The sequence below is a fragment of the Microbulbifer agarilyticus S89 genome, assembly GCF_000220505.1.
GTDB lineage: Bacteria > Pseudomonadota > Gammaproteobacteria > Pseudomonadales > Cellvibrionaceae > Microbulbifer > Microbulbifer agarilyticus_B.
The window spans coordinates 173,014-230,684 of record NZ_AFPJ01000007.1; the positions used below are offsets into that span (position 1 = coordinate 173,014).

The following is a 57,671-nucleotide window of genomic DNA, read 5'->3' on the forward strand; positions in this document are numbered from 1 at the left end:
CCCAGCGCGTCCTCGATCTCGGCCAGTTTTGGCAGCAGCACAAGGAACACATAGGCGATACCGATGCCGGCGGCCACACTCAGGATTGGGGGGTGCCGGTGACGCCGAAACATGCGCCACTTCGGGAGTGTCACACCAATCAACGAAATGGCAAGCACCGCCAGAAACGAGATATACGCGCTCATTTGTTAAAGGGATCAGGAAAGAGGTTTGTCGAGTGGGTCATCAGCCAATTTTAGCTGCAAACCTAACGGTAGGATCGCGCAAGGCTCCGTACGCTGATAGCGCCGGGCACAGAGCAAAATATCTTGTTGAATCTAAGCCGCTTCAATGGCCGAAATTGCGTGCCCTCATCGTTTCATTTCGCTCAATTGCAAGGCAACCATCCTTTCGAATGGCTGCAGCAATTGCATGAAATCGCCATCCGGCTCCAGCGCCTGAATCGCCAGAGCAATGCTTTCGATAGTCGACAAGCTGTTTTCCATTGACGACTTGCGCACCTGATACTTTGATTCCAGCTCCCCGGAAAAGCTCAGCCGTGGCAGTTTCTGTAACAGTGGATGCAGGTGCAGCATCTTCTTCGACTTGCGCCAAGTCGCATCGATCACTACCAATTGCTCCAGCGCCGCACTCTGCGGACTTTCTGGCTCTATCGATTCAACCGGTGGCAACCAACTCAAAGATGGGTACAGCAACGCCGAGTGCGGTTGCAGCAACCGACGCAACGACGCCTCCGAAAGGCTCTCTGCAACCACCAGTTCACTGTTGTCTAGGCAAAGATGCGCCATGCGCCCTGTATTGAACGGGTGCTTCTGCTCTTGCGGATGCTGAATAATCAGCACCTTGATACGGCTGGGCACATGCACCAGCGCGCTGCAATAGCACATATTGAGCGGACGCTGGCAGGTTGGACATATTTCGCGAGGCATAGCGTAGGGTGGGCCCATACGTTTCGACAGGTGATTGACTGACCAGTGGCGCCGCGATGTGTAGTGCCCTGGGCCATCAATTCTACCTTGCTCCCGCTCTCTCCCGCCATTGCCCGCCATTGCCCGCCGATGAACAACGGGTTCTCGGCGCTATGTTCGGTCCTGTGTTTGGCCCTCTTTTTAGTCCTGCGGGAAACTGTGACCTGAGACAAATCAACCTTCGTAATGATCGATATACTACGCGCCTCACGCCCTATGATGTCTTTCTTCACGAGGTACCCATGAAGCTCCCGTCCAAACTACTCCGCTTTGCCATCCCCTTCCTGACCGCGGTGGTCAGCATGCCGTCTTTTGCCAGCCAGAATGGTGTTGGCCTGGGGCTCGCGTACGATCTTGGCGTGGGCGTCACTGCTCAGGTCCGCGGCACCTCGATCTTCGTGAATAGCGATGCAATCGCAATCGATATGCGCCTGCAGAACTTCCGCAACCACCGCGGCACAGCCCATGTCTACATTGATGCCGGCGGTTTTTACGAAGATGGCGGTAATGACAGTTACAATGACAAAGCCGGCGTACGCCTGCCGATCGGTCTGTCCTTCGGGATTGCCCCGAGCGTGCAAGCTTATATACAGGCAGTACCCAACTTCGCTTTCAGCGACAATGAAAACCAGGAAGGCTTCGGCGTAGATGGCGCGCTGGGCCTGCGTTTGCGCTTCTAATTAAGCAAACGGACACTGGCGCCGGCTTATTCTGTGATTTAGAGCGATATGGACTTGAACCAACCTGGCAATACATTAACCGCACACTGGCTCAGCGATGCCGAGATGCCGTTAGCCAACAAGTTCTATCGCGCGCATAAGTTTCGGGGTAAAGCGCGGCGTCACGACCCTTGCATGGTGGTGCGTGACACGCAAAACCAGATTATTGCCTGCGGCTCCCTGCGCAAGCTCACCGATAGCCAGCTGCTCGCGGGCGTCGCCGTCGCGGAAGACTTCCGTGGCAAAGGCGTGGCGCGCTTCCTGTTGCGACATATGGCAGAAGCCTACAACGACAGCACCTTCACCTTCCCCTACCGGCATCTGGTGCCCTTTTACGAATCCCTCGGCTACACCGAAGTCGATGAAGGTAATCAAAGTGGCTTGCCTTCGGCCATTGTCGACCGCTTCCACACCTACAAGAAGCAAGGGCGTGACATAGTGATCATGCGCTATCAAGCACCGCTCTAGCCCTGCCGCTTATCCATTCGCCTTGGCGCAATTTGAACTAGACTTCGACTGGCCCTGATATGGAGATATCACACTGGCAGAGGAGCGCTCGATGTCTATCAGCATTGCGAATCGGGCGCGATTACTATTTACCGTGGCCCTGGTGCTCGTCGTACTGGCCGCATGGCTGTATTACCAGCTCGCATCAAGTCGCCAAACCACCTACGAGATCATCACCCAAGACCCCGTCTCCGGGCTGATTGTCGGCGCGCCAGTAGAGTTTCACGGCGTTGACGTCGGGCACGTAACCAGCGTGGAGCTGACCGGCCCCAAGTCCGTACGTATCCTGCTGGAAGTCAGCAATGATGCCCCCGTCACCAAAGCCACCGTCGCCACCATCACCGCGCGCGGCCTGGCGACCCGGGGCTTTACCGGATACGTGTACATTTTGCTGAACAATTCGGGAATCGATACCGGCCCAATTCTCCCGGCACCCGGCGCGCGGTATGCACGGATCCCCAGCACACCATCGCGCTCGGTCAATCTGGACACGGCAATCAGCCAGGTAAATCAGAACGTACAGGCGTTAACCGAACTGGTGCGCACCCTGCTTAACCAGGACACCATCACGGCCCTGCAACACACCGCCGCGAACCTGCAGCAAGTTTCCCGAGTACTCGCGACGAATCAGGAACAACTCAGCGCAATCATTACCAATAGCGAGCACGCCACCCGCAAGCTGGGCCCCTTACTGGATTCCACCAGCGATACGCTGAACGCCCTGCAGCAGGTGAGCCAAATGCTGGCCGGTAACCAGCAGCGGCTGAATACCATCATCGCCAATACCGAGCAGGCCAGCGGCCAGCTGGGACCGTTATTGGATTCCAGCACCAATTCGATCAATGCGTTGCAACAGCAGGTTCTGCCTGAGGCCTACCGCACCATGGCCACCCTCAACCAGCTGAGCCACTCGATCACGCGGCTTACCGACAAAATCAACCGCGACCCGTCCGTGCTGATCCGCGGCAGTACGGCACCACCTCTTGGGCCGGGCGAATCCGAATGAGGCAAGGCAGCGGCCATCGCATATCGCAGCCAAGGTTGTGTCTCTCCTTTGTCGCTCGCTGCGTAATGAGCGTCTTCGGAGCCCTACTGCTTGCCGGGTGCTCGATATTTTCCCCAGTTGAAAACAATATGCGGGTGGCGGTAATCGACCAGATCCCGATGTCGACCCCACAGCAAAGCCGCGGCGATGCGACACTTCTAGTCCTACCGCCGGCCATCAATCCGATTTACGACACCACACGCATGGCCTATCAGGCCCAACCTCACCAGATCGACTACTTCAGCAAACACGAATGGGGCGCAACGCCCGCGCAGATGCTGCAACCCCTGCTTGCGCAAACATTTGAGCGCACGCAACTGTTCCGAGCCGTGGCTACACCACCCTACTTCGGCCCCTACAGTTATGGGTTACGCACGGAGATTTTGGAATTCGCACAGGACTTCACTTCCAGCCCGGCACGCTTCCATCTGGCATTGCGGCTACAACTGGTGGACGGAAGGTCCAACCGGATTATCGCCAGCCGCATGATTGCGCTACAAGAACCATTGATAGAGCAGACGCCCACCGCAGGCGTTGTCGCGGCGAACAAGGCTACGGCCAGTGCATTGGAGCAGACGGTGTATTTTATTTTCGAGCAGATCGCTCAATCAGACCCTAGCCAGGCCGACCGGGCAAGATTTTCTCCAGAGCATCATCCCGGCAAATAAAGTAATGCCGCAAGGCAGCGGCAACATGCAGAACAATAAAACCAATCAACACAAACCCAAGCCACTTATGCAGTTCGACCAGCAGCTCGAATCGGTATTCGTTATGTGCAATCAGATCCGGCAGGCGGAAGCCAAAAGCGTATACCGGCACGCTCATAGCGGAAGACATTAACCATCCACTAAACGGCAAGGCCAACATCAGCGCGTAAAAGCTCAAATGAACAAAGCGCGCAGAAACCTTCTGCCAATCCGGCATTTCCTGGACCAGCTCGGGCAGAATATTTCCTACTCGCCAAGCCAGCCGCACTAATGCGAGCGCCAGGGCCAGAATGCCGTACTCCTTGTGCAGGAGAATCAGCCTTATCTTCTGCTTATCGAATCCAACATCCGGCAGGCTGGTGATATACAGACCCAACCCAAGCAGCCCGATAAGTAACAGCGCCATCACCCAGTGCAGGACGACGGCGATGCTGCCATAACGTGAATCCGTATTGCGGAACATTGATATCGGATATATCTGTGGAGGTGACCTAATTCTAGATCTTGTCGGACGAGATCACTGGTGCATCAATGAATAATCAATTGCGGCGCATACCGCTGCGGCCTGTGCCGCATTGCACTGCTCCGGTGTGGCACGCGGGCTGTCGGGGTAAACCTCGGTGGTGGTCTTGTAGCGAGCGTTGGTGACACTCGCGCAGAGCCCGAGCTTCTTTAGCGGATACTCAATTACGCCCCGGGCGACAACCGGTGAACCGATAATCTCGCCATTGTCATCCGCAGGCGCGATATGGGTTACCTGTTCCACCGCCGCAATGACGGCCTGCTGGAACTCGGGTTGCGGGTTCTCGCTGTCATCCACCAGATAGAAACCATCGGGAATCCCACCTGGCGCAAACGGTTTACCGTCGCGCGCTGCCAATGCCGGACGGAACTCAGTTTCATCGGTATCCGTGGTTTCGTGCAGGTCTATATGCATCACGACGCGATCACTGATGGGAGCTACCAGACGCATCAATGCGGCCGACTCTTCCGCCGGGCTGTCATTGTAGAAAGAGCGATTGGGGTCAATAGCGTTCGGGTTCCAGCGGTGGATACGCTCGTAGGCCCAGGGACTCACACAGGGAGCGACGAGCAGGTTCGCTCGACCCACATAATCCGCGGCATGCTGATCCACGAACTGCAGTGCGCCATGTACGCCACTGGTTTCGTAACCATGCACCCCGCCAGTCACCAGCATTACTGGCAGCTCGTAATCCCAGTTACGGCTGCGGATCGCCAGTAACGGGAAGCTTTCGTCGCCATATTCCAGACGGCCATATTCTTCCACGTCGAATCGATCCCGGAGGCGCTCAACCTTGCTGACAACCTCAGACTCATAGCTGCGGTGGCGCACCTGGCGCGCAAACCACTCAGCGCGCTCTGCGTCACCCCAGGGAGTTCCGGGAGTACCGATTGGATAGAATGCGGGCGTCGTTTTCATTCCACTTGTTCTCCAGTCTTTTTTTGATTGTATGCGGATGTTTAGTCGGCCGCACCAAACAGCCCCATCTGGCCATCCACCAGGCCATCAAAATCCAGATCGATAAACGGCAATATGGCATCCGCCACTGGCTTTAGCTGGCGGTCGATATAGTGTTGGTAATCAATTGGGGACTGGAGGTAATCCACTGGCTCGGGACCGTTGAGGGTAATTACGTAGCGAATCCAGCCCTTGTTCTGGTACTGCGGTGACAGGCCCTGCTGGCGGCGGTGTTCGTCGGCTAGTCTTGCGGCGCGTACGTGGGGCGGTACGTTTTTTACGTATTGTTCGAGCTTGCGCCTTAGGCGCTTGCGGTACACCAGTTGCTCATCCATCTCCCCTGCTCGGGTTTTCTCTACCATTTCGCGGATATAGTCGGATGGGTCTTCGCCGTGAAATACCATGGCGTAGAGTTTGGTCTGGAACTGCTTGGCAAGTTCGGTCCAATCGCTGCGGACGGTTTCCAGGCCCTTGAATACCAGCTTTTCTTTATCGCCGTTCACCACCAGGCCCGCGTAGCGTTTCTTGGAACCGGCCTCGGAGCCGCGAATAGTGGGCATCAAGAAGCGTTGGTAGTGGGTTTCGAATTCCAGCTCCAGCTCGCACACAAGCGCCAACTCATCTTTGAGCTTGTTCTGCCAGCGCGTGTTCATCTCATCGGCGAGGTTCTTGCCGATCGCATCTGCTTCTTCGGGCCTGGGTTGGCCGCTTAGCCAGACGAACGTGGAATCGGTATCGCCATAAATTACCTGGTGGCCCAGCTCCTCAATCCAGCTGGCCGTCTGCTGCATGATCTCGTGACCGCGCAGGGTGATGGAGCTGGCGAGGCGCGTGTCATAAAAACGGCAACCGCCACTTCCCAGTACTCCGTAAAAGGAGTTCATGATGATCTTGATGGCCTGGGAACGGGCGGCATCCTGCTCTTGCTTGGCGATGTCGCGCTGGGCCCAGAGATTGGTGATGATGTCGGGCAGGAAATGCTTGTCGCGGGAGAAACGCGCACCGCGAAAACCGGGGATGGTGTTTTCATCCGCACGGCCCTCTTCTACTTCCCCTTTCTCTCCGTCGGCCAAGCCCTCAACCAAACCCATAGGATCGATTTTGAAGGTGCGAATGATGCTGGGATACAGACTCTTAAAATCCAGCACCAGCACGTTGTCATACAGGCCGGGCCGGGAGTCCATCACATAGCCGCCGGGACTGGCCAGACCGCCGTCGGCCGGCAAGTTGGGCGCTACATAGTGGCTGCGGTGGAGTTTGGGCAGGTAAAGGTTGGTAAAGGCCGCCACAGAACCGCCGCTGCGGTCGAGCTCAAGACCTGTTAGCTGGGCCCGCAGGCGCAGGTAGTCCAGCAGGCGGGTGTGCTCATAGATGTCCCAGACCAGACGGCAGTCTTCCAGGTTATAGGCGGCGAGCTTGGGCTTGTTATGGCGGAAATCGTGTTCAATCACGCCCAGGCGGTTGTCCACGTCTTCGGTATCCTTGCCTCGGCCCAGCAGCGTCTGCGCCACAAACTCCAGGCTGAAGCTTTCGAAGTTGTAAGTGGCACTCTTCAGTCCGTCGATGCCATCCAGCACTACCCTACCCGGCAAGGTCACAAAGCCCTGATTGCCCTCGCGGCCATCCCGCCAGCGGGCCTCGGTGCCACCGCGCCCCAGTTTCAGGCGCAGGCCGTAGCGCCCGGCCCTTTTCAGCAACAGGTGAAAATCGAAGTCCACCACGGCCCAGCCGATGATGATATCCGGGTCCAGGGCGGTGATCCTAGCCTCCAGCACCTGCAGCAGCGCCCGTTCGTTTTCGACCCAGTGCATGGTGGTGTCGGCGTCTTCCGGTTCACCAACCATCAGCACCTCTTCCACCCCATTGCCGTAGAGACCGATGGAATACAGCTCGCCCTTGCCGGAGCACTCCACGTCGAGGGACACCACCTTGAAATCCGGCTGCACATCGGCACCCTTGAGGCGGACCTGGCGATATTCGGTATAACCGTCTCTGGCCCGGGCTTCCCCTTCAAAGTAGAGGCCACCGCGGGCAAAGCGCTCCATCAGGTAGCGGTCGTGCAGACGAAAATCTGCCTCAAACATCTCGATGCCGCGCTCTTTCAACAGAGTTTGCGCCCGGCGATGGGCGTCAATGGTAGGGAAATACAGCATCGCCGCCTCTTCGCGGCCGAAGGTCTGGAAGCCCAGCTGCTGCCATTCGTGGGGCACCGCGGCCAGTACTTGTTGTACCTGCGCGCGGTCCGCAACCTTCACCATAAACACCGGGCGCTCGCCCTCAATGACCAGCTTGGCCGGGCCCTCGGGGGTAGCCAGCCAGTAGTGGATACAGGTGCTGCCGCGCTGATCGAAGCTGTGGCGAGTGAGGAGAAAACCTTGGGGCAAGAGACTGTTCTGGGTTGAGACGTGGGTGATTGGTTTAGGCCATTCTACTGTATGAATGCACAGATATCAGCAATCACCAGATGAGAGCCCTCACCTTCCCCAATAGTCATATGACCGACGCCTTAACAATTGATGGGCGCTATATGCGGTAATAAGATCGTCCTTTATTGAATCTCTGCAACTGTGTTCGTGCTATGGCCGTAAATGTCGTCCCTACTGTGATCTACTCAAGCATGTTGGGTGTGACTCTGTTTGCGTTGCTGGAGTGCCTGAGCAAGCCAAGGCAGCGACAAACGGCCTACTTGATTGCGCTGTTCTCTTTATTGCTCGTACATATCTTGGGCGAGCTGCATATCTATTCCGGCTTTTACCAATACGCGCCTTCGCTGGCGGGATTGCAGTTTCCAATACGCATGTTGCTGGGGCCTGCACTCTATTTCTATGCGTTTGCCACCATGTCACCAGATAAGGCGCTGCCACGCAAAGCCTATGCTCTGGCGATGCTGGGCCCGGTACTGATTGTATTGATCATGCTGCCGTTTCTTTTCGGCAGCACCCCCGAAGAAAAGCTGGCATTGGCTGATCCATCGACCCGTGACCCCGCGCTTTGGAAAATCGCGGTTACGACCTGCGTGGTATCCATGCTCGCATTCATACTCTTCACCGGCGCCTATCTGGTGGCTACCCTTAGACTCCATGCGCGACATCGACGCCAGCTGTTGGATCGATTTGCCTCCATCGAGGATCGCTCGATGGACTGGTTCCGGGTGGTATTACTGTTATGGGGCGTCGCATGGTTACTTTTCGCAGTTGAATACATCGTCGGTTTCTTGGGGTACCGCTGGTTTGGTTCCGGTATTGTGCTGCCCACTATTGAAGCGGCTATATTGCTGGTATTTGCGTATCTGGCGATAAACCAACCGGTATTAACCGATTCGGATAAAGGTAAAGAGACGGATAAAGATAAAGAGAGCGCCGCACCGTCCAGACTACCGAGTCTGAAAGCCGAGCGTTTGGAGCAAATTGCCAAAACACTGAATCAAGTAATGGCTAAAGATAAGTTATATATGGAATCCGACTTATCGTTAAAAAAGCTCTCTGAAACCATATCCGTAAGCGAAAACCATATATCCGAGACGCTATCGCAATTTCTGGATACCAACTTCTTTCAGTTTGTGAATGGATATCGAGTCGACGCAGCTAAGCAATTGGTTAAAGGCTCCGATATGCAGGTCTCCGCAATTGCTTACGAGGTGGGCTTTAACTCCAAGTCCACATTCAACGCGGCGTTCAAAAAGTCCGTCGGCGAGACCCCGACCGCCTACCGCAGGCAGCAAACCCACTAATCTGGCCGCAAAAAGTTGTACTAATACGTCCGAACGGGCCCGTCCGGACGTAAATCGCCCTTCTCGCACGTAATCTCTGCCTAGAAATTCATCAACAGGCATGGAATCTTATGTTGGGCAGATACCTCGACCGCTTACCCTTTTCCGGTGCAACTGGCGCGCCGATGACAATTCAGCCACGCGGCTTGCTTAAAGGCGCATCAATATTCTGGTTTTGCTCACTGTTGGTGGGCCAATGGATGTTCCTTTATTACATCATCGCGTTTTACGGGTTTTCCGTATTAACCGGGAACCTGGAAATCTGGAACCGATTCGAGCCCCTTGGCAGTAGCCCCTACGTTGCCGGTGATTTCGGTGGCAACCTGGCATTTGCTGCGCACGCATTAGGCGCGGGTATCGTTGCATTTGGTGGTGCGCTGCAACTCATTCCTCAAGTGCGCAATCGATTTCCGCGCTTCCATCGCATTAATGGATATATCTACCTTACAACGGTATTGGGCCTCGCCTTATCCGGGTTTTATCTGGTACTCATAAGAGGCACCAGCCCGGATGTGCTGTCAGCCATTGGCACCTGCATTAATGGGGTATTTATCCTGTACTTTGCTTATATGGCACTGCGATGCATTAAGAATCGGGATATCGGCAATCACCGGAAATGGGCACTGCGTCTATTCTTGGTTTCAAACGCCCAGTGGTTTCTGCGCGTGGGGGTATTCAGCTACCTGATTACCGGCACGCTGCTGGGCCTTGAACCGGGATTTGGTGACCCATTCTTCCCCATGTGGACATTCGGTTGTTATCTGCTTCCACTGCTGACGCTGCAGTTGTATTTCTACGCTGCCGAGCGCGGCGGCCCGCAAATACAATATGTGACCAGTGGTGTACTGATCGTACTAACGGTCGCGCTGATTATTGGCGTTGTGGGGTATACGCCCTTCTTGCAATCACTTATCGCGGGTGAAACACCCTCGCTGTGATCTCAAGACAACATGCAGATATCGGCAATCAATTGACCGTGTTTTGGAGTGCGGCCAGCCAGTAATGGATGGACGCACTTCTTACTCAGAGCGCACCTCATCGATTACTTCGCTACTAATCCAATAGAGGTTTGAAATACCACCCTCTTCATCATAGCGGCTAAAAAACAGGTATTTACCATCCGGGGTAACGCTCGGCACCGTTTCGCTATGGGTCGAATTTACCTCGCTGCCCAAGCTAACCGGCTTAGACCAACCGCCATCGGGCTGCTTAAAGTAAACGTAGATGTCACTGTCTTTACGCCCATCTCCCTCGGCCTTGGCATCAACCAGCAGATAGTCTTGCTGTGGCGAGATAAACCCGTGGATACCAAACGCGATACCTGCCTTATCGACCTTGGGATATTCACCGTCAACCAGCGGTGCATGGTAGACGCTCGATTCGATGATATTGGTAAAAAACAGGTCGCCGTTACCGGCCAGTGTCGAATAGAACACTTCGCTGTCATTGACCGGTGATGCAAGCTTCTTGGCAGCACCCCAGCCATCGGCAACGCGCTCCACCGTCCAGAACTTGGTATCGGTGAAGTCGGCGTTATAGGCGGTAAAGAATAGCTGCTTACCGTCCGGACTAAAAAACGGCTGCATTTCGCCCGCTTTCTTGCCCTTTGTAAACGCCTCTTGCTTGATGGGCTGCCAGGTGCCGTCGACCAACTTGGAGGAATAGATCGCAGCAGGCTTGCCGTCCTTCTGCCCGGAGAAGTACATCTCATCCAGATCTTTAGAAAAGGCGATACCGTATTCGTAACGGCCAGTCACCGACACGGTATCTTTGGCAAACAGCTTGGCTTTCGCTCCCGGGAGCTCTTGATCGAAATATGGACTATCGGCCGCAGCCAACGGGGTTAAAGACAGCAAAGAAAGGGCAAGAACGGTAGGCTTCATCGCAATCGCTACTCTTACTATTATGGATAAGAGCCATAGTATCGACCTGAAGCACGCGTTACAGCGCCAACTCGTTAGCTTGCCGTATTAATGGGGCGAATGGATATCACAGGTCATCAACATACAAATAGCGCGACCTAAGAAGCACTCATTCTATTCTAAACCCCTGCGGGATAATTTTTGAACAATATCATTCACGATTAATTCAGCCTCTTTGACTTCATCATCGCTCATGAACTTAGCTACATAGTCATGACCTTTCCCAGAAACCTTATACCATGCATATGCCCGCACATAATCTTTGGGCACACCTTTTCCATAGTAATAGTGACCAGCGACTTTTCCTTGTGCAGTCAACAACCCTGACCAGGCCGCCTCAAGATATAGACTAAAAGATTTCTCATAGTCTCTTTCCATATCTCGACCCGAAGTGTAGGAAACGGCCAAACCCAATGCAGCATTCATATTTCCTTGTTCATAGGACTTATTAAGCCACCTCATAGATTCCGCATGATCTTTTTCGACGCCCCCCCAAGTATTCTTACGCATAGTACCCAAAACGAACTGTGCATCAGCATGACCCGAATTTGCAGACTCTGATAGTAGTCGATACGCCTCTGGGTAATCTCGCTCAACCCCACGACCATTGACAAGCATTTCCCCATATTGATATTGCGCTTCAACATCCCCTTTCCGAGCCAACCTCCTAATATCCCGCAATGAGTATGCAAGCAGCGGATACATGCTACATAGTGGTTCGATCTTGTTGACTTTTACATAATACATTTCTACAAATTCATTCTTTCTCCACTCCTGACTACCATTCATTTCACTGCCAGAAATTGACGTTATATATTCCTCGACGACAGTCATTTTTCTCGACTGACTTAAGGCATCGACAACAATCTTGGGCTGATCTTCGAGAAAGAAATTTACTTCTCGCTCACTCATACCCGCCAACTCTCGACGAATCTCTGAAAGAGATTTTGCGCCACCTTGATTCGTTTCAAAGTCAAATACTGTTGTTATAATTTTTCTTCCATGTGTCTGCCAGCGCCCGTCCGAGTCAAGCTCAGGTTTTCTTTCATAGCCGCCTTCCGGACTACAACTAAAGACATACAGTTTGTAGCTACCATCCTCATTGAATTCAGTAATATTCGCTGCACCGGCAATTGGCCAAGAAATTGGAACCATCGCCCAGGTTCCAATCAGCCTGCCCTCCAACGAGCTCAACTCTCTGGAATATGAACTAAAACTAATCGCGAGGGCACATAAAAATAAAAAATATCTAGTCATAAGAGAGCTATTAATTCCCAGCAAACCCCAAACTAACCTAGGTTAGTAAATCCCAAATATTTGGATCAAATCCACTTTATCGGAAGTAGAATATTACTGATATGACAATTTCTTCAACCCCAAAACTGGCTTTTATATGCTTTACCAGCAGTCCAGACCAATACACCATCGATATAGCCAAAAATCAGCCGTATTTCTCGAGCTTCTTCCTTTGGCTATCACCTTTTGCTTGATGAGCTGCCACACGTCGTCAACCAACTCAGGCGAGTAGCTCGCATTAGGCTTGCCGAATCAACGTGGCGCGCTGACAAATAGGCTCAATCGATCTGGCGGCGAGCCTCATTGGACCGCTGGGTATAGGGAGCACGCACCATACGTTGCTGGTTGCGCTTATCCGTTTTCTGTTTAGGCTTCTTTTCCCTTTTCCTTTCCTTCTGCTTTGGCTGCTCGTTTTTTGATTGCTTGCGCTCCTGGCGTGGTGCTGGCTGCGCGGCAGGATTGCGCCGATCATTTAGCGCTTTGCGCTGGGACTGACGCTGGGCTCGCTGGCTTTGTGATTTGGGCCTGTCGCGCGCCGCGCGGCGATCGATTGCCGGACGATCTACCGCAGGAACAATGCGTGGGTCGCGAATGCCGGCCGGCTTGCCAGTAACTTTAACTACCCGCTCGTCCCGGCTTGAACCCCGATTTGGACTGCGACCTGGGTTCCGGCGTTCATTGACGCGCTCAATACGGCGGTCGTTACGGCGGTCTCCGCCCCGATTATCCGCCTGAAACGCCCGCTGCTTTGGCTTGGCTACGCCAGCAAACCCCTGGACGCCGTCTCGGCCACGATTCTGGCGCTCCTCACGACGATCCTTGCGTTCATCACGACGATCCCTGATCTCCTCGCGGCGTTCCTTGAATTCCTCACGATGATCTTTACTTTCCTCGCGGCGGTCCCAGAGGTCCTCACGACGATCCTTGGCCTTTTCACGACGATCATACCGATATGGGTTGCTGTCATGCCGATCCCGCCGCTTGTAACCATCGTCATAAGCATGCCGGCGCGGCGGCTTGTGGTGGTGCCCTCCGGCATAGCGATGGCCGTGACGGTGCAAGCGTGTACGCCAGCGATCATTGAAGTTGACCGAGACGTACAGATTCGGGGCGGGAATCCAGGGGCCATGCCAGTGATTGGCGCTGATCCAATGGTCCTGATACCAACGGTAGTAGCGCCCCTGCCGATAGAACACGTCGCTGCGGTCATAGAATACGTATACGCCGAGGGCTTCGTCGTAGTAGCGATAGCCGGGGTCGGTGATCACTGAATAGGAGTAGACCGGCGGTGCCTTGCGGATATAGGTTTGCTCGACCATCACTGGCGGGGCTGATGGGTAGGTGACACAGCCACCAAGCGTCAAAGTAACGGCGAGAGCGGCGAGTAATCGGTATGGGGCCTGGCGCATGGTGCGTATTCCTTGGATTCACACCTGCTTTTTAACCCGCCGCAACTGAATCGTTGCTGAATTTGCTCGCAAAAAGAGCAGAAAAAGTCGCGCTCAGGGACATCAACAGCGTCCACGAAAGTGGTTTCAGTTCAGTCGACTGTATTGCGTAGTTATACGCTCAATGCGTTGGCCGTAGTGATAACCTTGCAGTATTCCCCATCCAAGTTTGATAAGTACAACCAGTGGACGTCATCGGCCGGATAGTTTTTACCATTTAAGCCCGTGATTCCAAAAGCCGCAGTAGCATCCTCTGGCAAGAAGACAGAATAGCCCAACCCCGCAGCAACCCTTATGGTTGCATCGATAGAGTTATTTACCAGTACACCACAAACTACCAACTCGGTGGCATCAAAACTCTTGATGTGATATTCAAGATCTGTGTTGATAAAGGCGCAATTTTCCGATTTAGTAACTACGATTTCACCAGACAGTGGAGCAACGGCCTTCTTAAAACGAAATCCATCCGATGACTGATGATACGGGGAATCTTCATACTTCGACGAATGCCGCACATGAATTATTGGGAATTCTCGAGCACGCCACCTTCCTAACAACTGAGCAATTTTATTCTCGGCTTGCGCATTGCTTCTTTCCGATGAACCATAAGTATCAATTGCATCCTGTACATCGATGATTACAAGTATCGGATTTACTGATTTAATCAATTTTTACTACCCACATGTAACGCCACAATCACTGGTCAACTGGATGTAGTTGTAATTAAGGCTAACGAAGCGATAGCGCAGCGCAGCGCATAAATTACACCGAAAGACTGCTGCCCAAATTCATAGCTTTGTTATATGCTTTTCTCCTGCAGTTCAGCCAAATACAATTCAAACTGCTCGCCTGGTTCAGTACCATACACTTTTTTGAATGCCTTACCAAAATTGGAACCAGACTCCAATTCGCTGATTAAATCCTTGCCCCCCTTTGGGTGCAAATACTCATAAAACATTGACGCCTGGCGATAGTCCATGTGCTGCTGATACCATGCATCAGTTGATGCTTGATAGCTTAACGGCCACCTGGTTTTGTAAAATTCTCCGTGACCTCTAGTTAAAATAAACCTTCCCGACAGCATCAAATCCGCGGCCTCTGCCTCTGAAACTTTACTAGCACCGCCACCATTAGAGGCATATGTAGCTAGACCGTCATGGTACCACTGCGGGATTCGCAATGCGCTCAAAGTTGATATTTGTTGAAACAGATGCAGATGAGAGAGTTCATGGGTAAGCCATTTAGGGAAATCTTTTTGCTTAAAAACATAAGGAGCCAAAAACAACCCCTTATCAGTTACTGCAGCAAGAATACTTCTAAGTCCGGTGTACCTAGTAAAACATTTCGGGCTATTGCAAATATGGATGCGAACTACACCCGTGAAAGCTTTACCGTGAATATGCTCTATAGATTTAATGCTTTCATCTAATGCTTGGCTTGCAATAGCTGCTTCTTCTCGCATTCCATCCTTGTAAAGAATCCGAGGATCTTGTTTATATGATGTGAAATCCGTCGCAACAGGAGATTCACCTTTTGATACATAGGTGTCTGTGGAATAGACGAAAAATATCCCAAGACTAATTATGACGGGAATTATCAATAATATTGCTATGACAAAAGGGGATCGAAGTTTCATTTGCCTCCCTGAACCAAGTACATTCAGTGCCCAACGCAGTCAACGCGGAGCGCGTTTATTTTTGCGCTTGAGCGCCAGTAGTAGCGTAAAAGGTGCGCAGCGTTGGCTGTCGCTCTGCCGCTGATTATTAGTTCTGCTGGACTGCCTTAGTGTAAATAAGCTTGTTATCGCCAGCGGCGAAGAAATCTTTGACCTCTGCCTCAAGATTGAATCCACATTTTTCATAGAATGCTCGTGCGCCCGAAAACCCTGGGAGCTGTGAAGTTTCTACGATTAACAACCGTGCGTGACGGCTTTTAATTTCCTTTTCAACATGCGAAACGAGCTCTTTACCGAAACCACAGCCTTCATAGCCATCTTTCATCCACAACATGAGTAAATTCCATGTCCCTGAGGTGACTGGTTCTGGCGCACAGTAAGCAACCCCCACAGGAACGTCGTCTATTGCTGTGAGCCAGATTGCTTCCGCAGGATTTTCAAAATATGCATCAAGGGTAGTTTTGACATGAGCCAAGCCTTCTTCGTCAAATTGGCCGCTGTTTTTGATTATCGTGAGCAAAGCCTCTTGGTGCTCTTCTACTGTTCTCGAAATCACTAGATTTTCCTATTAAAGACTAGCGCCCCGCGGAGACCCGAAGGGCTGGAGAATTTTGCTTGCGCTTGTTATGCGCGGGTGGCGCGGAACTCCAAAATAGTTTTGGGCATATTATAGCGGTCTATCGTTTTCTCCCCGAAGTATGTGAAATCCCATTTCTTGCTGAATAGTCTACATAAGTCAGTCTTGTCAAAGAATCGCTTAGCTTGATTATTTACAATAAACAAATTGGAATCAATTTCAGGGTAACCAGTTGCTCCGTAGTTGGTATCCTTTTTCGAATTTACTCGACCAATTAAAATGCCGCCAGGCGTTAAGACCCTATATATCTCCGATACAACCTCTTCGGTTTTGCTCCAATCAAAGTAATGCAAGCAAAGACTTGCTACGACCACGTCAAAACTATTCGACTCAAATGGCAGGCGCTCGCTGTGATCTAGCTCTTCAATGTTTAACAGATCATTTCGCACCAAATCGGTCGCTATCAGACTACTCGCGATAGATCTAAGAATTTGTGTATCTATACCGGCACCTGCACCAAGCTCTAGAACTGACTTGCCCTCTATCTCTTTTACCCAGCTTTCCAGCCACTTGTAATCAGATTTCATACTACATTCAGTGAATAACAGTTTATTCAACAGACGCGTCAATATATCCAGGTATCGCATGTACAAGAATCGCGTCGTTACCCCAAATAAAGAATTCTCAGGATTTTCAAAAGGTTGGAATATCAGCGAACCATCATTTGAACTTGAAAGCGCGATGGGTCGACATTTATCGCTCTGACTGGTATTTCTTGATCATATTGCGCCCTCTATTAAAGTCAATGACCTGGGGCAGTCACTCAGTGAATAGACGACGGGTCTCGCGATCTTGCAAGTGTGATGTGTTTTTTGGCTATTCTTTGAGCACAAAAGTCGTACTGAGAGTTCAAGGGGAGATCCGGGGGCATGAGCCCCCCGAAAAAACGATAAGCGAAAGCTTATCGCGAAATAGATTGGGCGATTTTCAATTCAGAAAATATCCGCCGGCACCCGCACCCACCCTTCCATAAGAATCCGCGCACTGCGGCTCATAATGGCCTTGGTAGCAGTCCACTGCCCGTTGACCACTTCAGCTTCCGCACCGACCCGCAAGGTGCCGGACGGATGGCCAAAGGTGACCGCATTGCGCTCCCCTCCCCCAGCAGCCAGATTGACTAGCGTACCGGGAATGGCAGCCGCAGTCCCAATGGCAACAGCAGCGGTACCCATCATGGCGTGGTGCAGTTTGCCCATGGATAGTGCACGCACCAGCAGATCGATATCTGCTGCGGCCACTTCTTTGCCGCTGGATGCGATGTAGTCTTTGGGCGGTGCCACAAACGCGATCTTGGGGGTATGTTGGCGGGCGGCGGCTTCTTCGAGGTTTTCGATCAGGCCCATGGCCTTTGCACCATAGGCGCGCAGGGTTTCGAAGCGGGCCAGCGCCTTTTCGTCACCGTTGATGGCTTCCTGCAGTTCGGTGCCGGTGTAGCCGATATCCGCGGCGTTGACGAAGATGGTGGGAATGCCGGCGTTGATCATGGTGGCTTTGAGCTTGCCGCCTGCAACTACGTCTGTTGGCACTTGCAGGTCGTCTACCAGGTTGCCGGTTGGGAACATTGTCCCTGCGCCATCCGCGGGGTCCATAAATTCGATTTCGACTTCGGCCGCTGGGAAGGTAACCCCGTCCAGTTCAAAATCACCGGTCTCCTGCACTTCCCCATTGGTAATGGGTACGTGGGCGATGATGGTTTTTTTGATGTTGGCCTGCCAGATGCGCACGGTGCAAATACCGTTTTGCGGGATGCGCTCGGCATCGACAAAGCCGCTATTGATGGCGAAGGCACCGACGGCGGCGGTGAGGTTGCCGCAGTTGCCGGACCAGTCCACGAAGGGCTTGTCGATGGAGACCTGGCCGAACAGGTAATCCACGTCGTGCTCGGGCTGAGTGCTTTTGGCCAGGATCACGGTTTTACTGGTGCTGGAGGTGGCACCGCCCATGCCGTCGGTGTGTTTGCCATACGGGTCGGGGCTGCCGATTACCCGCAGCAGCAGTTTGTCGCGCGCGGGGCCTGGGGCCTGCGCCACTTCGGGCAGGTCCTGCAGGCGGAAGAATACGCCCTTGCTGGTGCCGCCACGCATATAGGTGGCTGGCACTTTTATCTGAGGGGCACTCTTTTTGGGCTCAGGGCTGTTCATTGCGCGGCGCCCTCGGCTTCGAGGAAGTCGTTGGCAAAGCGCTGCAGTACGCCGCCGGCGTCGTAGATGGAAACTTCTTCGGCGGTATCCAGACGGCATTTCACCGGCACTTCTACGGTTTCACCGCCTTTGCGGTGTACGCGCAGGGTCAGTGTGGCACCCGGGGTGCGTTCACCGGCTACGTCGAAGGTCTCGGTTCCGTCGATGCCCAGGGTTTCGCGGGTGGTGCCGGGGAGGAATTCCAGCGGCAATACGCCCATACCGATGAGGTTGGTGCGGTGAATGCGCTCGAAGCCTTCGGCCACAATCGCTTCTACACCCGCGAGGCGCACGCCTTTTGCGGCCCAGTCGCGAGAGGAACCCTGGCCGTAGTCGGCACCGGCAATAATGATCAGCGGCTGCTTGCGGTCCATATAGGTTTCGATGGCTTCCCACATGCGGGTTTCTTTGCCTTCTGGCTCTACGCGGGCCAGCGAGCCCTGCTTCACTTCACCGTTTTCGTTGCGCACCATTTCGTTCAACAGTTTAGGGTTGGCGAAGGTGGCGCGCTGGGCGGTGAGGTGGTCGCCGCGGTGCGTTGCGTAGGAGTTGAAGTCTTCTTCCGGCAGGCCCATTTTTGCCAGGTACTCACCGGCGGCACTGCTGGCGAGAATGGCGTTGGACGGCGACAGGTGGTCGGTGGTGATGTTGTCACCGAGTACCGCCAGCGGGCGCATGCCCTTGAGGGTACGCTCGCCGGCCAGCGCGCCTTCCCAGTATGGCGGGCGGCGGATGTAGGTGCTCATGGCGCGCCAGTTGTACAGGGGATCACCCTTCTCTGCTTCCGCTTTATTCAAATCAAACATCGGGATGTAGACTTCGCGGAATTGTTCGGGCTTCACGCTCTGCTTAACGATTGCGTCGATCTCTTCGTCGCTCGGCCAGATATCTTTCAAGGTAATGGGGTTGCCGTCTTTATCGTGGCCCAGTACATCCTTTTCGATATCGAAGCGAATGGTACCGGCGATGGCATAGGCTACGACCAGCGGTGGTGAGGCCAGGAATGCCTGCTTGGCGTAGGGATGGATACGGCCATCGAAGTTGCGGTTGCCGGACAGTACGGCGGTGGCGTAGAGGTCGCGGTCGATCACTTCTTTCTGGATTTTCGGGTCCAGTGCGCCGCTCATGCCGTTACAGGTGGTACAGGCAAAGGCGACCACATCAAAGCCCTGCTGTTGCAGTTCTGGCAACAGGTCGGCTTCTTCCAGATACATTTTTACGGTTTTGGAACCGGGCGCGAGGGAGGTTTTTACCCAGGGCTTGCGGGTAAGGCCGAGTTTGTTGGCGTTACGCGCGATCAGGCCTGCGGCAATCATGTTGCGCGGGTTACTGGTGTTGGTACAGCTGGTGATGGCGGCGATGATGACGGCACCATTGGGCATTTCACCTTCTTTCTCTTCCCATTCTTTGGCGATGCCACGGTTACCCAGTTCGGATACGGGCAGCAGTGCGTGCGGGTTGGAAGGGCCTGCCAGGTTGCGGCCTACGGAGGAGAGATCGAATTTGAGTACGCGTTCGTATTCGGCATCTTTGAGGGTATCTGCCCAGAGGCCGGTTTCTTTTGCGAATTTTTCTACCAGGGCTACCTGCTCGTCGTCGCGGCCGGTGAGCTTGAGGTAGTCGATGGTTTGTTCATCGATGGCAAACATACCTGCGGTGGCACCGTATTCCGGTGTCATGTTGGCGATGGTGGCGCGGTCGCCAAGGCTCAGGCTGGAGGCGCCTTCGCCGTAGAATTCGAGATAGGCACCGACCACGCGCTCGCGGCGCAGGAATTCGGTCAGAGCCAGTACCATGTCGGTGCCAGTAATGCCGGGTTGCAGTTTGCCGGTCAGCTCTACGCCGACGATGTCTGGCAGGCGCATGTAGGATGCGCGGCCGAGCATCACGCTTTCGGCTTCGAGGCCACCCACGCCTACGGAGATTACGCCGAGGGCGTCGACCATTGGGGTGTGGCTGTCGGTACCGACACAGGTATCCGGGAAGGCGACGCCGTTACGAACCTGCACCACTGGAGACATTTTCTCCAGGTTGATCTGGTGCATGATGCCGTTGCCGGGCGGAATGACGTCGACGTTTTCGAACGCGGTTTTGGTCCAGTTAATGAAGTGGAAGCGGTCTTCGTTACGACGCTCTTCAACTTCGCGGTTTTTTTCAAACGCGTTCTTTTCAAAACCCGGGTGTTCGACGGCCAGGGAGTGGTCGACGATCAGCTGGGTGGGTACCACCGGGTTTACTTTGGCGGGGTCCCCGCCCTTCTCTGCAATGGCGTCGCGCAGGCCGGCGAGGTCCACCAGTGCGGTTTGGCCGAGGATATCGTGGCAGACGACGCGCGCGGGGAACCAGGGGAAGTCGAGGTCGCGCTTGCGTTCGATAATCTGCTTGAGGGCGGCGGTGAGGTTTTCTGGCTCACAGCGGCGGACGAGGTTTTCAGCCAGGATACGGGAGGTATACGGCAGTTTTGCGTAGCTGCCCGGCTGGATGTTTTCCACGGCTTCACGGGTGTCGAAATAATCTAGGTCTGTGCCGGGGAGGTTTTTGCGGAATTCGGTATTCATCTGGAAGGTCACGCGTTCGAGTCGTTGGGTGGCGGCACTGCTGTCGGGTATCCCTCTACTGGACACGCCGAATACCCATCCCTGGGGGCTTGGCTGCGAGATCCCTCTCGCAGACAGTCCAGTAGAGGGATACCCGACATCAGTGCCTTCGCATCATATTTTGTAGGAGCCTCTGAATAACGTAGCGAGCGGGTGGATGGTGGTGGCCGCCTGCGCGGAGGAAGCGGAGCGTACTTGCAGTACGTGAGCATTCCGAGCACAGCCGGACGCCGCCAGGCGCCCGCGCAGTAGTTATTCAATGGTTCCTTAGCGCTCAGCGATCGGAGTAACTTTACGCAGCCCTGGGCCGGTGTATTCCGCGCTTGGGCGGATGATGCGGTTGTCGGCGCGCTGTTCAAATACGTGCGCGGCCCAGCCGGTTACGCGGGACATTACGAAGATCGGGGTAAACAGCTTGGTGGGAATACCCATGAAGTGATACGCGGAAGCGTGGAAGAAGTCGGCGTTACAGAACAGCTTCTTCTCGCGCCACATGACTTCTTCGCAGCGTACGGATACCGGGTACAGTACGTCGTCGCCCACGTCGGCGGCGAGTTTTTCAGACCACAGCTTGATGATGCCGTTACGCGGGTCGGATTCGGTGTATACCGCGTGGCCGAAGCCCATGATCTTTTCTTTGCGCTCGAGCATTCCCAGCAGTTCTTTTTCTGCTTCATCGGCAGAAGAGAAACGCTCGATCAGTTCCATAGCCGCTTCGTTGGCACCGCCGTGCAACGGGCCACGCAGGGAGCCGATGGCGCCGGTGATGCAGCTGAACAGGTCGGACAAGGTAGAAGCACACACACGCGCGGTGAAGGTGGACGCGTTGAATTCGTGCTCCGCGTACAGGATCAGGGATACGTTCATCACCTGAGCGTGCAGGTCGTTGGGCTTTTCGCCGCGCAGCATGTGCAGGAAGTGGCCGCCGATGGAGTCGTCGTCGGTTTCGGTTTCGATGCGCACGCCGTCGTGGCTGAAGCGGTACCAGTAGCAAATAATGGACGGGAACGCGGCCAGCAGGCGGTTGGCGCGGTCTTGTTGCTGGTCGAAGGACTCTTCGCCTTCGAGGTTACCCAACATGGAGCAACCGGTACGCATGACGTCCATCGGGTGGGCGTCTGCCGGAATGCGCTCGAGCACTTCGCGCAGTGCCTGTGGCAGGCCGCGCATGGTTTTGAGTACGCCTTTGTAGTCTGCCAGCTGCGCACTGGTGGGCAGTTCGCCATTAAAAATCAGATAGGCGACTTCTTCGAACTCGCAGTTTTCTGCCAGGTCTTTTACATCGTAGCCACAGTATGTGAGGCCAGAACCGGATACACCAACGGTGGAAAGTGCAGTTTTACCGGCTACCTGACCACGCAGGCCTGCTCCGCCAACTTTTTTCTCTGCCATCTCTATTTCCCCTAGTTTTCCTGATTATTCGGTTAGATGAAATTTGGGTTACGTCGTTGTTGCTTGTTGCGTGCTTACTTCTTGAAAAGCGCGTCGAGCTTGTCTTCAAACTCGTGGTAGTTCAGGTAGTCGTACAGTTCTGCGCGGGTCTGCATGGTGTCGACCACGGCCTGCTGGTCGCCTTTCGCCAGAATACTGCTGTACACATTTTCAGCCGCCTTGTTCATGGCGCGGAAGGCAGACAGCGGGTACAGCACCATGTCGGCGCCGGACTCACCCAGCTCCTGTTTGTTATACAACTTGGTTTTACCGAACTCGGTGATGTTTGCAAGAATCGGTACGTTTAGCGCATCTTTGAACGCGCGGTAGTGTTCCAGTTCAGTTACCGCTTCGGCGAAGATGCCGTCGGCACCGGCTTCGATGCACGCCTGGGCGCGGTCGATGGCGGCTTCGAGGCCTTCCTGCGCGAACGAATCGGTACGCGCCATGATGAAGAAATCATCGTCGGTGCGTGCGTCTACGGCAGCCTTGATGCGGTCGACCATCTCTTCTTTGGATACGATTTCTTTGTTGGGGCGGTGACCGCAACGCTTCTGCGCTACCTGGTCTTCAATGTGAACGGCGGCGGCACCGGCGCGGATCATTTCTTTGATGGTGCGCGCGATGTTGAATGCGCCACCCCAGCCGGTGTCGATGTCCACCAGCAGTGGCAGATGGGTGGCCGCGGTGATGCGGCGTACGTCTTCCAGTACGTTCTCCAGGCTGGTCATCCCCAGGTCCGGCAAGCCGTAGGAAGCATTGGCCACACCGGCACCAGACAGGTAAATAGCCTGGTGGCCGATACGCTCAGCCATGATGGCGGTGTAGGCATTAATAGTGCCGACAACCTGCAGTGGCTGATTGTCGTTCAGGGCCTGGCGGAAACGTGCGCCGGCGGATTCAGGTCTGCTCATTATGTTGCCCCTATTCTCTTTTCTCTCAAGATTCGATGTTAGTTACGAGTTGGCTAGGTGTTAGCTAGCTGCTAGATAGTTTCTTTGCGATATTGCTGCGGGATGCGCGGATATGCCGGCGCATCAGGATTTCTGCCAGTTCGCCGTCGCCGGCCTCGATGGCTTCAATAATGTGGCTGTGCTCGCGGAAGGCGCGGTGCGCGCGTGGGCTGGCCATACCCAGCTGGTAGCGATACATGCGCACGCGGTAGTAGAGCTTGTTGCACAGGGTGTCGATCAGGAGTTCGTTGTTGGAGGCCTGCACGATGCGGAAGTGGAAATCGAAGTCCCCTTCCGGCTGGTAGTAGGCGGTACCGGCCTGCAGCTCTTCCTGCTGCTCGTGGCGTGCCAGCATCTGGCGGAGTTCGGCGATGTCGGCATCCGTGCGGTTCTCTGCCGCCAAGCGACAGGCCATGCCTTCCAATGCTTCGCGCACATCGTAGAGTTCGAGCAGGCCTCGATCACTCAACGCGACGACGCGGGCACCCACATTCACCCGGCGCTCAATCAGCCCCAGGGAATCCAGCCGCATCAGCGCTTCACGCAGGCTACCGCGGCTGGCGTCAAAACGGCGCGCCAGTTCCGGCTCGCTGATTTTGCTACCCGCGGCCATACGCCCTTCGACAATGTCTTTGCGCAGGGATAGGAACAGGCGGTCGGCCAGGCTCTGCGTGCCCGTTAACGCTTGTTCACCCGCTTTTGTCAGCTGGTCCGTACTGGCCATTTTCTAACCCAACCTTCCCATTTGATCGGTGCCGGCAAGGCTCCCAACCAGGATTGTCGACACTTTTTAGTGCGAAGAAGGATATTTGGCCACGTTTTTGCCGTCAAGGGTAAATTATGTCAACACATACCAAGGGATGTATGACCAATCGGTCAACCGGAGCCGGAAGGAGCACAGCTGGTTGAATAAGGACGGAGCCCGGTCGAACTGGGCCGAACATCGCTTAGTTATGAGTGTACGTGGCCGGAATAGTAGTCTTGAAATAGCGATATGGGCATAATAGCGCCGCACCGACTTGGTACGGGTTCGAAGAAATCCCCACAGGCCAATCTATTCTTAGTGTGTCGGCTATAAACAATATTGATGAAATTCCGTAAAGCAGTTTACCCGGCCGGTAAACTGCCCCGAATTCGAGAGCTCCGAGCAGAACAACATCTATGCCTAAAAGTGTTATCAGGCGCTGGCTGCCAACTCCCGAACAAGTCCGCTCCAATAATGGCCTGAAGTTTCTCGGCACTCTGCTGCACGATCCGAACCTGTTCCACCTGAATCGCCACTCGGTTTCTGTTGCTTTTGCCGTGGGCATTTTCACCGCCTTTCTCCCACTACCGGGCCAGATGATTATTGCCGCACTACTGGCACTCTGGTTCCGCTGCAACCTGCCGCTTTCCATGGCTCTGGTGTGGATTAGCAACCCGGTCACCATGCCGGCGATTTTCTACAGCACCTACAAACTGGGCGCCTGGATACTCGGCACGCCACCGGTGCAGTTCGAGATCGAGCTGTCATGGGAGTGGCTTACGGAAGAAGTGGGGAAGATCTGGCTGCCGCTGTTTTTCGGCTCACTAATTAGCGGAATTTTCTTTGCCACCATCGCCTACTTCGTTATGCAGGCAATCTGGCGCTGGCAGGTAGTGAAGCGCTGGAAAACACGACTGGCACAGCGCAAGGCCCAGCTGGGAAACAGCTGAGCCAATGGAAAACAACGACACGAAAGATAGCGCGGCGGGCTAGAAATCCTGCCGCAGCGCAGCCGCTGGCTGCACCTTGCTCGCCTGGTATGCCGGGTACAAGGTTGCGATCAGGCTGAGTAGGAACCCTGCCCCTACCACCAGCGCCACATCCCCCCACTGCAATTCAGACGGCAGGTAATCCACCGGGTAGACGTCGGATTTCAGGAACTGTATACCGAATAGCGATTCCAGGCCGGCCACCGCATCGGTGACCACCAGCGAGCCAAGCACACCCAGCGCGCCTCCCACCAAGACCCCAATAAGCCCCACCAGTGCGCCCTGGCTGACAAACGTGAGCAGAATTTCACGGGTGCTCGCACCCATGGTGCGCAGAATGGCAATGTCGCCGTGCTTGTCGATCACCACCATCACCAGCGTGGAAACCACGTTGAAAGCCGCAATCGCGATAATCAGAAAGACCAGCAGGCTCACCAGATTACGCGACATCTGAATGGCCTGATACAAATTACCGTGGGTGCCGGTCCAGTCGTTGCCGTAGTAACCCTCTGCGGGCAGCTGTCGCAGCAACTGCTGGAACACGGCGAACGAGCCGAGCATATCCTCAACACGCATCTGCACACCCGCTCCACCAGCGCCACCCGCTAGCGCTTTGGCCTGTTCCCAATCGACAATCGCCAACGAGTGGTCGAGTGCGGTTCCGGAATGGAATATGTCCACCACTTTAAAGCCGGCAAGCTGGGCGGCACTGCGCCCTCCCCCGATGCTGCTACCGCTCTGTGGCACGATGACAGAGAGCTGTTCGCCGACGTTGATCTTGAGTTTGTCGGCAATGCCCTTGCCGAGAATAATTCCCGCCTCGACAGGATCACTGGTGAGCGCCGCGAAGCTACCGGGCTGTAGAAAGTCGCCAATGGTGGAAACGTTCACGATGGTTTCCGGGTTCACGCCCTGCACCAGCAATGGCGTCACGTCCAAACCGTTTTTGGCAAGCCCATTGACCTGCCACACTTCGGCAGCGGCGGTGACGCCCGGAGCAGCGGCAATCTCGTCGCGCATTGCGGTCCAGTCGATATCGGGGCTGGCGTTGTACACGGTGGCGTGCGGCATGATGCCGAGAATCCGCTCGCGCAACTCGCGATCAAACCCGTTCATAACCGACATCACAATAACCATCAGCGCCACGCCGAGGATCAGGCCGATCATCGACAGGCCGGAAATAAATGACACCAGCCCGGCGGAGTCTTCGTCGCTGCGCTGGGCGCCGGCGTAACGCAGGCCAATAAACGCGGGTAAAGGTTTAAACATAGTGATTCCTAAGCCGCCGCGTTAAACGTGGTCGCCCTGTTGCCAGCCTTCCACCAGTTGCCCGTCAATCAAATGCAGGCAACGGTCGAGCGCGCCGGCGAGATCTGGGTCGTGAGTGACGATCACGAAGCTGATACCCATCTCGTCGTTGAGGCGGTCCATTAGCTTATGAATTTCCTGCGCGGTCGCGCGGTCCAGGTTGCCGGTCGGCTCATCCATCAGCACACAAGCCGGGCGGGCAACCAAGGCACGAGCGATGGCCACACGCTGGCGTTCACCACCCGACAGCTGCGCGGGTTTGTGTGTGAGGCGCTCGCCCAAACCGACGGCCTCGAGCATTTCGGTTGCTGCCGCGCGCGCCTCGCTCACCGACTGCTTGCCAATCAGCAAGGGCATGGCGACATTTTCCAGCGCGTTGAATTCGTTTAGCAGGTGGTGGAACTGGTACACAAAACCCAGGCTGGTATTGCGCAGCCAGCCGCGCTCATTGGCGTTGAGCGTGGCCAGGTTTTTGCCACCGACCCAGACTTCGCCAGAGGTCGGTGTATCCAGCCCGCCGAGCAAGTTGAGCAGCGTCGACTTGCCGGAACCAGACGCACCAACAATCGCCAGGCGCTCGCCCTTCGGCACCTGCAACTCGACGTTGCGCAATACGTCCAGCGCATTGGCGCCCTGGCGGTAGGATTTACTCAGCTGATGGCAGGCCAGCACCACTTCTTCAGCGGTGTGCGGGTGTGATTCTTCCGGATGTATTTCCACTTGGCTGTTCATTTTTACCGGTTCCGTTTGGCAAATGCGGAAAGTGCATCTGCCGGATGAAAAACTGAAAACTCTATTTATCGTTCAAGCTATTAATCGTTTAAGCGATTTATCGTTCAAGCTACCGATCAAGCTATTTATGGCGCTCATTGCTGAGCGGCCTATTCAAATCAACTTATTCGTAACGCAGCGCTTCTGCCGGCTCGATTTGCGCTGCTCGCCACGCCGGGAACAAGGTCGCCAGCAGGCTCATAATAATTGCCGCGCTCAGCACCATCACCGCATCGCCGGTGCGAAATTCCGACGGCAGGAAGCTGACAAAGAATACCCGCGGATCAAAAATCTGGGCGCCCACAATCTGCTCGATCCAGGAGACCAGGTCGGTCAGGTTCAGTGCGATCAGCGTACCCAACAAACCACCGACCAGCGCACCGATAATACCGATGGCGCTGCCCTGCACTACGAACACGGCCATGATCTGCCGCGAGGTAAGCCCGAGGGTACGCAGTACGGCGATGTCCGAACGTTTGTCGGCAACCATCAGCACCAATGCGGAAACAATATTGAATGCAGCTACCGCGACGATGATCATCAGCATCAGGGTAACCACGGTTTTTTCCATTTTTACCGCCTGGAACAGGCTGCCCTGGGAGTGGCTCCAGTCTTCACCAGAGAAACCTTCGCCCAGCGCGCTGGCGTAGCCCTCTACCCGCCCGAGGGCATTGTTCATGTCGTCAAACTTCAGCTGTAGCCCCTGCACTTTGCCCGGCATACGCAGCAGGCGCGCGGCATCGTCGAGATGCATCAACGCCATATTCTGGTCGACCTGCGCACCCACGGAGAAGACACCGGCCACGGTAAAGCGCTTGGTGCGGGGGAAGATACCGGCGGGCGTAATGACCACTTCCGGCAGAGTGAGAATGACACTGTCGCCGGGAATCACACCCAGCTGACGAGCGAGAATCCGCCCAAGCACGATGTTGTAACTGCGGGATTCAAGTGCATCCAGGCTGCCCATCATCATGTGCTCGCCCACCGCAGAGACCTCACGCAACGCTTGCGGATCGACACCCTGGAACTCCACCCCCTGGGACTGGTTGTTGGCGCCGAGTAATGCAAAACCGCGCACGAATGGGCTGGCTGCCTGCACATGCGGCTGCTGCTTAAGCTGCGCCGCCACTGTCGGCCACTCCTGCAGGCCCTCTTCCTGCACCACGAAACCGTGGGGCACGACCGACAGGATGCGGGTTTTCAGCTCGCGATCGAAGCCGTTCATTACCGAAGTGACCACGATCAACGCCAATACCCCCAACGCCATTCCCAGCAGGGAGAAGCCATTGATAAAGGAGATGAACTGCTGACGCCGGCGGGCGGCCACGTAGCGAAGGCCAATATAGAGGGGGACGGGTTTTATCATGAGGGTGATTTAAGCGGAAAAACGCCAAGAAATCCAAGTATTTACGCGCATATTGCCGCTGTTCCAGCGGCTGCGCATTACTCGCCATTACCCGGTTAGACGCCAAGGCTCAGCGAGGATTCCATTTCAGCAAGTGTTTATTCAGTTTCTCGAGCTTGTCTTTATCCCACCCTGGCGGCGCAATCAGCGCATGCCAGGCGCGCACATAATCTGCCGGCGCATAACTGTGGCCAAACCCCATGGGGGCAATCCCCGCGTGCATATCCATGGCGAGCTGCAGCATGGTCACAATCGGGTACCAGTTGAGATCCGGGGAAACATCCCGCGCCCGCGGTTGCTTCATCCAGTCCGGTTCCCGATACGCCGCTGCCGGGTCGAAGAACACGATGGGGTCACTGCCGTGTTGCAGGTACGCGATGCGGAACTTGCCCCACTCGGCCTCGCCGCTATCGTAGCCCTCGTAATGATTGCCGAAGCGCACCACCGCGCCCTCGCGGAATTGGGGCAGCCAGGCGGGAGAGCCTTCATCGCGCTCGGCGGTTACCAAGCGCCAGGTATCGCTACGGAACGGGGGGCCGGTCCACAGGGCACCGTGGAAGGGGTCGTCGATAATGTCGTAGAAGTCGAACGAGCGGTCGGAGTTCAGTGCCCCCAGGCTCAAGCCAAACAGGTACAACCTGGGGCGGCTCGCCTCGGGCAGGCCACTCCAGTAGCGGTATACCGCCTCAAATGCGGCACGGGCCGTCTCACGCCCGTAGGCGTCTTGCGTCATCAACGCGATGGGGCTCGGCAGGTAGGAGTACTGGGCTGCGACACTGGCGACATCCCCGCCCAGCAGGTATTCGAGGGCGTTGATCGCGCCCGGGTCCACCCAGCCGGTGCCGGTGGGTGTGATCAATAGCAGGTAGCTGCGCTCGAAGCCCCCTACCCGCTTCAGCTCCTCTAGCGCCAGCGAGGCCCGCTGCTCCGGTGAATCCGCCGCGTTGAGGCCCACGTAGACGCGGATCGGGTCTTTGGCAGTGCCCGTAACCTCGGCAATGTCTTTCGCTTTGGGGCGCAACGCGAGATAACGCCGCCCCTGGTGTCCCATGTCTTGCCAGCGCACCAGTGAATCCGGCCCACCGGGATCCAGCTTGCCGGTCGGTGCATCCATTTCCGGCGCCACCCGCGCATCCAGGCGCTGGTAGATACGGTCCACCTGCTGCAGTACCGTGGTCAGCACGAGATTATTGAAAACCGCCCAGAACAAGGCAAAGGCACCGCACAATGCCAAAATAGTGGCGATTCGACGGGGTACCCGCCGCTGAAACTTGATGGAAAGAAAGCGGAATAGCCGCTTGAAGAGCTTGGCAATCAGCAGGAATACGGCAAATACCAGCACCGCCACGAGTGCGATAACGAATGGCCGCACCGTGGGCGCCACCTCGAGCCCCATCAGCTCGCGCACGGTATTCTGCCAGTGTGCAGCACGCCACAGGAAACCGAGCGCCAGCAACGAACAAAGCCCGCCAATCACCCAGTGCAGAGGGCTACGCGTACGCTCGGATAGTGAAGGCAACTCCAGAAAGCGCCACAACCAGGTGAGGAACACGCCCACGCCATAACCAGCCGCCAGTGCCGCGCCCGATATTACACCCTGGGTAATCCCCTCCCGCGGAATCAACGAGGGGGTCAGCGACAACGCGAAAAACGTTGTGCCGAGCAGCAGACCACCTGTGGAGAGAAAGTGCGGGATCCGCATCCGTGACTGTCCGGTTATCCTTGATCAAGAATTAGACTAGCACACGGGCGGTAATTTGCGCCGACTGCGCCGCCGATCTTGCGCGCTGACGCTGGCGACTGCACCGGGATAAACCGCGGAACCGGCTGAGGAATGCAGAAAGCATCTCGGGCGTGAACAAGCGTGCAGAATTATGTGAAGAAAGCCGCGTGTTTCGGCACAATATCTGGTTTAATTCATAACAACTCAAATAAGCAGAGCGGAGAGCCGAACATGTTCTCAACCACCAAAATGCAACACCTGATGCGCAACGTGTGCTTCGCCGGCCTGGCGGGCGCCGCACTCTTTACCGCCGCATTGACCCAAGCTGAGACCGTTGAGGTGCCCGTGGGCGAACAGGGCTATGTAGAAGAAGCCGGCCAACTGCGCGGCAAGAAGCAGGAACAGGTGACCCAGGAGATTGGCGAACCGATCAATATTCAGGGCCCGGTAGGCGAGCCAGCCATCACGCGCTGGGAGTACGCTGACTTTTTTGTCTACTTTGAGCACGACCGTGTGCTGCACACCGTGGCCAAGAAGCACGGTAGCTAAGCCAGCGCTTATGGCCCGGTGATTACGCCGAGGCCTCAAACAGCAGGCATAAAAAAACGCGCTCACTTAACGGTCAGCGCGTTTTTTGTGTCCGCAAACGGCGGTTTCACGTACTACAGCGTACTAATAGAGGAATGTGGCTGTGCCCGTGGCAATCAGCTCTTCCTTCTCATTGCGCAATTCCATGCGCGTCACCACCAGTTTGTTGCCGACCCGCAAGACGGATCCCTCGCAGATGAACTCTTCGCCGCGACCGGGCTTCAAATAATCCACGCGCATATCCACGGTACCGAGCCGCATCAAGCGCTGGACCTTTTCATCCCAGTCGATCGCCCCACCCATACGCTGATACGCGGCCACCATCGCGGTAAAGCCTCCCACGGTGTCCAGCGCCGTGGCGATCACACCACCGTGCAGAATATTCTGAAAGTGGTTACCGATCAGCTCGGGCTTGGTGACGAATTTTCCGGAAAGGGTCTGCTCGGCAAAATTGAAATCATGCAGAGCAAGACCAATTTCACGCACAAAAGGCACCTGTTCAAAGATGCCCTCTACCAGACCTCGAAACTCCGCGGGGGATGGTTCCGTCACAGACGCATTACTCGGTTGAGTCCATCTAGGGCGGCACTGCGATACGCCTCTGCCATGGTCGGATAGTTAAACGTGGTATTCACGAAGAAATCGATGGTGTTGTTTGGCGCAGGCTGTTTCATGATCGCCTGACCAATGTGCACGATTTCTGCGGCCTCCGCACCAAAACAATGGATGCCCAGGATTTCGTGCGTCTCGATATGGAACAGGATCTTCAGCATACCCACACGCTCACCCGAAATCTGTGCACGTGCCGTATGCTTGAACAGTGCGCGGCCTACTTCGTAAGGCACTTTGGCACTGGTCAGCTCGGACTCGGTCTTACCGACGGAAGAAATTTCTGGCAGCGTATAAATACCGGTCGGCGCATCTTCGATAACCCGGTGGCCGCGGCCCACAACTGCGGCTGCCACCGCCCTACCCTGATCGTAGGATGCGGACGCCAGGCTCGGCCAGCCGATTACATCACCAACCGCAAAGATATTGTCCACTGCGGTGCAGTAATGCTCGTCCACGGCGAGCTGGCCGCGATGGTTCGCTTCCAGGCCGACGTTCTCCAGGCCAAGATCGGTGGTATTACCGGAACGGCCGTTACACCACAGCAACGCATCGGCAGAAATCTTCTTGCCCGATTGCATTTCCATCACGACACCACGGTTGCTACCGGTCACCTTGGCGTACTCTTCACGGTGACGCACGGTAACGCCCATGTCGCGCAGGTGGTAACTCAGTGCGTCAGAGATTTCGTCGTCGAGGAATTCCAGCAGGTGCTCACGGCTGTTGATCAGGTCAACTTTGACGCCCAACCCAGCAAAAATAGAGGCGTACTCACAACCAATTACGCCGGCACCATAGATGATGATTGCCTGCGGGGTGTGCTCCATATCCAGGATGGTATCGCTGTCATAAACCCGCGGGTGATCAAAGTCCACGTCGGCAGGGCGATACGGGCGCGAGCCGGTGGCAACCACAAACTTCTCGGAGGTGAGAATTTCCTTGGCGCCGTCGGCGAGTTGCACTTCTACCCGGTTCTCGTCCAGGAACTTGGCTTCGCCAGAAATCAGGTCCACACGGTTGCGGGCGTAGAAACTGGTGTGCATCTCAACCTGGTAGTTGATGACTTTGTTTACCGTACGCATCACCTGCGGGAAGGTCAGCCGGCGCGGCTCACCCAGTGCACGGAAAACACTTTGCGTGTTGTAACGCATCAACTGTTTTACCGAGTGACGTAACGCCTTGGATGGAATCGTACCTTTGTGGGTACAGTTACCACCGACGGCGGAGCGGCGCTCAATCACTGCAGCGCGCAGGCCTTTCTTTGCCGCGCTCATGGCCGCCGCTTCACCTGCGGGGCCAGAACCAATCACAACCAGATCGTACTTAGAATCTGCCATTGAAATGCTTTCTTCGATTTTCTTAATTTCTATCTTACGCCGAGAGCAGCCAGCGTTCCGCTGCCACTCTCTGTTCGGTTGCGCGCTTCAACGATGGAAGCGCGCTGCACACCTTACTTGTCGGTGCGCTTGGCGGTAGCGTCGTAGGCAAGGTCGGCTGCTGCAGTCTGCTTCAGCGCAGCCTGACGCTGGCGCTCCTGCTCTTTTTCGCATTCATCGTCGTCGCCGCCGCAAACCTCACAGTCTTTTTTCATACCGATTTTGTTCAGGCCACCGCAGGTACCCTTCAGCGGCTTGTTTTGAACAATCGCGCCAATCGCCATGCCGGCAACCAGCAACAGCATGATGAAGAATGCCAAAATATAAATCGTCACGGTTACCTCCCCTGACTCTCAAGATAAGGCTTAAACGCGCTGCTTGAACGCTCTTCAAACCCGGACTCTGTTTTCACCAACAGAAAAACTGCAAGCTGCAACTCTTCCGCTAATTTTAACGCGGCCTCTGCACCCATCACATTGAGCGCCGTGGCGTAGCCATCGGCCAGTGCACAGGATTCCGCGATTACCGTTACCGATGCCAATTGATGCTCGACCGGGCGGCCGGTGCGCGGATCCAGCGTATGTGCATAACGCTTGCCGTCTCGCTCGTAATAATTGCGGTAATCACCGGATGTCGCGATACCTTTACCACTCACCTTAATGGGCTTCTGCACGACCTGACCAGCAGCTGGTCGTTCAATACCGATGCGCCAGGTAGCGCCTGCCGGATTGACCCCGGCGGTACGCAATTCACCGCCCACTTCGACCAGAAAATTGCCTATACCCTTTTGGACCAGTAGATCCGCCACACGATCCACACCGTGCCCTTTGGCGATGGCTGACAGGTCAATCTGCACCGGGCGGCTACGGGTCAGCACCTGACCGTCCAGTAACAGGGCATCGGAGCCTATTTTCTCACGCGCGGCGTCAATTTGCTCGTCAGACGGCACTACCTCAGGCTCCGGGCTCGGGCCGAACCCCCAAAGATTGACCAGTGGTCCAACGGTGACATCGAAAGCACCACCGCTGTTGCGATAGATTTCCAGCGAATCGCGCATCACCAGTGCAAGGTTTTGCGACAGTTTTACGGGTTCTGCCACCGGGCCGGCGTTTACCCGCATCAACTCGGAATCGGGAATGTAGGTCGACATTTCCTGGTTCACCGCCGCGAGCTCTGCGTCTACGGCGGATTTCAATTCTGCCTGATCCAATCCTGCCGGCACATCCACCACAGTGATGTGGTAGAAGGTGCCCATGGTGGGGCCAGACAGCTTCCAGGTCGTTGGTTCCTCTTGCTCCTGTGCGCAGCCGACGAGCACAAGAAGCACAAACAAAAACAGGGCCGAAAACATCGGCCCTGTTTTTGTGGAGGTGCTGAGACTTCCAATCATGCTGGATCAACCACCGAAGTCGTCGAGCAGGATGTTTTCATCCTCTACGCCCAGATCTTTCAGCATATTGATCACCGCCGCGTTCATCATGGGCGGCCCACACATGTAGTACTCACAGTCTTCCGGAGCCGGATGGTCCTTCAGGTAGTTTTCGTACACCACGTTGTGGATGAAGCCTGTATAGCCTTCCCAGTTGTCTTCCGGCTGCGGATCAGACAGGGCGATGTGCCACTGGAAGTTATCGAACTCTTCCTGCAGGCCGTTGTAGTCGTCCTCGTAGAACATCTCGCGCAGAGAACGCGCACCGTACCAGAAGCTGATCTTGCGGGTAGAGTGCAGACGCTTCAGCTGGTCGAAGATGTGGGAACGCATCGGCGCCATACCGGCACCACCACCAATAAAGACCATTTCGTTGTCGGTATCTCTGGCGAAGAACTCACCGAAAGGACCGTAAACGCGCATGGTGTCACCCGGCTTCAGGTTGAAGACGTAGGAAGACATCTGGCCCGGTGGAATACCTTCGGTACGCGGCGGCGGAGTAGCGATACGGATGTTGAACTTAACAACGCCCTTCTCTTCCGGGTAGTTCGCCATGGAGTAGGCGCGAACCACAGGCTCGGTAACCTTGGACTCCAGCTTGAAGAAGCCAAAGTGCTCCCAGTCACCGCGGTACTCTTCTTCGATGTCGAAATCGGAGAATTTCACGTGATGCGCTGGCGCTTCCAGCTGTACGTAACCACCGGCACGGAAGTCAACGTTTTCGCCTTCTGGCAGCTTCAGGGTCAGTTCTTTAATGAAAGTTGCCACGTTCGGGTTGGATTCCACAGTGCATTCCCACTGCTTCACACCAAACACCTCTTCAGGCACTTCAATTTCCATGTCCTGCTTAACGGCAACCTGACAGGAAAGGCGCTTGCCTTCTTTCGCTTCACGCGGGGTGAAGTGGGCCGCTTCGGTTGGCAGCATGTCACCGCCACCCTCTTTCACCACGCAGGTACACTGCGCGCAGGAACCACCACCACCACAGGCGGAAGCCAAGAACAGGTTGTTTGCCGCCAGGGTTTGCAGAAGCTTGCCACCGGCAGGCACGGTGAGGGTCTTCTCACCGTTTACCAGGATGTTTACGTCACCGGTGTTTACCAGGCGAGAACGGGCCGCGAGGATAACCGCCACCAGTGCCAGCACGATGACGGTAAACATCGCAACGCCGAGAATAATTTCCAGATTCATCGTATTGCGCTCCCCCGATTAGATATCGATACCGCCGAAGGACATGAAGCCAAGAGACATCAGACCAACGGTGATAAAGGTGATACCCAGGCCTTTCAGGCCATTGGGAACATCACTGTACTTAAGTTTTTCGCGAATACCGGCCAGTGCGGTGATCGCCAGTGCCCAGCCAATACCAGCACCAAGGCCGTAAGCAACACTCTCACCGAAGTTGTATTCGCGCTCTACCATGAACAGAGACGCACCCAGGATGGCACAGTTCACGGTGATCAGAGGCAGGAATACACCCAGGGCGTTGTAAAGCGCCGGTACATACTTATCCAGGAACATTTCCAGGATCTGTACCAATGCCGCAATTACGCCAATGTAGGAGAGCAGGCCCAGGAAGCTGAGGTCTACATCGGGGTAGCCAGCCCAAGCGAGCGCACCGTCCTTCAGCAGGTAGGTGTAGATCAGGTTGTTGACCGGTACGGTGATGGTGAGTACCACGATAACCGCGATACCCAGGCCAAGCGCCGCATCTACCTTCTTGGAAACCGCGAGGAAGGTACACATCCCGAGGAAGAAGGCCAACGCCATGTTTTCAACAAAGATGGCGCGGATAATCAGAGAAATATAATGTTCCATCGATCAGGCCTCCTGCTGCGCCGGTAATACTTTGGAGTTCGGCGCAATCTTGAACTCGTCCTCTTCCACCTGCGCAGGCTTCCAGGTACGGATCGCCCAGATGAACAGGCCGATCAGGAAGAATGCACTCGGCGGCAACAGCAGCATGCCATTCGGCACATACCAGCCACCATTGTTGATGGTCTCGAGGATCGGGTAACCGAACAGGGTGCCAGCACCGAACAGCTCACGTACAACGGCCAGCGCGATCAGGATTACGCTGTAGCCCAGGCCATTGCCCAGACCGTCGAAGAAGCTTTCTTTGGGACCATGCTTCATGGCGAACGCTTCCGCGCGGCCCATCACGATACAGTTGGTGATAATCAGACCAACGAATACCGACAGCTGCTTGGAGATGTCGTACGCCAGCGCCTTGATCACCTGGTCAACCAGAATTACCAGAGAAGCAATCACGGTCATCTGCACGATGATACGAATGCTGTTTGGAATCTGGGTGCGGATCAGGGATACCAGCACGTTGGAGCAGCACACAACAACGGTCAGTGCCACACACATTACCAGCGTCACTTTCAGGGAGCTGGTTACCGCCAGTGCGGAGCAGATACCCAGGATCTGCAGCGCGATGGGGTTATTGGTAAAGATTGGCTCAAGCAGAGTATCTTTAAGTTTCATCTTATTACGCCTCCCCTGCTTTCAGGTTTTTCAGGAAGGGACCGTAACCTTCACCACCGAGCCAGAACTCGATCAGGTTATCGACACCCTTACTGGTCAGGGTTGCACCGGACAGGCCATCGACCTTGTACTCGGCGTTCGGAGTGTTCTTGTCAACACTGCCCTTGATCACGCTCAAGGCAACTTCACCATCTGGGGCGTAAGCTTGCTTACCTTCCCAAATCGCTTTCCAGTTGGGGTTGTCCACTTCACCACCCAGCCCCGGAGTTTCCTTATGCTCGTAAAAGCCAAGGCCGGCAACGGTGTTCAGGTCGTTCTGCAGCGCGAGGAAGCCGTACAGCTGGCCCCACAGACCGTAACCACGCACAGGAAGAATGATCTTCTGCAGCTCGCCATTGTCTTCGACCAGGTACACCTCTTTGATGTGCTCACGGCGAATGATCTTGGCGATATCCTGCTCTGGAGTCAGCTTGTCGCTGGCAGACGGAATTTTCGCTGCCGCACGACCACTGCCACCCGCAGGGGCTTCGTCGGTGAATTTACCAGTGCGCAGATCCACGTACTTGATGGTGACGTTATCAAACGCAGCCTCGACCGCAGCCTTACCGGCTTTGTTCGGATCGATCAGGTCACCCGCCAACAGTACGTTGCGCTTCAGGTCCAATGCAGCATTTGCCTGCTGCATCGGCTTCAGCATCACCGCAGCGGTGGAGACGATGACGGAACAGACAATACATAGCACCAGCGCTACGATCATCGTTCCCTTGACGGAATCTTTATTAGCCACGTGCCAACCTCCGTTTGATATTGGACTGCACCACAAAGTGGTCAAACAGCGGCGCGAACAGGTTGGAGAACAGGATCGCCAACATGATGCCTTCCGGGAAGGCGGGGTTCACGACACGAATCAGGACGGTCATAACACCGATCAGGATGCCGTAGTACCAACGACTCTGGTTGGTCATTGCGGCAGACACCGGATCAGTGGTCATGAAGATCAGACCAAACGCGAAACCGCCCACAACCAGGTGCCAGTACCAGGGCACACTGAAGAACGGGTTGGTTTCGGAGCCAATGAGATTGAACAACGTGGCCGTCGCCATCATGCCCAGCAAGGTGCCGGCAACGATACGCCAGCTGGCAATGCGCATGCTCATCAGGATGATGCCGGCAATCAGGATCACAAAGGTGGAGGTCTCACCGATGGAGCCGTGCATGTTACCGAAGAACGCATCCCACCAGGTCAGCGGACCGGCAGCAGCATTTACCACACCACTCTGTACGCCTTCGCTGGCCAGCACAGACAACGCGGTCGCGCCGGTGTAGCCATCCACCGCGGTCCATACCATGTCGCCAGACATGGACGCCGGGTAGGCAAAGTACAGGAAGGCACGGCCGGTCAGTGCCGGGTTAAGGAAGTTTTTACCGGTACCACCGAAAACTTCTTTACCGATCACCACACCGAAGCTGATACCCATCGCAACCAGCCACAGCGGCAGGTCGGGCGGACAGCTCAATGCGAACAGGATAGAAGTCACGAAGAAACCTTCGTTTACTTCGTGGCCACGCACTGCGGCAAACAGGACTTCCCAGATACCGCCGACGATGAACGTCACGATATAAATCGGCAGGAAGTACATGGCACCGTAGACAATGTTGTCCCAGATGCTTGCAGCGTTGTAGCTGGTCAGTGCGCCAATAATGGCGTGGCGCCAGCCTTCGAACTCAGTAGCACCGGTGTTGGCGATGATGGTATTGGCCTGGTAGCCGATATTCCACATACCAAAGAAGGCCGCCAGCATGGCGCAGGCCCACACGGTGATCATGATGCGCTTCAGGTCAATACCGTCGCGCACGTGCGCGGTGGTCTTGGTGCGATCGTTGGGCTGGAACAGGCCAGTATCAATCGCTTCGTACAGCGCGTAGTACTTTTCGTATTTGCCGCCCTTGTGGAACTGCGGCTCGATGGAATCGAGGAATTTGCGCAACATCCTTACCCCTCCTTCTCAATACGGGTCAGGTTATCCCGCAAAATGGGACCGTACTCATACTTGCCCGGACAAATAAAGGTACACAGAGCCAGGTCTTCTTCGTCCAGCTCCAGCGCACCCAGTTGTTGGGCAGTCGCGGTATCACCCACGATCAGTGCACGCAGCAGCTGAGTCGGCAGCACGTCCAGCGGCATAACACGCTCGTAGGCACCGATCGGCACCATCGCACGCTCAGAGCCGTTGGCACTGGTGGTGAAGTTGAACAGCTTGCGCTTCATAAAGTGGCTGAGGTAAATCGGCAGCGCAGAGAAGCGGTTCGCACCCGGGGTGAAGTAGTGCAGCATCGGGCGCTCGCGGCCCTCTTCCAGCACAGTCACCTGATTGTGGTAGCGACCGAGGTAACCCAGCGGGCCGCTCGCGGTACGACCGCCGAACACGGAGCCGGAGACTACACGGTTATCGGAGCCTTCGATCTCGCCAGCGGTCAGCGCTGTCAGATCTGCACCCAGGCGGGTGCGCAGCAGGCGCGGCTTGGTGACGCGCGGGCCACCCAAAGCAACGACGCGATCGGTGAACAACTTGCCGGTTTCGAACAGCTTGCCCACGGCAATCACGTCCTGGTAGCCAATGGTCCATACCTGGCGGCCGGCGCTCACCGGATGCAGGTAATGGATGTGGGTACCAGCCAAACCGGCAGGGTGCGGTCCAGCAAAGGCTTCGCGCTGTACGCTCGCAACGCTCGGCACCGGGATATCGGCGTCCGGGGCGGTGCAGACGAAGGTTTTCTCAGCCAGCTTGGACAGGATTTCAACACCCTGTGCAAAGGCTTCACGCTGCTCGGCAATCACTACAACCGGATCGGCTGCCAGCGGATTGGTATCCATAGCATTGATGAAGATGGCCGAAGGCTGGGCATCCAGAGCCGGAACCTTGCTGAACGGGCGCGTGCGCAGTGCAGTCCACATACCGGACTCCACCAGGTTCTCACGTACCTGCTCTGCGGTCAGGCCGGCCAGCTGGTCAGCGCTGTAGCTGGCAAACTGCTCGGCTTCATCGCCTTCCACTTCAATCACTACGGATTGCAGTACACGACGCACGCCACGGTTAACCGCTACTACGCGGCCCGCAGCCGGAGCGGTATAGCGTACACCGTCCGTCTTCTTGTCAGTGAACAGCAATTGTCCGAGTTTGACGCTATCCCCTTCCGCAACTGCCATGGTGGGCTTCATCCCGTTGTAATCGGGACCAACCACCGCAACAGTCTTGGCTGCAGGGCCATCGTGGATGACCTGCTCGGGCGCGCCGGATATGGGTAAATCCAATCCCCGACGGATCTTTCTCATACGCCTGTGCCTAAGTTCTAAGTTGGTAGATTTAGTAAGTTGTAAAAATTTCTGGACCTTTTGGGCCCGGATAAGAAGAAACCTTTGCGCGGGGGCTTAGGCCAATTTGAGCCTGACACAAGCCTTGAGGTGAACTCTGTACAGAGTAGCCACTAATCAGCAGCTTCAAGCCCGACGGACATCGCCGGTCGGCACCCCAGGTGATATGAAGATATGACTCAGAGTCCGGGAGCAACGCACTGCAATTGCCTTCACAAGGCGCAGTCTTTGCGTCAATTTCCCGGCACACGGCAGCCCCGCAAAATCGCGCGCATTATAAGGATCGTACAGTGGGTTTACCAGAGCAGATGGGGTCAAATAGGCCCCAGATGAGGAAATTTTTGCTGAAAAAACAAAGACTTTAGTTGGAGGCGCCACCGCCGGCCATTGCAGCCGGGGTGGCGCGGGATCAAACTGGTCAACCTGTGATCGGACAGATCAATCCCGATGACTCATGCGTCGAGCTCAGTCCTTCTTTGGGAACAGCTCGTAACGCACGCCCGCCATATCCTCCAGACAACGCACCACCTGGCAGCTGTAGCCGAACTCGTTGTCATACCAGCAGTACAGCACCGCGTTGTCGTCTTCGACAATGGTGGCGGTAGAGTCAAATACGCAGGCGCGGCGGGAGCCCACGAAATCACTGGAAACCACTTCCGGCGAATTGGTGAAGTCGATCTGCTGACGCAGCGGCGAGTGGAGTGCCACATCGCGCAGGTACTCATTCAACTCTTCCTTGGTGGTCTCTTTACCCAGGCGCAGATTCAGGATCGCCATGGACACGTTCGGGGTCGGCACACGGATCGCGTTACCGGTCAGCTTGCCCTTCAGCTCGGGCAGCGCCTTGGATACCGCCTTGGCAGCACCGGTCTCGGTCAACACCATGTTGAGGGCGGCAGAGCGGCCACGACGCTCACCCTTGTGGTAGTTGTCGATCAGGTTCTGGTCGTTGGTGTAGGCGTGTACGGTTTCCACGTGACCGTGCTCAACTCCGAACTTGTCCATCATCGCCTTCAGCACCGGCACGATGGCATTGGTGGTGCAGGAAGCGGCAGACAGGATCTTGTCTTCCGGCTTGATGTCGTCGTTGTTGATACCGTAAACGATATTCTTCAGGTCGCCTTTGCCCGGCGCGGTCAACAGCACCTTGGAGGCACCTTTGCACTCCAGGTGCTGGGACAGGCCCGCTTCGTCACGCCACACACCGGTACTGTCGACGATCAGCGCGTTGTTGATGCCGTGCTCGGTGTAATCCACCTCCTCCGGAGAGTTCGCGTAGATGACCTTCACTTCGTTGCCGTTGCAGATCAGCGTGCTGGTCTCTTCGTCTACACGAATGGTGCCGTTGAAGGCGCCGTGTACGGAGTCGCGGCGCAGCAGCGAGGCGCGCTTGACCAGGTCGTTATCCGCCTTGCCTTTACGCAGTACGATGGCACGCAGGCGCAGCACATCGCCACTGCCCGCCTTTTCGATCAGCAGGCGCGCTACCAGGCGGCCAATACGGCCGAAACCGTAGATCACCACATCCTGAGACTCAGGCAGCGGCTTGCGGGCGCCAGCGGCGTCGGAAAGCTCTTCGCGCACGAAGTCTTCGATAGACAGGCCGCGCTCGTCGCGCATGTATTTGTTGGTAAGGGTACCCAGGTCGATATGCACCGGACCCAAGTCGAGCTTGCAGATCGCCTCGAGCACTGGATAGGTCTCAAACTCAGACAGCTCGTTTTCTTCAACCTGGCGCACGAAACGATGCGCCTTCATGATGGTGAGAACGGAGCGGTTCACCAGGTTCTTGCCGTACATATAAATGCCGACGTTGCTTTCCCGGTTGAGCTTGCCAATCATCGGAATCATGGATTCCGCCAGCGCTTCACGCGCTTTCCAGTCCTTGAAAAAGTCAGCGGGCTTCGGTCGCTTCTGAGTCACAGTCAGACACCTCTGCAAAGGGTAAAATTTGGGTCTTGCCCGGGCCGGAGTACAGGCTGTGTTTTGGGCCAATTGAATGATAAGAATGGCTCAAAATCCTGCCTCCAACCGGAAGGCGGGCGAATTATGTGTATTCAAATCTGGCCGCGCAACCGAGCAAAAAACAGCCTAAAAACTGTAGTTAAACTACATTCCGGAAACAGCAAAAAGCGCTTGTCGCGCTCGCGAATCACTGCGGGGAAATGCCCCCGCCACCAGCGCACAAAACACCGACCTGCAACGGCGGCGGTTCACCGCTACAATACGGGCCCTCCAAGGCCGACACCGGTCAGAAAGCACGGAATTATAAGGAAAGATGAGTCAGCTCCCCCCTTTGTCCCCGCCCGCATTTCGCAGCCAGAATGACCGCCAATTCTGGGGGCAGCTACACGGCGCCAGCGCGGCCCTCGCCATCCTAAAGACCGCCCAGTCGAGTCCAGCGCCAACCCTGCTGATCGCCCGCAACAGCCAGGAAGCACATCAACTTGAGGTGCAGCTGAAATTTTTTAACAAGCCGCGGCGAGATGGAGTAGACGACGACACCGCTCACACCGGTGCTGGCACGCTGGAAATCTTCCAGTTTCCGGATTGGGAAATCTTGCCCTACGACACCTTCTCTCCCCATCAGGACATCATCTCGGATCGCCTGGCGACCCTGTATCGCTTGCCCCAGATGGGCAGCGGCATCGTCATTGTGCCGGTGAGCACTCTGTTGCACCGGCTGGCACCGAAGGATTATGTCGCGGGAAATGCGCTGGTTTTGAAGGAAGGCCAGAAGTTCGACCTGAACGCACAGCGCAAGCTACTTGAGCAGGCCGGCTACCACTGCGTAGACACCGTGTATGAACATGGCGAATTCGCCGTGCGCGGCTCACTGATGGACATATTCCCAATGGGCAGCAATCTGCCCTACCGCATCGATCTGTTTGATGACGAAATTGAATCCCTGCGTACCTTTGACCCGGAAGACCAGCGCACCGTCGATAAGGTCGAGCAAATCCACCTGCTCCCCGCGCGCGAATTCCCCATGCACAAACTGGCGCTGGCGAAGTTTCTCGAGCGCTGGCACGGGCAGTTTGATTGCGACCCGGGCCCGGTATCCATTTATCAGGATATCAGTGCGGGTATTGCCCCCGCCGGGATCGAATATTATTTGCCGCTGTTTTTCGATCAGTGCGCAAGCCTGTTTGACTATCTACCTGAGCGCAGCCAGGTCTTTATCCAGGGCGACCTCAAACAGCCGGTGGAATCCTTCTGGCGCGAAGCGGAAAACCGCTATGAGAGCCGCCGCGGCGACCTGACCCGTCCCATTCTGGAACCGCGCCAGGTACTGCTGAATGTGGACGAGTTTTATGGAGCCCTGAAGCACCTGCCACGCGCCTTCTTTTCCAACGAAACACTCCCGGAAGCGGAAGGTAATTACAACTTTGCTACCGGCACCCCCCCGAGCTTGCCGGTCGATGGCAAGTCCGAGCAGCCTCTGAAAGCCCTTGAAGCCTACTTAATGGAGTACAAGGGCCGCGTACTGTTCTGTGCGGAAAGCGGTGGCCGGCGCGAAGCGCTGCTGGAACTGCTCAGTGGAATTCGCCTGAAGCCGAAAACGCTCGACTGCTGGCAGGACTTTGTCGACGGTAACGATCAAATCGCCATCACCGTCTCCCCTATCGACCAGGGTCTGATGCTTGACGATCCACAGCTCAACCTGATCGCGGAACCACAACTGTTTGGCGACCGGGTACTGCAGCAGCGCCGGCGTCGCAAGGCAAAAGAGGAAGCAGACAACGCGGTTAAAAACCTGGCGGAGCTGCGCATCAACGCGCCGGTCGTGCATATCGATCATGGCGTCGGCCGCTACAAGGGCCTGCAGAGCCTCGATATCGATGGCCAGGCGGCAGAGTTTCTGACCCTGGAATACGGTGATGGCGCCAAGCTGTATGTGCCGGTGGCCAGCCTGCACCTGATTAGCCGCTACTCCGGCGCCGACGAGGAACTCGCTCCACTGCACAAACTGGGCAGCGAAACCTGGCAAAAAGCCAAGCGCAGAGCTGCGGAAAAAGTCCGCGATGCAGCGGCGGAATTGCTCGATATTTACGCACGGCGTGAGGCCCGCGTTGGCCATGCGTTTGGCGACCCCGGGCTCGCCTACCGCGAATTCACCGCCGGCTTCCCGTTTGAGGAGACGCCGGACCAGCAGCTCGCCATTGAGGCCGTGGTAGGAGACATGTTGTCCGACAAGCCGATGGACCGGCTGGTGTGTGGCGATGTGGGCTTTGGTAAAACCGAGGTGGCCATGCGGGCGGCGTTCGTGGCCGCGCATGGAGGGAAGCAAGTCGCCATGCTGGTGCCCACCACCCTGCTGGCACAACAGCACTTCCAGTCGCTACAGGATCGCTTTGCGGACTGGCCTATTTCCATCGAGGTAATTTCCCGCTTCCGCAGCAACAAGGAAGTCGAGGCCATTAAACAGCGTATCGCCGAAGGGAAAGTCGATATTCTGGTCGGCACCCACAAGCTGCTGCAAAGTGATCTCAAGTTTAAAAACCTGGGACTGTTGATCATCGATGAGGAGCACCGCTTCGGGGTTCGCCAGAAAGAAAAACTCAAGAGCCTGCGCTCCGAGGTCGACATCCTCAACCTCACCGCCACACCTATTCCGCGCACACTGAATATGGCCATGGCAGGCATTCGCGACCTGTCGGTGATCGCCACCCCGCCGGCGCGCCGCCTGTCGGTAAAAACCTTTGTGCGCGAGCGCGACGATGCGCTGATCAAGGAGGCGATTCTGCGGGAGATTCTGCGCGGTGGTCAGGTCTATTTCCTGCACAACGAAGTGAAGAGCATCGAGCGCATCGCCCGCGAGATTCAGGAGCTGGTGCCCGAGGCCCGCATCGGCATTGGCCATGGCCAGATGCGCGAACGCGAGCTCGAGCAGGTAATGAGCGATTTTTACCACAAGCGCTTCAACGTTCTGGTATGTACCACCATCATTGAAACCGGTATCGACATTCCCAGCGCCAACACCATCCTGATTGAGCGCGCGGACAAATTTGGTCTGGCGCAGCTACACCAGCTGCGCGGTCGTGTAGGCCGCTCCCACCACCAGGCCTATGCCTACTTGCTCACCCCGAACAAGCGGGCAATGACCGGCGACGCGGTGAAGCGCCTCGAGGCGATCAGCGAAGCCCAGGATCTGGGGGCTGGCTTTACCCTCGCAACCCATGATCTGGAGATCCGCGGTGCGGGAGAGCTCCTGGGCGAAGAGCAAAGCGGCCAGATCCAGAGCGTGGGCTTCAACCTGTATATGGAAATGCTGGACCATGCGGTCAAGGCTATTCGCGAAGGACGCACGCCGAATATCGACGAGCCGCTCGAATCACCTGCCGTCGACGTCAACCTGCGGGTACCGGCACTGATTCCCGATGACTATCTGCCCGACGTGCACAGCCGCCTGATCATGTACAAGCGCATTGCAAATGCGGAAGACAAGACCGCACTGAAGGAGCTGCAGGTAGAGATGATCGACCGCTTCGGGCTGCTGCCGGAGCCGCTGAAGCACCTATTCCGGATCACCGAGATCAAGCTCAACGCCAATCAGATGGGGATTCGCAAGCTGGAGGCCTCTGCCAGCCACGGGCGTATCGAATTTGCCGACAACGCGAAGGTAGACCCACTGACCCTGGTGAAACTTGTGCAGAGCCGCCCTACCTCCTTCCAATTGCAGGGCGCCAACCAGCTTAACTTTGCGCTCGATGAGAGCGGCCCGGAGCACCGTCTGCAGCAGGTCAGCGACGTATTGCAACAGCTGTCGCAATAGCGGCACACGACGGAGATCCGGGCCGCAAAGGGTGCTAAGATGGCCGAAATATCCGCCAGCTCCCCAGCAACATGCACGGTTGCTGGGCTGGCGAACCGGCGCCCAAGCCGCCAGAGAATGCAGCTTAGACCAACGCGGTACATATAATGACCAGCTTTCTAAACCGGGTCACTGAGAGACCCAACAAGCCGTTTCAGCGACTGGCAACCACTGCCCTACTCGCCCTTAGCACCGCGCTGAGCGTCGGCGAGACCCAAGCAGCCGGGTATGCGGGCACGCAGTTTGAAATCGAGATGATCGTATTTTCCCGCGAGGAAGGTATGCAGGCCTCGCGCGAGACCTGGCCGGCGACACCCAAACTCGCTTATGACAAGCACTGGGTGGACTTCAATTCGGCGTCGGCCACCGACCCGCTGCTGCCGGCACTGGAGCCGGCCGCGAATCGGCTGAACAACAAGGCCGCCAGCCTTAACCGCAACCCCAAGTACTCGGTATTGTTTCACAAAACCTGGCGACAGGTCCTGCAAACGGAGCGCAATGCACCGGCAGTCCTGATCAACGGTGGCATCGCCAGTGATGGCCACCACCAGCTGGAAGGCAGCGTTACTATCAGCGTTTCTCGATATCTGCACCTCAGCACCGACCTCTGGTTTAGCGAGTGGGCGCAACAGCTGCCGCAACCAATAACGCAACAACTTTCGCAACAACAGCCGCTGCAACCTGCTGGCTGGGACCAGAAAGCACCGCAGGCAGAGGACAACTCTACGGCTCGGGGTATTGCTGTCCCCACTCAGCCCCGCGCACCGTTGCTACCGGTAGCCGCTGACGCAGACAGCGAGCCGCTGGGCCTGGGCGCATCGGTTGAATCTGTCTCCGACACGTCTACCAGTTCCCCTACCAGCTCCTTTAGCAGTAACAATGCATTCAGCACCAGTGCAGACTTCGCCGCATTTGGCGAAGAGGAAAACACCCCGGCATTGCCCATGGAAAAAATCGCAGAGCGAGTGGCGGTACTGCAGGAAGAGCGCAGACTGCGCAGTGGCGAGCTGCACTATATAGACCACCCGAAATTGGGTGTGCTCATCGAGGTCCGCACCGTAGAAGAGACAGAGGATGGAGAGCAGGATCCCCTACTTCAATCTGACTAATCGCAATCGGCGCGAGGCGCGATGTGCGAGGACGGCCCCCAACGGGGCCGTCCGCGTATCTGCCCAACGCAAACTTATCGAACAATAATACGGATCGACATCCAATGATTACCAATGACGCCATTATCCTGGGTCTACTTGCCGCCATTCTTGGCTTTGTCTTCTATACCGCGGGTAGTGAACAGAGGTTCTGGAAACGCTTTTACCGCTTTGTTCCAGCGCTGTTACTGTGTTACTTCCTGCCATCGCTGCTCACCACCTTTCATATCATCGATGCGCACAACTCGAACCTGTATTTTGTTGCGTCGCGCTACCTGCTGCCCGCGAGTCTGGTGCTGCTCACCCTGAGTGTGGACCTGAAGGGAATTATCAATCTCGGGCCCAAGGCGCTCATCCTGTTCCTTACCGGTACCCTCGGTATTGTTATCGGCGGTCCAATCGCGCTACTGATAATGTCGGCGATTGATCCGGGCCTGTTGAATGGCAATGGCCCGGATGCAATCTGGCGCGGCATGACAACCGTTGCCGGCAGCTGGATTGGCGGTGGCGCCAACCAGGCGGCAATGAAAGAAGTGTTTGACGTGGGTGGACAGGTGTTCTCGGCGATGGTGGCCGTCGATGTGATCATCGCCAACTTGTGGATGGCGGTACTGCTGATCATGGCCGGCAATGCGAAGAAAATCGATGCCAAGTCTGGTGCGGACACCAGTGCCATCGATACCCTCAGGGAGCGGGTCGAGACCATGCAGCGCAAGCATGCGCGCAACCCCACCGTGCAGGACCTGATGCTTATTGCGGCGGTTGGATTTGGCATTACCGCCATCGCGCACGCCGGTGCAGACTTCCTCGCCCCCTGGTTTCAGGCGAATGCCCCGGAGCTCGCTCGCTTCAGCTTAACCAGTCCTTTTTTCTGGCTGATTATCATTGCCACGACGCTTGGCGTGGCCATGGCATTCTCTCCGGCGAAAAAGCTGGAAGGTGCCGGCGCGTCCAAGGTCGGCACGATCTTTATCTACTTCTTGGTTGCGACCATCGGCACGCACATGGACATTACCGCGCTGAGCGACAGTCCGGAGCTGTTCGTGCTCGGCCTGATCTGGATGGCGGTACACGCAGGCCTGCTGCTTCTAGTGGCCAAGCTAATCAAGGCACCACTCTTTTTCATGGCGGTCGGCAGCCAAGCAAACGTGGGCGGTGCGGCCTCGGCTCCGGTTGTGGCAGCGGCATTCCACCCGTCGCTCGCGCCGGTCGGCGTACTGCTTGCGGTTATGGGCTACGCACTCGGCACTTACGCAGCCTGGTTCTGCGGCCAATTGCTGCGTGTCGTCGGTGCCGGCTGACGCGGGCTCAGGGGAAATGTACCCAGGCGCCTTATAGCCTAGGCTCCAAACAGAGAGGCAGCGCGTGAATTGCGTGGTGCCTCTCTGCAAGTATGTAGGACATAAAAAAGCCCGCCGGGTAATGCCAAACAAGCATTACCCGGCGGGCTTTTACGTTGTGCGCTGCCGAAAATTATTCCGGTAGTCACCCAGAGATGGCTGGCGAATTACTCGCAGAGAACCACGTCTTCTGCCAACAGGCCTTTATCGCCCTGTTGCATTTCGAACTCGACTGCCTGACCTTCGTTCAAGGTCTTGTAGCCGTCGCCTCGAATGCTGCGGTAATGAACAAAAATATCCTCGGAACCTTCCGAGCAGGTGATAAAACCATAACCCCGGGCGTTATTAAACCACTTCACAGTACCCGTAACGCGATCACTCATTAAGCCAACCTCTTTTATTGTTATTGCGTTCGCCCTGGTTGCGGGCGATTCGCCTACCCCAATTTAGGTGCCCGATCCTCCGCGAGGCCGGACACTTTCTCGAAGCACCCATTCGGTGTATCGAATAGGTCCTTACCGATTCTTAGATAAAACTGCGCCACTGTCTAGGTTTGCATGTGAAATTAATGTTACTTCTCACCAACAATGCGCAATAAATCACCAAATTAGCCCAAAAGGTCCCAAATCCCTTGGCACACTGTGCTCAGCATGGGGTCTAACGTGAAATTTAACGTACGTGGCTAAGCTGACTATTGCGCACTTCTCGCCACCCTGCTCAAGCGCCGACTGGCCCGCCCACTCCCGTAGAGCGGTCCGCGATGGCCAGTTCTGGCAACTCCGCAATGTGCAATGTGGATGTTGGGAATGCGCAAGAGGCACCCTGGGCCTCAATAATTTTGAGGATCTTCAGTAGCACGTCCTGTTTGATCTCGTGGTAACGCACCCACTCCGTGGTCTTGGTGAAGGTGTAGATAAAGAAATCCAGGGAAGATGGCGCAAACGAATTGAAGTTCACGATAAGCGTTTGATTGGTATCAATCTCCGGGTGCCGCTCGAGCATGGCCCGCACCTCCCCCACCACAGACTCCATCAAGTGCGCATCCTCATAGCGAATGCCAATGGTTTCATAGATGCGTCGGTTCAACATGCGCGACGGATTTTCAACCGAAATCTGGGTAAAGGTGCCGTTCGGAATATACAGCGGGCGCTTGTCGAAGGTGCGGATTCGGGTCAGGCGCCAGCCAATATCTTCCACTGTCCCCTCAATTTCCTGGTCCGGGGAGCGCACCCAATCGCCGACCTTAAACGGGCGATCCAGGTAAATCATCAACCCACCAAAAAAGTTGGCCAGCAGATCCTTCGCCGCAAAACCGATCGCGAGGCCACCAATGCCCCCCATTGCCAATACGCCGCTCACGCTATAACCAAGGCGCTGCATGATTACCAATGCAGCGGTGATCATGATGGAGGCGCGTACCAGCTTGCCGATGGCGCGCACCGTGGTGGCATCAATCGGTTTGTGCATATAGCGCGGATCCGCCAGGTTCCGCTCAATTTCTTTGGCGAAGCGCAAGCCAAACCAGGCAACGACCACCACAAACCCGACCGCTCGCGGCTTGTCTGCCAGCCAGGAGAGCAGCTCTGAGCCAGTGGTGGCGGCAGTGCGCGCAGCCGCTACCGACAAACCCAACAGCCAGATCAAAATTGATGCAGGTGGGTCAATGGAATTAGCGAGTGCGTCATCCCATGGGTTAACGGTGCGCTCTGCCCGCGCCTGAAGCTGGAGAATAAAGCGCCCCACCAACCAGGAGGCCAGTGCGGTAAACAAAACAATGAAAAAGATTTCGGCAATCCAGAAGCGGTCATCCCCGACAAGGGAGCGCAAGAACGCTTTAGCTGACTCCACAAACTACTCCATATGCTGCAGACAAATGATGAAGGGATTATTGTCCGTATTTATATCCAGGATGCCAGCCACTCGCGTGTTTTTTGCCAACGGTCGCTCTTTTCCAGTGCATCCCAGTTGCTGATCCGCGGCTGGCCGCGCATGCGAGAGAGGCGTTCACTCGACGCAGGGTCCGCCGAATAGCCCTGCAGCGCATCCAGCACTTCGATTGCCCCCTGACGATTGTTACACACGATGCCCATATCGCATCCCGCAGAGAGCGCCGCATGAATGCGCTCCCGGTAACCACCAGCGGCTCCAGCGCCTTCCATGGTCAGGTCATCACTGAAGATAACCCCGTCAAATTTGAGTCGCTTGCGCAGGATCTCCTGTAGCCAGTAGCGCGAAAAGCCAACGGACTTGTCATCGACCTTGGCAAAACGAATATGTGCGGGCATCACGGCCTCCAATTCTCCAGCCGCAATACACTCCGCAAACGGAACTCCATCGGTGGCGAGAACTGTCTCGAGATCGCGCTCGTCCACCGGTAACTCCTCATGGCTGTCTTCCACAACCTGGCCATGGCCGGGGAAATGCTTGCCGGTGGTTGCCATACCGGCTTCATGCATACCGGCAATAAAGGGGCGCGCCTTATGGCATAGCGCCAGTGGGTCCTGCGCGAAACTGCGATCCCCCACAATTCGGCAGAAATCGTCGTCCGCATCCAGCACCGGGGCAAAGCTAAAATCCACACCTACCGCGAGTAGCTCGGCCGCCAGCAGCCAGCCAACATCCTGCAGTTGCTGCGTGTTCGCCTGCGCACTGAGCGCCTGCATTGAGGGAATACGGGTAAAAGAATCGCGGAATCGCTGTACCCTGCCCCCTTCCTGATCGACGGCCAACAGGATCTCGGGACGCACGGCACGAATCTCTGCAACAAGGCGTTCCAGTTGCGGACGGCTTTCATAATTGCGCGCAAAGAAAATCAAACCGCCCACATATGGGTGCCGTAACAGCTCGCGATCCTCCTCAGTAAGGGTCAAGCCGTCCACATCAATCATTACCGGGCCAATCTGAGCAGACATCGGTATGCACTCCACCATTAATTTTTAATCACGCAGCAAACGATCGGACAGCCAAAAACAACAATCAGCGAGCGACCGATAGCGACCAACAGATAGCAAGAATAGATCGCCGATTACCGGCTAATTAGCCGCCTTCGGCCGGCACAGGCGCGGTCAGCATAGCCACCGCGGCGGGCGCCAGCCGGGCAAGTGTCTCTTCCAGGCTGCTTTCTGCGCCGAAATCCTCCCTCAGGATAGCTTCAATCGCATCAAAGCTCGAAAGAGAAAACACGGTGGCACCCAGCATGAAATAAAGACGCCAGTAAAAGGTCACTGGATCCACGTGAGGCAAGGCGGTGGCTAGCGAGCCGGCAAAACGTCGGTAAGAATCGCCATAGCGGGACACGATAAAGCGCCGCAAGTGGCCCTGAGACTGGGTGTACGCCAACCCCAGCAAGCGCATAAAGCGTCTCGGGTCCCGCCCCTGACTCGCCAAGCCGGCAAGGGCAACCCGATACAGGCTCTGCAACAGGTCGTCCAGCTGCAGTGAGCCCTCTTCCTCGGTGGCCAGACGGGCGAGCTCTGCATCGAGAGAGGTCGTAAAAGGTGTAAGAAAGCGCTCGAATACCGCCTGAATCAGTTCTTTTTTCGAACCGAAATGGTAATTCACCGCTGCCAGATTCACCCCTGCGGTGCTGGTAATGGTACGCAAAGAGGTTTCGGTAAACCCGCGCTCGGCAAACAGCACTTCCGCAGCATCCAAGATCCGCTGAACGGTATCCAACTGACTCATAGCCATCTCACAACAATTCAAACCGACAATTTAAACGTTTGTTTTAACCGCCAGACTAGCACATACCGGCAATGATGGAATACGCGCATACGCAAACGATCTAATGCCAACTCCATTTGCTGCGCGTTGTGGTTACCGAGCGCACGCCCACGACATTAGATTGGCCATGAACATTTGAAAAATTCGCGCAACTCGTCGCATCTGCCGTAGCCCGGCATCTGCCATAGTCCGGCAACCATTGCGAGAGAGCTAGCGCCAAGAGTGGGCAGGCCCGCGATAAAAACCCGAGCCGGCCCCGATAAAGGAGGGCCAAGTCATGGCGAGAATCGCCCCTGAGATTGGCAGCTGGTTTGAAAACTTCGGCACGGGCGACCTTTTTGAGGTCGTCGCTGTCGATCACCCGTCACGCACCATCGAGATCCAGTATCTCGACGGCAGCATCGATGAAATCGAATTTCAAAGCTGGCCTTCCCTACCCGTCATCGGTGCTGCGGCGCCGGAAGATGCAAATGCCAGTTACGGTACCTTTGCGGATGAAATGGGCGACGAAGAAGATGCAGGCTTCAAAAGCCCCATCTTCTCACCCGCGCAAAGCGCCATCGACCGGCTAGAGGGAGACTCTTTTCCGGGCACCGACGAAGGCTTTTAACTTCTGATTTTCGTCAGCCACCTGCTATCGCCGGCAAGTTTGCGCTGCAACGCTTACTTGACTGGCGAGTTATTGCGCGCGCCATAAATCTGTATATAATCACAGCAACTGTATAAAAATACAGATCAAAGGAAGGCGCCCATGACAAATCTCACCGCACGCCAGGCTCAGGTTCTGGAACTGATCAAGAGCTATCTGGACGACACGGGCTACCCGCCCACACGAGCCGAAATTGCCCAGGAACTGGGATTTCGCTCACCCAACGCAGCGGAAGAACACCTAAAGGCACTGGCCCGTAAAGGCGCTATCGAAATGGTTGCCGGTGCGTCACGCGGCATCCGCATCCCCGACCACCACACTGGCCTGCCCATTGTGGGCCGCGTTGCCGCCGGCAACCCGGTTCTTGCGGAAGAGAACATCGAAGAATACTGTGAGATTCCCGCGGAATTTTTCCATCCACCAGCGGACTACCTGCTGCGTGTACACGGTATGAGCATGAAAGATGCCGGCATTCTGGATGGCGACTTATTGGCCGTACAGCGCACCGATAACATCCGCAATGGACAGATCGTTGTGGCGCGCATCGAAGATGAAGTAACGGTGAAGCGCTTCAAGCGGCGTGGTAATCAGGCCACAGTGCAGCTGCTGCCAGAGAATGAGGACTTCAATGTGATTGAGGTGGACATGCGTGACCGGAGCTTTGCTATCGAAGGATTGGCGGTCGGGGTGATTCGACAGAATCCGATCTGAAGACATTCCACGCAGTCGCTAGCCGAACAATTTCAGGTGTGAGATTTCAGGCATAAAAAAAACAGGGCAAAAGCCCTGTTTTTTTATGCCTGAAGGTCCTGTCAAACCTTCGTTTCAAGCCCGCTCTTCAGGCCTTCAGTGAATCGTGTGCTCGGTGATATCGACCACCTCTTCCTCGAAAGGCTCTGGCTCCATATCACCGATATCCTGAACCGCTTCGATCCCCGCCTCCAGCATGGCACGCGCGACCTCTACCTTGTGATCGCGCAAAAAGTGCATGCTCTCATCGGAGAAACGAATACGTACCAGAGGCTCGCCCTTGTGACCAGCGCGTCGCAGCGCTACATCACCATTGGACAGCTCAATGATTTCGTAAGTCTCTGTAGACATCCACTTCTCCGGTAACCACGTGATTTGGCAACCAGTGTACCACAGCGGCGGCCCACTAATCAGCGTGCTTCGACTAATAGATTTTTCGCTGGATTTATGGGCAACAGGCGCTCGCTGACACGGATCTACCGCGATCTACCACTCTTGGCTCTGCGCCCGCTGGCGCTGGATCAGCTCCACCAATGCCTGGTGCCAGCGGCGAAGGTTATCAGCCGTCAGACTAACGTCCTGCGGGTTTGCGGAGGGGTTGTCCAACTGGCGCACCGGAATCATGGATTCCACGCCAGAGGCGGCGTTCAGCGCGCCTGCCGGCCCTGGTGGGGCAGAAATCGACAGTTGCCACAGCCCGGCCCAAGCGCCGCAAAGTCCGCTCAGCCAACTCTGTGGATCCTCCGACAAGTTCACCAGCTCCGTGACATCGCCACTGAACTTGCCACGCCGGGACACCAGCGCAGCCAGCGCCTGCGCGCTTTCCGGCTCGGCGCCGACGGCAAACCCCAGCTGTAACTGATGCCCCTGCTCCGCGAGAAACGCACGGTAAGCACGCCACAGCTGCGTCAAAGCCGCCTCCCGAAGCGCGGTGCCCAGCAATGGCTGCCCGCTGGCAGCCTGCTGATGGTCGCCCAGCAGCAGCTGGGCCTTGCGCAATGCGGATGCCACCGTACCGGTGTAGGGATTGCTCACAACTTCCGTTCCCTTACTTTAGTGGGCGTTTCTCTTGGAGCCTCTACAGGCTGACCCGTTACTTCGCAGGAGCTTTCTTCGCTGCGGCTTTTTTGGTTGCTGCTTTCTTAGCGGGAGCTTTCTTGGCCGCCGTCTTTTTGGCAGCGGCCTTTTTGGCAGGCGCTTTCTTCGCAGCAGCCTTTTTCTTCGCGGGTGCTTTTTTAGCCGGCTCTTCTACCTGCCACTTGCCGTCGCGATAGAACGCCTTCCAACCAGTCGCCTTGCCGTCCTCTTCCGTCTGTACGTACTGTTCCTGGGTCTTGCGGCTGAAGCGCACCACGGTATCGCGGCCTTCGTTGTCTTCTGCCGGTGCAGAGAACAGGAAGCTGTACTTTGGATCGATCTCATCCTTGTGCGGCAGCAATTCCTTGATCCGCGGTGCACGGGTCTCACGGTTTTTCGGGAACTGGCTGGCAGCCAAAAACAGACCGGACGCGCCATCGCGCAGAATATAGGTGTCTTCGACTTTTTCGCAGGCAAGCTCCGGCATTGGCACCGGGTCCATTTTCGGGGGTGCCGGCTGGCCATTCTTGAGGAGCTTGCGGGTGTTTTTGCAGTCCTCGCTGGTACAACCGAAGTACTTGCCGAAACGGCCGGACTTCAACTGCATATCCGAACCACACTTGTCACATTCAATGACCGGGCCATCGTAGCCTTTGATCTTGAAAGTGCCCTGCTCTACTTCAAAACCGGTACAGTCCGGGTTGTTACCACAGATGTGCAGCTTGCGGTGTTCATCCACCAGGTAGCTATCCATGGCAGTGCCGCACTTGGGGCAGCGGCGCTTATCGCGCAGTTGACGCGTTTCCGCGTCCTCATCCTTCTCCGCATCAACCGCTTCCTCACCCGATACCAGGTTCATGGTATTCGTGCAGCGCTCCTTCGGCGGCAGGGCGTAGCCCGAGCAGCCCAGAAAAACGCCGGTGGAGCCGGTACGAATCTGCATGTGACGGCCGCACTTGCTGCACTCGATATCCGTGTCCGTCGGGTTATTCCGACGCATGCCGGCTTCTTTATCCTGCGCGGTTTCCAGACGTTTGCTGAAGTCCGAATAGAACTCGTTTAGCAGGTCCTTCCACCCCTTTTTGCCTTCCGCAACGGTGTCGAGGGATTCTTCGAGGCTGGCGGTAAAGCCGTAATCCATCAGGTCGGTAAAGCTCTCGCTCAGACGGTCGGTAACGATATCGCCCATTTTTTCCGCGTAAAAACGGCGGTTTTCCAGGCGCACGTAGCCGCGATCCTGAATGGTGGAAATAATCGATGCGTAGGTAGACGGACGGCCGATGCCACGTTTTTCCAGTTCTTTTACCAGTGCCGCTTCGCTGAAGCGCGCCGGCGGTTTGGTGAAATGCTGTTTCGGGTCGAGCTTTTGCAGGTTCAGTTTTTCGCCAACCTTGATATCCGGCAACACCAGATCTTCGTCTTTTTTGCTCTGTGCCGGCACGACCTTCAGGAAGCCGTCGAAACGGATCACACGACCGCGGGTGCGCAGTTCAAAGTCGCCAGCGGTAACCACCACCGAGGTAGAGGTAAACTTGGCTGGGGTCATCTGACAGGCAACAAACTGCTGCCAGATCAGGGTATACAGACGCTCAGCATCGCGCTCCATACCGGAAAGGCTGTTGGGCTTTACCCGCACATCCGATGGACGGATCGCTTCGTGCGCTTCCTGTGCACCTTCCTTGCTGCTGTAGCTATTCGGGGTTTCCGGCAAATATTTTTCGCCGTAGTTTTCACCGATAAATTCACGCGCAGAGGCGACCGCTTCCTTACTCAAATTGGTGGAGTCGGTTCGCATATAAGTGATGTAACCCGCCTCATAGAGACGTTGGGCCATCATCATGGTTTTCTTAACGCTGAACCCCAAACGGTTACTCGCCGCCTGCTGCAGGGTTGACGTGATATAAGGTGCGCTCGGTTTGGAACTGGTGGGCTTGTCATCCCGGGCACTCACCGTGAAATCGCTAGCCTGCAACGCTTTCAGCGCGGCCATGGCCTGCTCTTCATTGGTGGGACGGAATGCCTCACCGGCCTGCTTCTTCACTTCAAGGCGCAGGGCGTCAGACTTCGCCGTCTGGGTATCGGCGAACAGAGTCCAGTATTCTTCCGGAATAAACGCGCGGATCTCCCGCTCGCGTTCAACGACCAGCTTCACTGCCACGGACTGCACGCGGCCGGCAGAGAGACCGCGCGCCACTTTTTCCCACAGCAACGGTGAAACCATGTAGCCCACGATGCGATCGAGGAAGCGACGCGCCTGCTGCGCGTTTACCCGATCGATATCCAGGGGGCCGGGATCTTCAAACGCTTCCTGAATGGCGGACTTGGTAATTTCGTTGAACACCACGCGGCGATAGCGCCGCTCATCGCCACCAATGGCTTCGCGCAAGTGCCAGGCTATGGCTTCTCCCTCGCGGTCCAAATCCGTTGCGAGATATACGTGGTCAGCATTTGCCGCCAGCTTGCGCAATTCATCAACAACTTTTTCTTTGCCCGGGAGGATTTCATAGTGCGCCTCCCAGTTGTGATCCGGGTTAATACCCATGCGCTTGATCAGCTGTTCACGGGTTTTCTTGCGCTTGTACACCTCTTTGGCTTCTGGCGACAACTTGCGAGTTTCCGCAGCACGGCGCGCCCGTTCTTTGGGGTCGACAGCCTGCTTGGCGGAAGCACCGGTAGGAAGATCCCGGATATGACCAATACTGGACTTCACCACGAAGTCCTTTCCGAGATACTTGTTGATCGTTTTTGCCTTCGCCGGCGACTCGACGATGACCAGTGATTTACCCATAAGCCTTTGATTTCAATAAGAAAATTTACTGCTTGCGCAATCCGTGCTCACTGCTGTTTGCACAGTGCGTTGCGCGAATATATATGCTCCGACCCACCTCCGGTCAAGCGAGTTAAGCAAATTGGTGAACGATTCGACCGTCGGGACAGCTCCTCCGACCCGCGATTCGCCCCAGGGTTCAACCGGATAAAACAGTAGACCAGATCTCCAATACGGCCAGCCGCTCAAGCTAATCAGAGCG

The 57,671-nt window shown here is 56.0% G+C and carries 52 protein-coding genes (1 of these 52 running past the window's edge); 13 read left to right on the top strand and 39 right to left on the bottom strand.

Features of this window, described 5'->3' with window-relative positions:
• Both AS89_RS0101575 and AS89_RS0101580 read right to left on the bottom strand, forming a co-directional pair.
• Nucleotides 1-77 carry the start of a hypothetical protein gene (locus tag AS89_RS0101575; protein ID WP_138976346.1) on the bottom strand. The gene continues 556 nt to the left of window position 1, outside the view, so the window shows 77 of its 633 coding nt (coding positions 1-77); its start codon is at nucleotides 75-77; its stop codon lies off the left edge, out of view.
• A 273-nt stretch (nucleotides 78-350) separates the two neighbouring features.
• Nucleotides 351-947 (bottom strand): tRNA-uridine aminocarboxypropyltransferase, encoded by a 597-nt coding sequence (locus tag AS89_RS0101580; protein ID WP_308736789.1) that lies wholly within the window; start codon nucleotides 945-947, stop codon nucleotides 351-353.
• Between the two features lie 263 nt (nucleotides 948-1,210).
• Here AS89_RS0101580 and AS89_RS0101585 point away from each other — a divergent pair, with 263 nt between their 5' ends.
• The 4 genes from AS89_RS0101585 to AS89_RS16600 all read left to right on the top strand — a co-directional run bounded on the left by AS89_RS0101585 (nucleotide 1,211) and on the right by AS89_RS16600 (nucleotide 3,907).
• Entirely contained in the window at nucleotides 1,211-1,648 is a 438-nt protein-coding gene (locus AS89_RS0101585) for a hypothetical protein (RefSeq protein WP_010130503.1), read from the top strand.
• Between the two features lie 48 nt (nucleotides 1,649-1,696).
• Nucleotides 1,697-2,155: a GNAT family N-acetyltransferase gene (locus tag AS89_RS18045; protein WP_010130504.1), complete on the top strand. Its 459-nt coding sequence runs from the start codon at nucleotides 1,697-1,699 to the stop codon at nucleotides 2,153-2,155.
• A gap of 91 nt (nucleotides 2,156-2,246) precedes the next feature.
• Nucleotides 2,247-3,200 carry an MlaD family protein gene (locus AS89_RS0101595; protein WP_010130505.1) on the top strand — a complete coding sequence of 318 codons (954 nt, stop codon included), beginning with the start codon at nucleotides 2,247-2,249 and terminating at the stop codon, nucleotides 3,198-3,200.
• A 128-nt stretch (nucleotides 3,201-3,328) separates the two neighbouring features.
• Nucleotides 3,329-3,907 carry an ABC-type transport auxiliary lipoprotein family protein gene (locus tag AS89_RS16600; protein WP_158217330.1) on the top strand — a complete coding sequence of 193 codons (579 nt, stop codon included), beginning with the start codon at nucleotides 3,329-3,331 and terminating at the stop codon, nucleotides 3,905-3,907.
• Here AS89_RS16600 and AS89_RS0101605 read toward each other — a convergent pair.
• From AS89_RS0101605 to AS89_RS0101615, 3 genes are read right to left on the bottom strand one after another with little or no spacing between them, the layout of a single operon-like run.
• Nucleotides 3,855-4,409 carry a cytochrome b gene (locus AS89_RS0101605; RefSeq protein WP_010130508.1) on the bottom strand — a complete coding sequence of 185 codons (555 nt, stop codon included), beginning with the start codon at nucleotides 4,407-4,409 and terminating at the stop codon, nucleotides 3,855-3,857. The two genes, AS89_RS16600 and AS89_RS0101605, sit on opposite strands and share 53 nt — an antisense overlap.
• 54 nt (nucleotides 4,410-4,463) lie before the next feature.
• On the bottom strand, nucleotides 4,464-5,387 hold the full coding sequence (locus AS89_RS0101610; RefSeq protein ID WP_010130509.1) for a M14 family metallopeptidase: 924 nt from the start codon (nucleotides 5,385-5,387) through the stop codon (nucleotides 4,464-4,466).
• A 41-nt stretch (nucleotides 5,388-5,428) separates the two neighbouring features.
• The gene (locus AS89_RS0101615; RefSeq protein ID WP_010130510.1) at nucleotides 5,429-7,810 is read right to left on the bottom strand and encodes a DNA polymerase II; all 2,382 of its coding nucleotides are present in this window, start codon (nucleotides 7,808-7,810) and stop codon (nucleotides 5,429-5,431) included.
• 194 nt (nucleotides 7,811-8,004) lie between these two features.
• Between AS89_RS0101615 and AS89_RS0101620 the strand changes: the two genes are divergently transcribed.
• Together AS89_RS0101620 and AS89_RS0101625 are read left to right on the top strand one after the other, a co-directional pair.
• A complete protein-coding gene (locus AS89_RS0101620; protein WP_100169212.1) occupies nucleotides 8,005-9,156 on the top strand; it encodes a helix-turn-helix domain-containing protein in 1,152 nt (383 codons plus the stop codon).
• Nucleotides 9,157-9,395: 239 nt separating this feature from the next.
• Nucleotides 9,396-10,133 (top strand): DUF2306 domain-containing protein, encoded by a 738-nt coding sequence (locus AS89_RS0101625; RefSeq protein ID WP_202798359.1) that lies wholly within the window; start codon nucleotides 9,396-9,398, stop codon nucleotides 10,131-10,133.
• An 81-nt stretch (nucleotides 10,134-10,214) separates the two neighbouring features.
• On the opposite strand, the gene AS89_RS0101630 is transcribed toward AS89_RS0101625, so the two are convergent.
• The 12 genes from AS89_RS0101630 to AS89_RS0101695 all read right to left on the bottom strand — a co-directional run bounded on the left by AS89_RS0101630 (nucleotide 10,215) and on the right by AS89_RS0101695 (nucleotide 24,058).
• Nucleotides 10,215-11,078, bottom strand: a complete 864-nt coding sequence (locus AS89_RS0101630; protein ID WP_010130513.1) for a TolB family protein — start codon at nucleotides 11,076-11,078, stop codon at nucleotides 10,215-10,217.
• A 153-nt stretch (nucleotides 11,079-11,231) separates the two neighbouring features.
• Nucleotides 11,232-12,272: a tetratricopeptide repeat protein gene (locus tag AS89_RS18050; protein WP_158217331.1), complete on the bottom strand. Its 1,041-nt coding sequence runs from the start codon at nucleotides 12,270-12,272 to the stop codon at nucleotides 11,232-11,234.
• 419 nt (nucleotides 12,273-12,691) lie between these two features.
• Nucleotides 12,692-13,822, bottom strand: coding sequence for a hypothetical protein (locus AS89_RS18055; protein WP_010130515.1), 1,131 nt, complete (start codon nucleotides 13,820-13,822; stop codon nucleotides 12,692-12,694).
• 152 nt (nucleotides 13,823-13,974) lie between these two features.
• Nucleotides 13,975-14,529 (bottom strand): isochorismatase family protein, encoded by a 555-nt coding sequence (locus AS89_RS0101645; RefSeq protein ID WP_010130516.1) that lies wholly within the window; start codon nucleotides 14,527-14,529, stop codon nucleotides 13,975-13,977.
• 131 nt (nucleotides 14,530-14,660) lie between these two features.
• Complete coding sequence (locus tag AS89_RS16615; RefSeq protein WP_010130517.1) at nucleotides 14,661-15,497, bottom strand: hypothetical protein; 837 nt, start codon at nucleotides 15,495-15,497, stop codon at nucleotides 14,661-14,663.
• 127 nt (nucleotides 15,498-15,624) lie between these two features.
• Entirely contained in the window at nucleotides 15,625-16,092 is a 468-nt protein-coding gene (locus AS89_RS0101665) for a GNAT family N-acetyltransferase (protein WP_010130518.1), read from the bottom strand.
• 68 nt (nucleotides 16,093-16,160) lie between these two features.
• Nucleotides 16,161-16,700 carry a class I SAM-dependent methyltransferase gene (locus AS89_RS18060; protein WP_158217332.1) on the bottom strand — a complete coding sequence of 180 codons (540 nt, stop codon included), beginning with the start codon at nucleotides 16,698-16,700 and terminating at the stop codon, nucleotides 16,161-16,163.
• 405 nt (nucleotides 16,701-17,105) lie between these two features.
• Nucleotides 17,106-18,314, bottom strand: coding sequence for a 2-methylaconitate cis-trans isomerase PrpF (gene prpF / locus AS89_RS0101675; protein WP_010130520.1), 1,209 nt, complete (start codon nucleotides 18,312-18,314; stop codon nucleotides 17,106-17,108).
• Complete coding sequence (gene acnD / locus AS89_RS0101680) at nucleotides 18,311-20,977, bottom strand: Fe/S-dependent 2-methylisocitrate dehydratase AcnD (RefSeq protein ID WP_202798360.1); 2,667 nt, start codon at nucleotides 20,975-20,977, stop codon at nucleotides 18,311-18,313. Before acnD ends, prpF begins: the two co-directional genes overlap by 4 nt.
• Nucleotides 20,978-21,217: 240 nt before the next feature.
• Nucleotides 21,218-22,342, bottom strand: coding sequence for a bifunctional 2-methylcitrate synthase/citrate synthase (gene prpC, locus AS89_RS0101685; RefSeq protein WP_010130523.1), 1,125 nt, complete (start codon nucleotides 22,340-22,342; stop codon nucleotides 21,218-21,220).
• 74 nt (nucleotides 22,343-22,416) lie between these two features.
• On the bottom strand, nucleotides 22,417-23,295 hold the full coding sequence (gene prpB / locus AS89_RS0101690) for a methylisocitrate lyase (protein ID WP_010130524.1): 879 nt from the start codon (nucleotides 23,293-23,295) through the stop codon (nucleotides 22,417-22,419).
• A gap of 64 nt (nucleotides 23,296-23,359) precedes the next feature.
• Complete coding sequence (locus AS89_RS0101695) at nucleotides 23,360-24,058, bottom strand: GntR family transcriptional regulator (RefSeq protein WP_010130525.1); 699 nt, start codon at nucleotides 24,056-24,058, stop codon at nucleotides 23,360-23,362.
• A 437-nt stretch (nucleotides 24,059-24,495) separates the two neighbouring features.
• Between AS89_RS0101695 and AS89_RS0101700 the strand changes: the two genes are divergently transcribed.
• Nucleotides 24,496-25,029 carry a DUF2062 domain-containing protein gene (locus AS89_RS0101700; protein ID WP_010130526.1) on the top strand — a complete coding sequence of 178 codons (534 nt, stop codon included), beginning with the start codon at nucleotides 24,496-24,498 and terminating at the stop codon, nucleotides 25,027-25,029.
• Between the two features lie 39 nt (nucleotides 25,030-25,068).
• Here AS89_RS0101700 and AS89_RS0101705 read toward each other — a convergent pair whose 3' ends face one another.
• The 4 genes from AS89_RS0101705 to AS89_RS0101720 all read right to left on the bottom strand — a co-directional run bounded on the left by AS89_RS0101705 (nucleotide 25,069) and on the right by AS89_RS0101720 (nucleotide 30,254).
• Entirely contained in the window at nucleotides 25,069-26,337 is a 1,269-nt protein-coding gene (locus AS89_RS0101705) for a lipoprotein-releasing ABC transporter permease subunit (RefSeq protein WP_010130527.1), read from the bottom strand.
• A 21-nt stretch (nucleotides 26,338-26,358) separates the two neighbouring features.
• Complete coding sequence (gene lolD, locus AS89_RS0101710; RefSeq protein ID WP_010130528.1) at nucleotides 26,359-27,108, bottom strand: lipoprotein-releasing ABC transporter ATP-binding protein LolD; 750 nt, start codon at nucleotides 27,106-27,108, stop codon at nucleotides 26,359-26,361.
• A gap of 163 nt (nucleotides 27,109-27,271) precedes the next feature.
• Nucleotides 27,272-28,513, bottom strand: a complete 1,242-nt coding sequence (locus AS89_RS0101715) for a lipoprotein-releasing ABC transporter permease subunit (protein WP_010130530.1) — start codon at nucleotides 28,511-28,513, stop codon at nucleotides 27,272-27,274.
• A gap of 109 nt (nucleotides 28,514-28,622) precedes the next feature.
• The gene (locus tag AS89_RS0101720) at nucleotides 28,623-30,254 is read right to left on the bottom strand and encodes an alpha/beta hydrolase (protein ID WP_010130531.1); all 1,632 of its coding nucleotides are present in this window, start codon (nucleotides 30,252-30,254) and stop codon (nucleotides 28,623-28,625) included.
• A 252-nt stretch (nucleotides 30,255-30,506) separates the two neighbouring features.
• Here AS89_RS0101720 and AS89_RS0101725 point away from each other — a divergent pair, with 252 nt between their 5' ends.
• Nucleotides 30,507-30,824, top strand: a complete 318-nt coding sequence (locus tag AS89_RS0101725; protein WP_010130532.1) for a hypothetical protein — start codon at nucleotides 30,507-30,509, stop codon at nucleotides 30,822-30,824.
• A 123-nt stretch (nucleotides 30,825-30,947) separates the two neighbouring features.
• Here AS89_RS0101725 and AS89_RS0101730 read toward each other — a convergent pair whose 3' ends face one another.
• The 11 genes from AS89_RS0101730 to AS89_RS0101780 form a co-directional block, all read right to left on the bottom strand.
• Entirely contained in the window at nucleotides 30,948-31,415 is a 468-nt protein-coding gene (locus AS89_RS0101730) for a thioesterase family protein (protein ID WP_010130533.1), read from the bottom strand.
• Nucleotides 31,412-32,809, bottom strand: coding sequence for a Si-specific NAD(P)(+) transhydrogenase (gene sthA, locus AS89_RS0101735; protein ID WP_010130534.1), 1,398 nt, complete (start codon nucleotides 32,807-32,809; stop codon nucleotides 31,412-31,414). The genes AS89_RS0101730 and sthA overlap by 4 nt, the downstream gene beginning before the upstream one ends.
• A gap of 113 nt (nucleotides 32,810-32,922) precedes the next feature.
• Nucleotides 32,923-33,183 carry a (Na+)-NQR maturation NqrM gene (gene nqrM, locus AS89_RS0101740; RefSeq protein WP_010130535.1) on the bottom strand — a complete coding sequence of 87 codons (261 nt, stop codon included), beginning with the start codon at nucleotides 33,181-33,183 and terminating at the stop codon, nucleotides 32,923-32,925.
• 2 nt (nucleotides 33,184-33,185) lie between these two features.
• Entirely contained in the window at nucleotides 33,186-34,238 is a 1,053-nt protein-coding gene (locus tag AS89_RS0101745; protein WP_100169213.1) for an FAD:protein FMN transferase, read from the bottom strand.
• A gap of 6 nt (nucleotides 34,239-34,244) precedes the next feature.
• Nucleotides 34,245-35,468 (bottom strand): NADH:ubiquinone reductase (Na(+)-transporting) subunit F, encoded by a 1,224-nt coding sequence (gene nqrF / locus AS89_RS0101750; RefSeq protein WP_010130537.1) that lies wholly within the window; start codon nucleotides 35,466-35,468, stop codon nucleotides 34,245-34,247.
• A gap of 18 nt (nucleotides 35,469-35,486) precedes the next feature.
• Complete coding sequence (gene nqrE, locus AS89_RS0101755; protein WP_010130538.1) at nucleotides 35,487-36,095, bottom strand: NADH:ubiquinone reductase (Na(+)-transporting) subunit E; 609 nt, start codon at nucleotides 36,093-36,095, stop codon at nucleotides 35,487-35,489.
• A gap of 3 nt (nucleotides 36,096-36,098) precedes the next feature.
• On the bottom strand, nucleotides 36,099-36,767 hold the full coding sequence (locus AS89_RS0101760) for an NADH:ubiquinone reductase (Na(+)-transporting) subunit D (protein ID WP_010130539.1): 669 nt from the start codon (nucleotides 36,765-36,767) through the stop codon (nucleotides 36,099-36,101).
• A 4-nt stretch (nucleotides 36,768-36,771) separates the two neighbouring features.
• Complete coding sequence (locus AS89_RS0101765; RefSeq protein ID WP_029249703.1) at nucleotides 36,772-37,554, bottom strand: Na(+)-translocating NADH-quinone reductase subunit C; 783 nt, start codon at nucleotides 37,552-37,554, stop codon at nucleotides 36,772-36,774.
• A complete protein-coding gene (locus AS89_RS0101770; RefSeq protein ID WP_010130543.1) occupies nucleotides 37,547-38,758 on the bottom strand; it encodes an NADH:ubiquinone reductase (Na(+)-transporting) subunit B in 1,212 nt (403 codons plus the stop codon). Before AS89_RS0101770 ends, AS89_RS0101765 begins: the two co-directional genes overlap by 8 nt.
• 2 nt (nucleotides 38,759-38,760) lie before the next feature.
• Complete coding sequence (locus AS89_RS0101775; RefSeq protein WP_010130544.1) at nucleotides 38,761-40,101, bottom strand: Na(+)-translocating NADH-quinone reductase subunit A; 1,341 nt, start codon at nucleotides 40,099-40,101, stop codon at nucleotides 38,761-38,763.
• A 504-nt stretch (nucleotides 40,102-40,605) separates the two neighbouring features.
• Nucleotides 40,606-42,069 (bottom strand): glyceraldehyde-3-phosphate dehydrogenase, encoded by a 1,464-nt coding sequence (locus tag AS89_RS0101780; RefSeq protein ID WP_081475643.1) that lies wholly within the window; start codon nucleotides 42,067-42,069, stop codon nucleotides 40,606-40,608.
• Between the two features lie 349 nt (nucleotides 42,070-42,418).
• Between AS89_RS0101780 and mfd the strand changes: the two genes are divergently transcribed.
• The 3 genes from mfd to AS89_RS0101795 all read left to right on the top strand — a co-directional run bounded on the left by mfd (nucleotide 42,419) and on the right by AS89_RS0101795 (nucleotide 48,404).
• Nucleotides 42,419-45,916, top strand: coding sequence for a transcription-repair coupling factor (gene mfd, locus AS89_RS0101785; protein WP_050901625.1), 3,498 nt, complete (start codon nucleotides 42,419-42,421; stop codon nucleotides 45,914-45,916).
• A 146-nt stretch (nucleotides 45,917-46,062) separates the two neighbouring features.
• Entirely contained in the window at nucleotides 46,063-47,064 is a 1,002-nt protein-coding gene (locus tag AS89_RS0101790; protein ID WP_010130550.1) for a lipoprotein, read from the top strand.
• A gap of 104 nt (nucleotides 47,065-47,168) precedes the next feature.
• Nucleotides 47,169-48,404: a DUF819 family protein gene (locus tag AS89_RS0101795; protein WP_010130551.1), complete on the top strand. Its 1,236-nt coding sequence runs from the start codon at nucleotides 47,169-47,171 to the stop codon at nucleotides 48,402-48,404.
• Between the two features lie 206 nt (nucleotides 48,405-48,610).
• Here the strand turns inward: AS89_RS0101795 and AS89_RS0101800 are convergent, their stop codons facing one another.
• The 4 genes from AS89_RS0101800 to AS89_RS0101815 all read right to left on the bottom strand — a co-directional run bounded on the left by AS89_RS0101800 (nucleotide 48,611) and on the right by AS89_RS0101815 (nucleotide 52,127).
• Complete coding sequence (locus AS89_RS0101800) at nucleotides 48,611-48,826, bottom strand: cold-shock protein (protein ID WP_010130552.1); 216 nt, start codon at nucleotides 48,824-48,826, stop codon at nucleotides 48,611-48,613.
• A 334-nt stretch (nucleotides 48,827-49,160) separates the two neighbouring features.
• The gene (locus AS89_RS0101805) at nucleotides 49,161-50,291 is read right to left on the bottom strand and encodes a mechanosensitive ion channel family protein (RefSeq protein ID WP_010130553.1); all 1,131 of its coding nucleotides are present in this window, start codon (nucleotides 50,289-50,291) and stop codon (nucleotides 49,161-49,163) included.
• Between the two features lie 50 nt (nucleotides 50,292-50,341).
• Nucleotides 50,342-51,355: a beta-N-acetylhexosaminidase gene (gene nagZ, locus AS89_RS0101810; RefSeq protein ID WP_010130554.1), complete on the bottom strand. Its 1,014-nt coding sequence runs from the start codon at nucleotides 51,353-51,355 to the stop codon at nucleotides 50,342-50,344.
• Nucleotides 51,356-51,479: 124 nt separating this feature from the next.
• The gene (locus AS89_RS0101815; RefSeq protein WP_010130555.1) at nucleotides 51,480-52,127 is read right to left on the bottom strand and encodes a TetR/AcrR family transcriptional regulator; all 648 of its coding nucleotides are present in this window, start codon (nucleotides 52,125-52,127) and stop codon (nucleotides 51,480-51,482) included.
• A 316-nt stretch (nucleotides 52,128-52,443) separates the two neighbouring features.
• On the opposite strand from AS89_RS0101815, the gene AS89_RS18065 reads away from it, so the two are divergent.
• Complete coding sequence (locus tag AS89_RS18065) at nucleotides 52,444-52,776, top strand: DUF6763 family protein (RefSeq protein ID WP_010130556.1); 333 nt, start codon at nucleotides 52,444-52,446, stop codon at nucleotides 52,774-52,776.
• A 141-nt stretch (nucleotides 52,777-52,917) separates the two neighbouring features.
• Nucleotides 52,918-53,526 carry a transcriptional repressor LexA gene (gene lexA, locus AS89_RS0101825; RefSeq protein WP_010130558.1) on the top strand — a complete coding sequence of 203 codons (609 nt, stop codon included), beginning with the start codon at nucleotides 52,918-52,920 and terminating at the stop codon, nucleotides 53,524-53,526.
• Nucleotides 53,527-53,661: 135 nt separating this feature from the next.
• Here lexA and AS89_RS0101830 read toward each other — a convergent pair whose 3' ends face one another.
• The 3 genes from AS89_RS0101830 to topA all read right to left on the bottom strand — a co-directional run bounded on the left by AS89_RS0101830 (nucleotide 53,662) and on the right by topA (nucleotide 57,430).
• Nucleotides 53,662-53,916, bottom strand: a complete 255-nt coding sequence (locus AS89_RS0101830) for a hypothetical protein (RefSeq protein WP_010130559.1) — start codon at nucleotides 53,914-53,916, stop codon at nucleotides 53,662-53,664.
• A 135-nt stretch (nucleotides 53,917-54,051) separates the two neighbouring features.
• Nucleotides 54,052-54,600: a DUF6586 family protein gene (locus AS89_RS0101835; protein ID WP_010130560.1), complete on the bottom strand. Its 549-nt coding sequence runs from the start codon at nucleotides 54,598-54,600 to the stop codon at nucleotides 54,052-54,054.
• A gap of 58 nt (nucleotides 54,601-54,658) precedes the next feature.
• Nucleotides 54,659-57,430, bottom strand: coding sequence for a type I DNA topoisomerase (topA, locus tag AS89_RS0101840; protein ID WP_010130561.1), 2,772 nt, complete (start codon nucleotides 57,428-57,430; stop codon nucleotides 54,659-54,661).
• Between the last annotated feature and the right edge of the window lie 241 nt (nucleotides 57,431-57,671).

Coding starts and splice junctions, on each gene's coding strand:
- AS89_RS0101580 (WP_308736789.1), bottom strand. CDS start 947: ATGGGCCCACCCTACGCTATGCCTCGCGAAATATGTCCAACCTGCCAG.
- AS89_RS0101585 (WP_010130503.1), top strand. CDS start 1,211: ATGAAGCTCCCGTCCAAACTACTCCGCTTTGCCATCCCCTTCCTGACC.
- AS89_RS18045 (WP_010130504.1), top strand. CDS start 1,697: ATGGACTTGAACCAACCTGGCAATACATTAACCGCACACTGGCTCAGC.
- AS89_RS0101595 (WP_010130505.1), top strand. CDS start 2,247: ATGTCTATCAGCATTGCGAATCGGGCGCGATTACTATTTACCGTGGCC.
- AS89_RS16600 (WP_158217330.1), top strand. CDS start 3,329: ATGCGGGTGGCGGTAATCGACCAGATCCCGATGTCGACCCCACAGCAA.
- AS89_RS0101605 (WP_010130508.1), bottom strand. CDS start 4,409: ATGTTCCGCAATACGGATTCACGTTATGGCAGCATCGCCGTCGTCCTG.
- AS89_RS0101610 (WP_010130509.1), bottom strand. CDS start 5,387: ATGAAAACGACGCCCGCATTCTATCCAATCGGTACTCCCGGAACTCCC.
- AS89_RS0101620 (WP_100169212.1), top strand. CDS start 8,005: ATGGCCGTAAATGTCGTCCCTACTGTGATCTACTCAAGCATGTTGGGT.
- AS89_RS0101625 (WP_202798359.1), top strand. CDS start 9,396: ATGTTCCTTTATTACATCATCGCGTTTTACGGGTTTTCCGTATTAACC.
- AS89_RS0101630 (WP_010130513.1), bottom strand. CDS start 11,078: ATGAAGCCTACCGTTCTTGCCCTTTCTTTGCTGTCTTTAACCCCGTTG.
- AS89_RS18050 (WP_158217331.1), bottom strand. CDS start 12,272: ATGGTTCCAATTTCTTGGCCAATTGCCGGTGCAGCGAATATTACTGAA.
- AS89_RS18055 (WP_010130515.1), bottom strand. CDS start 13,822: ATGCGCCAGGCCCCATACCGATTACTCGCCGCTCTCGCCGTTACTTTG.
- AS89_RS16615 (WP_010130517.1), bottom strand. CDS start 15,497: ATGAAACTTCGATCCCCTTTTGTCATAGCAATATTATTGATAATTCCC.
- AS89_RS18060 (WP_158217332.1), bottom strand. CDS start 16,700: ATGAAATCTGATTACAAGTGGCTGGAAAGCTGGGTAAAAGAGATAGAG.
- prpF (WP_010130520.1), bottom strand. CDS start 18,314: ATGAACAGCCCTGAGCCCAAAAAGAGTGCCCCTCAGATAAAAGTGCCA.
- prpC (WP_010130523.1), bottom strand. CDS start 22,342: ATGGCAGAGAAAAAAGTTGGCGGAGCAGGCCTGCGTGGTCAGGTAGCC.
- prpB (WP_010130524.1), bottom strand. CDS start 23,295: ATGAGCAGACCTGAATCCGCCGGCGCACGTTTCCGCCAGGCCCTGAAC.
- AS89_RS0101695 (WP_010130525.1), bottom strand. CDS start 24,058: ATGGCCAGTACGGACCAGCTGACAAAAGCGGGTGAACAAGCGTTAACG.
- AS89_RS0101700 (WP_010130526.1), top strand. CDS start 24,496: ATGCCTAAAAGTGTTATCAGGCGCTGGCTGCCAACTCCCGAACAAGTC.
- AS89_RS0101705 (WP_010130527.1), bottom strand. CDS start 26,337: ATGTTTAAACCTTTACCCGCGTTTATTGGCCTGCGTTACGCCGGCGCC.
- lolD (WP_010130528.1), bottom strand. CDS start 27,108: ATGAACAGCCAAGTGGAAATACATCCGGAAGAATCACACCCGCACACC.
- AS89_RS0101715 (WP_010130530.1), bottom strand. CDS start 28,513: ATGATAAAACCCGTCCCCCTCTATATTGGCCTTCGCTACGTGGCCGCC.
- AS89_RS0101720 (WP_010130531.1), bottom strand. CDS start 30,254: ATGCGGATCCCGCACTTTCTCTCCACAGGTGGTCTGCTGCTCGGCACA.
- AS89_RS0101725 (WP_010130532.1), top strand. CDS start 30,507: ATGTTCTCAACCACCAAAATGCAACACCTGATGCGCAACGTGTGCTTC.
- sthA (WP_010130534.1), bottom strand. CDS start 32,809: ATGGCAGATTCTAAGTACGATCTGGTTGTGATTGGTTCTGGCCCCGCA.
- AS89_RS0101745 (WP_100169213.1), bottom strand. CDS start 34,238: ATGATTGGAAGTCTCAGCACCTCCACAAAAACAGGGCCGATGTTTTCG.
- nqrF (WP_010130537.1), bottom strand. CDS start 35,468: ATGAATCTGGAAATTATTCTCGGCGTTGCGATGTTTACCGTCATCGTG.
- nqrE (WP_010130538.1), bottom strand. CDS start 36,095: ATGGAACATTATATTTCTCTGATTATCCGCGCCATCTTTGTTGAAAAC.
- AS89_RS0101760 (WP_010130539.1), bottom strand. CDS start 36,767: ATGAAACTTAAAGATACTCTGCTTGAGCCAATCTTTACCAATAACCCC.
- AS89_RS0101770 (WP_010130543.1), bottom strand. CDS start 38,758: ATGTTGCGCAAATTCCTCGATTCCATCGAGCCGCAGTTCCACAAGGGC.
- AS89_RS0101775 (WP_010130544.1), bottom strand. CDS start 40,101: ATGAGAAAGATCCGTCGGGGATTGGATTTACCCATATCCGGCGCGCCC.
- mfd (WP_050901625.1), top strand. CDS start 42,419: ATGAGTCAGCTCCCCCCTTTGTCCCCGCCCGCATTTCGCAGCCAGAAT.
- AS89_RS0101790 (WP_010130550.1), top strand. CDS start 46,063: ATGACCAGCTTTCTAAACCGGGTCACTGAGAGACCCAACAAGCCGTTT.
- AS89_RS0101795 (WP_010130551.1), top strand. CDS start 47,169: ATGATTACCAATGACGCCATTATCCTGGGTCTACTTGCCGCCATTCTT.
- AS89_RS0101800 (WP_010130552.1), bottom strand. CDS start 48,826: ATGAGTGATCGCGTTACGGGTACTGTGAAGTGGTTTAATAACGCCCGG.
- nagZ (WP_010130554.1), bottom strand. CDS start 51,355: ATGTCTGCTCAGATTGGCCCGGTAATGATTGATGTGGACGGCTTGACC.
- AS89_RS0101815 (WP_010130555.1), bottom strand. CDS start 52,127: ATGAGTCAGTTGGATACCGTTCAGCGGATCTTGGATGCTGCGGAAGTG.
- AS89_RS18065 (WP_010130556.1), top strand. CDS start 52,444: ATGGCGAGAATCGCCCCTGAGATTGGCAGCTGGTTTGAAAACTTCGGC.
- lexA (WP_010130558.1), top strand. CDS start 52,918: ATGACAAATCTCACCGCACGCCAGGCTCAGGTTCTGGAACTGATCAAG.
- AS89_RS0101830 (WP_010130559.1), bottom strand. CDS start 53,916: ATGTCTACAGAGACTTACGAAATCATTGAGCTGTCCAATGGTGATGTA.
- topA (WP_010130561.1), bottom strand. CDS start 57,430: ATGGGTAAATCACTGGTCATCGTCGAGTCGCCGGCGAAGGCAAAAACG.